Source organism: Stenotrophomonas sp. NPDC077421, assembly GCF_049545505.1.
Lineage (GTDB): Bacteria > Pseudomonadota > Gammaproteobacteria > Xanthomonadales > Xanthomonadaceae > Stenotrophomonas > Stenotrophomonas nematodicola.
This window is the reverse complement of record NZ_JBMWDP010000018.1, coordinates 1-56,954: the sequence shown is the minus strand read 5'-3', so window position 1 is coordinate 56,954 and position 56,954 is coordinate 1. Positions and strand designations below refer to the sequence as shown.

Genomic DNA, 56,954 nt, shown 5'->3' with positions numbered 1-56,954 from the left:
TGTGCACGGCGCCGGGCACCTGCGCACTGTGCCAGTCGGCCAGCTGCGGATGCGCGGCCAGCCGGGCATCGCCGGGCAGCAGGCGGAAGGTCCACTGCGCCTGCAACGGCGCCGCCGACAGCGGCAGCGCCCCCAGCAGCAGCAACAGCGACCCGACGATCAGACCGAAACGACGCATCCGCATGTGCTGCTCCCCGTTCTGTCAACGCACCACGTTGAGCACTTCGTAGCAGGCGCCCATCGTGTGGTAGTCGGTCTTGCCGGCCGGGCTCTTCTCGTCGCTGTACTTGCGGTTGTCCGCATCCAGAATGCGGTACCAGGCGCCGTAGCGATGGTCGATCATATGTGACCATGCATAGGCCCACAGCCGGTCGTACCACGCCCAGTAGGCGTCATCGCCGGTACGCGCGGCCAGCAGGGCGGCGGTGGCCAGCGACTCGGCCTGCACCCAGAAATACTTGTCGTCGTCGCAGACGCTGCCATCCGGTGCGAAACCGTAGTACAGGCCGCCGCGCTCGTCGTCCCAGGAACGGGCCACGGCGGTGTCGAACAGGTGGCGCGCGGTCGGCACCAGCCAATCGGCCTGCACGTGCCGACCCAGGATCAGCAGCAGTTTTGCCCATTCGGTCTGGTGGCCGGGCTGGAAGCCCCACGGGCGGAACAGGTGCCTGGGATTGTCTCGGTTGTAGTCCCAGTCGATCCGCCACTGCCGGTCGTAGTGTTCCCAGACCAGGCCGTCGGCCTGCGCGGCCTGACGGCGCGTCATGTGGTCGGCCAGCAGCAGCGCGCGGCCGAGATAGCGCTGCTCGCCGCTCGCCTCGAACGCGGCCAGCATCGCCTCGCACATGTGCATGTTGGCGTTCTGGCCACGGTAGTCGCTGAAGGTCCAGTCCGCATCGGCCTCATCCTTGTACAGACCGAACCCAGGCTCCCAGAAACGGCTTTCGAGCAGCGTCCAGGTTTCGTCCATCCAGGCGCGCGCCTCGCCGATGCCCGCCTTCAGCGCGCAGCTGTAGGCCAGCAGCACGAAGGCCACGCCGTAGCAGTGGTTGGTGGCATCCTCGACGACACCATCGCGCAGGGTCCAGGCATAGCCGCCCGTGACGGGGTTGCGATGCACCTCGCGCAGGAAGCGGATGCCATGCTCGACCGCCTTGAGGTCGTCGGGGTTGCCGAACTCGCGGTACGCCATCGCATGGTTGAACACGAAGCGCGTGCTGCTGACCAGGTGACGGTGGCTGGCGTCGTACACGCTGCCGTCGTCACGGAAGTAGTGGAAGAACCCGCCCGTCGGGTCGATCTCGTTGGGCCGGTAGAACGCCATGCTCTGCGCGATGTGGGCACGCAGGAAGTCAGGCGAGCGGAAATCGGGTTGCGGCGGAACCGGCGTGGTCATGCGGCGTCATCCTGTTGTTGCTGCAGCAGTTGCTGGACTTCATCTAGAGTGGGCATGGCCGCGAACGCGCCCTTGCGGGTCACCGCGAGCGCGCCCACGGCGGCGGCGAAGCGGATCGCATCCACGAGCGCGGCCGGGTCCTGGCAGAACGCGGCGAATGCGCTGCCATCCCCCCCGCGCTCACCGATGCCAAACAGCAGCCCGCCGACGAACGCGTCGCCGGCGGCCGTGGAATCGACCGTCTGCACGCGGAAGCCGGTGAGTACACCCTGCGAACGGCGGGTGAACCAGCGGATCGGGGCGGCACCGTCGGTGATCACCACGGCCTGCGCCTGTGCGGCCAGCAGGCGCTGTACCACCGCCTCGCCGTCGCCGGCCTGCGCTGCGGCCAGATAATCCAGTTCCTCGCGCGAGAGCTTGACCAGGTCGGCCAGCAGCAGGGCTTCCCACAGGCGCGGCAGCGGATCCACGCCGGCCGGCCACAGGGCCGGGCGCAGGTTCAGGTCGACGCTGACCATCGCCCCGGCTGTGCGCGCACGGCGCATGCCCTCCAGCGTGGTCTCGGCGATGTCGGCTTCGGTCAGGCTGTTGGAACACACGTGGAAGCTGCGCGTGCCGTCAAAGCAGTTGGGATGGAAGTGCGCACTGCGGAACAGCAGATCCGCCGCAGGCGGGCGGTAGAAGCTGAAGCTCCGCTCGCCACTGGCATCCAGCGCCACGAACGCCAGCGCGGTCTTCGCCGCGTCGGTGCGCACGATGCAGTCGGTGGCCACACCGGCATCGGCCAGGCTCTCGGCGAGGAAGTCGCCGAACATGTCCTGCCCCAGCATGCCGGCGAAGTGCGTGTCGGCACCCAGCCGCGCGGCAGCCACGGCGACGTTGGCCGGAGCGCCGCCGGCGTACTGCAGGAAGGCGCGCGGGGTATCCGGCGAGGCCGGTGGCTGGGCGAGTAGATCGATCAAAATCTCGCCGAAACAAACAATCTTGGACATCGTGCCCTCACGCTCCCTGGCGGAATCCGACCGCCGGGCGCGAGCCCGACAGACCGTAGAAAATGATGTAGCCGTAGCACAGCAGCGGCAGGATGAACGACTCATGCAGGCCGATCTGGTCGGCCAGCAGGCCCTGCAGGTACGGCACCACTGCGCCGCCGACGATGGCCATGATCAACAGGCTGGAGGCCTTGTTGGTCAGGGTGCCCAGGCGTTCGATGCTCAGCGCGAAGATGGTCGGGAACATGATCGAGTTGAACAGGCCCACCGCCACGATCGAGTACAGCGCGACCTGTCCCTGGCTCAGCAGGGTCGCCGCCAGCAGCGCCACGTTGATCCCTGCAAACAGGGTCAGCAGCACGCGCGGCGAGAACCGGGTCATGATCGCCGAGCCGGCGAAACGACCGATCATTGCCAGCGTCCAGTACGCCGACACATAGTGGGTGGCTTCCTTCTCGGTGAAGCCACCGATGTTGGGCAGCGACAGGTAGTTGACCAGGAAGCTGCCGATCGACACTTCCGCGCCCACGTAAAAGAAGATGGCCAGCACGCCGAACAGCACATGGCGATGGCGCAGCGCGTCCAGCAGAGTGTGCTTGCCGGTATCGGCCTGCTCGGTAGTTTCGGTCAGCGCCGGCAGGCGGAACAGATAGACGAATACCGCCAGCAGGAACAGCGCCACGGCCAGGCCGACGTACGGGCCCTGAACGGACTGCGCTTCCTGCACCCGGTAGGCGATCTGCTCGGCACCCGGCAGCGCCTTGATCTCCTCGGCACTCTTGACCGTGTTGCCCAGGATCAGCAGGCCGCCGAAGATCGGCGCGATCGCCGTGCCCAACGAGTTCAGCGCCTGGGCCAGGGTCAGCCGGCTCGACGCGGTCTGTTCCGGCCCCAGCAGCGCGACGTACGGGTTGGCCGCCACCTGCAGCACAGTGATGCCGGTGGCGAGCACGAACAGCGCGCCGAGGAAGGCCTCATACACGCGCAGTTCGGCCGCGGGCCAGAAGCCGAGCGCGCCGACCCCGGCGATCGCCAGGCCGGCCACGATGCCCTTTTTGTAACCCAGGTGCGCCACCAGCCGGCCGGCCGGCAGCGACATCAGGAAGTACGCACCGAAGAAGGTGAACTGCACCAGCATCGCGCGGGCGTAGTTCAGTTCGAACACCGCCTTCAGATGCGGGATCAGGATGTCGTTGAGGCAGGTCAGGAAGCCCCACATGAAGAAGATCGTGGTCGCCACCGCAAGCGCGACGCGCGTGTTGACCACGGGTGCGGCGGCGGATGAGGCAGGCAGTCGGGGCGTTGGCGAAATGGGCATTCAGGTACGCGCCTCAGTGCGCGGGCAGGTGACAAGGGAGGTCATCAGGCAAAGGAAGGGCCGCTGCTGTCGCGGACGCGCAGCTGGACGGGTGCAACGGTGCGCTGGGGTGCGGCGTCGGGGTTGTCCAGACGCTGCAGCAGCAGTTCCGCCGCCTGACGCCCGCGCGCGCGCGGATCGACGGTCAGCGTGGTGAGCGGCGGCATGGCCACTGCTGCTTCGGAAATATCGTCGAAACCGGTGACCGCAAAATCGCGACCCGGGTGCACGCCACGCGACGCCAGGCCCAGCATCAGTCCCAGCGCGACGCTGTCGTTGTAGCAGACCGCCGCGGTGGGCACCGTCGCAGCGGCAAACAGCTCGCCGCTACGGGCCGCCGCGTCCAGGCGGCTCGGGGAGGTTTCAATCAACCAGTCCGGCTGCGTCTCCAGTCCGGCCTCGTGCATTGCCTGGGCATAACCGGTGCGGCGCTGGTGGCACGAACTGGACACCGCGTGACCGCCAAAGAACGCGATGCGGCGGTGGCCGCGCTCGATCAGATGGCGCGTGGCCAGGTACGCACCCTGCTGGTTGTCCAGGGTCAGGAAGTCCCAGGTCGCCCCGGGCAGCTCGCGATTGAACAGCAGCACGTTGGCATGTCCGAGCACCTGGCGCAGCTGGGCGGCATCGCTGCCTTCGGCCGGCGACAGGATCAGTCCGGCCGGCATGTGTTCCATCAGCGTGGTCAGTACCGCCTGCTGACGCTCCGGGGACTCGCCGGTGCTGCCCAGCAACGTCACGAAACCCTTGCCGCCGAGCGCTTCGTCGACGCCGGAGGCGAACTCGGCGAAGAACGGGTTGGACAGGTCGTTGATCACCAGTGCGATGCTGGACGAGGTGCGCCGGCGCAGGTTGGCCGCCCCCCGGTTGTAGACATAGCGCTGCCGGCGCAGTTCGGCCTCGACCCGCGCTCGCGTATCCACGTTCACCAGCGGGCTGCCGCGCAGCACCAGCGAGACGGTGGCGCGCGACACGCCGATCGCCTCGGCGATGTCGGTCACTGTCACCGCGCGCGTGCCCTTGCCGGCAGGGGAAGCTTTGTCATTCATCGTGTGCTGGGGTTCCTTGGCATCGTGCAAGCCTAAACGATTGCAGCAGCCCTCATTCGAGCGCCGCACCCGGGGTGGCGCAGTACGACACCGGCAGGTCGGCCACCTGCGTGCCCCACCCGCTTTCCGGCGCCTGCGTTGCCAGCGCCACATCGATGCGCCCCCCCTGCTGCAGGCGCGCCCAGTCCAGCCACACCGGCGCATGCGCGCGACCATCCACCTGCACGCCCTGCACGTACTGGAGCGTGCGGCCATCGGCACCCGGCGCCTTCACGGTCAGGGTGCGGCCCTGGCCGAGATCGACATCGACCTGGGCAAAGCGCGGGGTGTGCAGCAGGAACTGACCGCTGCCCGGCACCGCCGGGTACAGCCCCAAGGCGCTGAACAGGTACCACGCCGACATCGTGCCAAGGTCATCGTTGCCGGTGACGCCATTGGGCGCGTTGGTGAACAGCTGCTGCGCGGCGCGCACCACCGTGGCGGTTTTCCACGGCTGGCCGATCAGCGTGTACATCCACGGCGCATGCAGATCCGGTTCGTTGTTGGGGTTGTAGCGGAACTGGTTGTAGTAGCTGTACGGCCCCACCACCCATTCTTTGCGCGCGGCCGTCAACGGGGCCTGGCGCAGTGCGTCGTAGGCGAAGAAGGCATCCAGCCGGCGTGCGGCCTCGGCGCGACCGTCCATCGCCTGCACCAGGCCCGGGATGTCCTGCTGGGCCAGCCACTGGTACTGCCACGCCGTGCCTTCATGGAACCCGTGGTGCGAACGCGGGCTGTAGCGGCCATCGGCCGGCACGTACCACTTGCCGTCCTCCATGCGCGGCCGCGGGAAGCCGCTGAAGCCGCCTTCGTCGCGCACGTCCGGGTCCCATACCTTGTTCCAGTTGCGGCCACGCGTGCGCAGCACACCGGCGTCGTCGGCGTGGCCGAGGCCGTCGGCCATCTGTGCCAGCGCGCAGTCGGCCAGTGCGTACTCCAGTGTGGCCGAGCCGCCATGATGCGGATCCACATCCATGCCCTTGGAGGGGAACGCACGGTCGTACTGCACGAAGCCATTGGCAAGATAGCTGGGATTGCCGGACCGGCCGGCGTGACGCGAGTTGATCGGCGGCGTGCTGAACGCGTTCTTCCGCAACGCCGTGTACGCCTCGGCCTCACGCCCGTCGAGCGCGCCGAAGCGCCACAGATCCACCATGAAAGGCGTCACCGGATCGCCGGTCATGATGTTGGTTTCGAAGTTGGCGTAGCCCCAGCGCGGCAGCCAGCCGCCCTGCGCATCGATGGCCAGCAGGCTGCGGCCGATGTCGCGGGCGACCTGCGGACGGGTCAGTGCCAGCCACTGGTTCTGCGCACGATAGGTATCCCACAGCGAGAAGTACTCGTAGTAGGTCCAGCCGTCGGCGCGGTGGATGGCATCGTCGTAACCACGGTAGCGGCCGTCGGCATCGCTGCCGGTCAGCGGCTGCAGCAGGGCGTGGTAGAGCGCGGTGTAGAACACGGTGCGGTCGTCACCGTTCCCGCCCTGCACGCGCACGCTGCGCAGTTCGTCGCGCCACCGTGTCTGCGCCAGCTCGCGCATCCGGTCGAAGCCCAGCAGGCGGCCCTTTTCCATGCCGTCGCTGCGCAGGTTGGCGCGCGCACCCTCGGCATCCACGTGCGAGATCGCGCTGACCGCCGTGACCGCTCGTCCCTGCGACAGGTCGAAGCTCAGCCACGCGCCGCTGGGCTTGAGTTCGCCTTCCATGCCGTGGCGCGCACCGGGCAGCCCGCCGCCCTCGCCCCAGGTGCCGAAGGCCTTGAACGGGCGGTCGAACTCGATGCGGAACCAGGTGGTGTACTGATGGCCGCCGCAGAAGCTGCGGGTGACCAGCTTGCCTTCCACCGCACGGTCGCCCACTACATCGATGACGCTGCCGATCACCGAATGGCGTTCGTTGGCCTGGCCGACGTTGACCAGCACGTGGCCGTTTTCCGCACCGGCGGCGAACGTGTAGCGTTCGGCTGCGGCCCGGGTGCGCGCGGTGGCCTCGGCATCGATGCCGCCGTAGCTGGTCAGGCGCACCTTGTAGTAGCCGGCCTGGCCGACCTCGCCCTCATGGGTGTAGGAGGCTGCGTAGGCTTTGTGATCGAAGCTCTTGGCGGTGGCGGTGTCGAAATCGCCGCCAGGACCGATGCTGCCGGTGACCGGCAGGACGGACACCTGGCCCCCCTGCTCCCAGCAGCCGGCACCGGACAGGAAGGAATGCCCGAACCCGCGGATCTTCGGGTCGTCGTAACGCCAGCCCGCGTAGTGCTCCCCGATCGGGCTGACCTGGATCAGGCCGAACGGCGCCGAGGCCCCCGGGAACGTATTGCCGTCATCCTTGCTGCCGATGAAGGTGTTGACCTCGCGCTCCAGCGCGGCCGGGGCGGCCGCCTGCAGCAGGGGCGCGCAGGCCAGGGCAAGCAGAGAGGTGACGGCGAGGACAGACGTTCGGCGCATGCGGGGTTCCTGTGGGTCGATGTCGATGCGGGCGACCGGTGGCCCGGCCGATGCCGGGAACCAGGCGACTGGACGGGTGAAAGCCCCGCCATTGCTGGCCGGCCATCCCCCTGTTGGCGCGCGTCCAAATCCACGCAGCAGTGAATTTAGATCGATTCAAGTAAAGCACGGGGATTTCGACGGATGCATTCTGCGGCGCAACATGGATGTCGTCTGTGGCGGCGGCCTGGCTGCCGGCTGCGCCTGGAACGACCGCCTGGTATGGCGCCTGCGCAAGAAAACGTTTTCACCTCCACAGCGAAAACCGGTCGTTGCCGACATACCGCGGTCATATTGCGCAGCAGCATGCTTCGCCTCCCGGGCCGTGCTAAAAATCCCCCGCCAATCGTTTAGATCGATCCAACTCCGAACGGTCACGATTGACGGACAGGTAGGTGGGGGGACCTGCCTCACGTTGCATGCGGGACGCACCGTCGTTCGTTGCTGGCAACAGCGACCTCCAGAATTAGATCGATTCAATCACGTATCGCCACCGTTTCAATCCAGGAGAGGGAGAGAGTGGAATGAACAAGATGTCCCGCATGCGCAACCGCGACACGCTGTCGGCAGCCATCACCGCCGCGCTGTTCGCCGCCGCGCTGGCCCCGGCCGGCGCCTTCGCGCAACAGGCCGGCACGACCCCGTCACCGGACGCCACCACGCTCGACAGCGTGACCGTCACCGGCTACCGCTACGCCATCGAAAAGAGCCTGCAGCAGAAGCGCGATGCCAATGCCGTGGTCGAGGTGATCACCGCCGAGGACGTGGGCAAGTTCCCCGACAAGAACGTGGCCGACGCGCTGCAGCGCGTGCCGGGCGTGGTCATCACCCGCGATGGCGGCGAAGGCAAGACGGTCAGCGTGCGCGGCCTGGCGCCCGATCTCACCCTCACGCAGTTGAACGGCAACTACGTCGCCACCTCGGAAACCAACAACGAAGCCACGCGCTCGTTCAACTACACCCTGCTGCCGTCGAACATGCTGTCCAGCGCCGAGCTGTTCAAGTCGCCGGAAGCGCGCATCGACGAAGGCGGCATCGGCGGCACGGTGATCCTGCATACCCGCCGTCCGCTCGACATGGAAGCCAACTCGGGCTACGTCACCGTCGAGGGCACCACCTCCGACACCAGCCACGACATCGATCCGCAGCTGTCGGCGCTGTATTCCTGGCACAGCAAGGACGAGCGTTTCGGCGTGCTGGTCGGGGTGACCCAGCAGAAGCGCACCAGCCGCACGATGGAAGCCAGCACCGAGGACTTCCAGTGGTACGGCAACAACACCGATGCGCGCGACGCCAACGGCAACGTGCTGGAACAGGACGGCATCCATTACTGGTGGGGCCGGTCCGGCTTCAATGACCAGAGCGGCCGCAACTACAGCGAATTCTTCATGCCGACCTCGGTGAACTTCGCCGTGAAGGAAGAAGAGCGCGAGCGCAAGGGTGGCCAGTTCACCTTCCAGTTCAAGCCGCTCGACAACCTGACGCTGACCGCCAATTACTTCCGCTTCGAGCTGGAAGGCAACTACACCCAGAACATGCTGAAGATTCCCGAATGGAATCTGGCGCGCTACAACGGCGACGGCAACTGGGCCGGCGGCCGCATGCTGGACGGGCTCACCTTCGATCCCAGCGGCAGCATCGTGACCGGCGCGCAGTACGAGAAGCTGGCCGGCAAGACCTATTACTGCAGCGAGGAACAGGCTGCGGCCGCAGGCCTCGCGCCGGGTGGCTGGGGTCCGGACGACTGCACCATCCCCACCCCGCAGCTGACCGGCGACTACAGCCGTGAGAAGGCGCTGTCGCAGACCGCCGATCTGTCCATCGACTGGGACATCAGCCCGCTGTGGAAGGCCTCGTTCACCGGCGGCCGGACCTGGTCCGAAGGCGGCCCGTCGATGAAGTTCCGCATGGCGGCCAAGCCACGCCGCCAGGTCAATGGCGTGTGGCAGTCCGGCAACAGCTACAGCGCCTGGGACCTGACCGGCACGCCGAGCGCGACGTTCTCGCCGGACCTGCAGGAACAGTTGATGGCCGGCATCGCCGAAGTCGACACCGGCTCGACCGATTCGTCGTGGACGCAGACCGACATCAAGCAGAACTACTTCCAGGCCGATGTCACCAAGCTGTTTGAAAGCGGCTGGCTGGATTCGATCCAGTTCGGCACCAAGTACCGTGACGGCTCGGTCCATCGCAACACCGGCAACACCTACTGGGTGTGCCAGGGCAAGGATCCCGATCCGGCGTTCTACGACCAGAACCGCTACCAGTCCGGCTGCGATGCCTCGGCCGGTGTCGCCCAGCCCGGTTTCTTCCTGTCCAACCCGATCAACAACATCGCCGGCGGTTTCAACGCCAACGTGTTCCCGGGCATCAACTATCCGGCGTACATCAACTACCTCAACCAGACCTACGGTGGCTCGCACAATCGCAAGGAAGAGGATTTCGTCTACAACGTCGACGAGAAGATCTACTCGGGCTACTTCCAGGCCAACTTCCGCACCGAACGGGTCCGCGGCAACGTGGGCGTGCGTGTGGTGCGTACCCGCCAGTTCGCCGAATCCAGCGACTCGGTGGAGAAGTTCAACGACTACTTCCAGGACAACGCCGCCGGCACGCCGATGGGCTGCAACGATCCGGCGGCGGCACCGCTGATCGCCTCCAATACCGGCTATGTCTGCCAGAGCGGTTTCGTGCGCCTGCCCGACAACCTGGCGCGTGAGAAAACCTATGCGCTCAGCTCGATGGAGAAGACCTACACCGACTTCCTGCCGAGCTTCAACATCGCCTGGGACATCACCGACAGCCTGGTGCTGCGCGGCGCCGCGTCCAAGGTCATCGCCCGCCCCGGCTACACCAGCATCGCCTACCCGGGCGGTCTGAGCTATGTCAGCGAGGAGTACAGCAACGATCGCCGCGTCGCCGGCGGCACCGACACTCCCGGCTGGTACGGCTCTGGCAGCAACAAGAATCTGCAGCCGTTCGAGGCCACCCAGTACGACCTCGGTCTGGAGTGGTACTTCCGCCCGGGTTCGGTGGCCGGTGTGGCGCTGTTCCGCAAGGACATCAGCAACTTCACCGTGCCGGTGGTGCGCGACCAGCAGATGAACGTCGGTGGCCAGTCGGTGACGGTGCAGAAGTACTCCACCCAGGCCAACGGCCAGGATGGCGTGTCGCAGGGCGTTGAACTGTACGGCCAGTACACGTTCGATATCGGCCTGGGCATCCAGGCCAACTACACCTACAACGACACCAACCTGGCCGCCGTGGTGCTCGATGGCGAACGCATCGGTTCCTCGCCGCTGGTCGGCAGCGCCAAGAACCAGGCCAACGTCACGGTGTTCTACGAGAACGAGAAGTTCCTGGCGCGCGCCTCGTTCAACCGCCGTGGCGAAGTGGTGGGCGGTCTGAACAACGGTCTCACCCAGTACTCCGAACCGTATGACCAGCTGGACCTCAACGCGGCCTACAACATCACCGACGCCCTGATCCTGAGCGCATCGGTGCTCAACGCCACCAAGTCCGAGCAGCGCGTCTATCTCGGCAACGACAGCAAGGCGCGCCTGCTGTCCAACCTGTACTCCGGTCGCCAGCTCTACCTCGGCATGACCTGGAAGTTCTGAGTGTCTCCCCCCGCCTTCGGGCGGGGGTTGTTCCTCCACGGCAGCCGCGCTGGTACAGGCGGCTGCCGTTTTTGTTGTCGCAGCGGGCCGATGTCTCCGCGCGGGTCTACCCTGCGCGTGCGTCCAGCGCGGCGCGCAGCGCCGCCACTTCCGCGGCATCGGTGGCGATCCAGTCCGGCGACAGCCCGGTCAGCGCCGGGTTGTGGTGGCGCATGGCCGAGCGTTGCACGGCCTTGGCGGACGCATGCAGTTCCGTACAGCCGCTGCGGGCGGCAACGGCGGCAATGTTGCCGGCGTTGAGCCCTGCCCCGGCCATCACGCCGATGCGTCCGTTCGCCTGCGCGACCAGTGCGGCCAGCACCGCGGCCCCTGTCTCCGCGTTGGCCTGGCCGCCGGACGTCAGCACCCGCTGGCAGCCCAGTGCGATGACCTGCTCCAACGCGCGGGGCAGATCGCGCGCGGCATCGAACGCGCGATGGAAAGTCACCTGGAGCGGGCCGGCGGCCTGCACCAGCGCGCGGCACAGCGCCTCGTCGATGTCACCCTCGGCATCCAGCGCGCCGATCACCACACCATCGCAGCCCAGTGCACGGCAATAGGCGATATCGCGCAGCATGATCTCCGCGTCAAGCGCGCCGTAGTGGAAGTCGCCGGGACGCGGCCGGATCAGCACGAACAGCGGAATGCGCAGCTGCTCGCGCGCCACCGCGATGCTGCCGTGCGACGGCGTGGTGCCGCCTTCGGCAAGATTGTCGAACAGCTCGATCCTGTCCGCGCCACCCTGCTGCGCGGCGAGCGCCGACGCAACCGAGTTGGAGGCGATCTCCAGCAGCCGGCGCGCCATGCTCAGCGCTGCTCGCTGGTATAGACCGACGCCGAGTCGCGCAGGTCATCCTGGCGGTCCTTGTCGCACACCGCGTAGACGAAGCCCCGGTGCAGCGCGTACGCGCCGACCTCCCCATGCCGGTCCATCGCCAGGAAACATACCTGCAGGGTCCTGCTGGCCTCCGGGCGCTTGCGCACCAGCCGTGCGATCGCTTCGCGGCACGCCTGTGCCGGCGACCGGCCCTGGCGCATGAGCTCCACCACCAGGAACGAGGCGGCATTGCGCATCATCTCCTCGCCGACGCCCGACGCCGTGGCGCCGCCGACCTCGTTGTCCACGTACAGGCCGGCGCCAATGATCGGGCTGTCACCGACACGTCCATGCAGTTTCCAGGCCATGCCGCTGGTGGTGCAGGCGCCAGCGAGGCGACCGTGGGCATCGATGGCGAGCATCCCCAGCGTGTCATGGTTGCTGCTGTCGCCGGGGCGGCCGCGCCGCTCCACGTTGATCTCGGGCGTGTACTGTGCGGTCTTCAACCAGTCGCGCCACGCCTTTTCGGCAGCCGGGGTGAGCAGCTTCTGGCGCTCGAAGCCCTGTTCCACCGCAAACTGCTGTGCGCCCTGCCCGACCAGCATCACGTGCGGCGTGTTTTCCATCACTTTGCGTGCCACCGACACCGGATGCAGGATGTCGGTCAGGGCAGCTACCGAGCCACAGCGGCCGTCGCCGTCCATGATGCTGGCATCCAGGCTGAGCACACCATCGCGGTCGGGGTTGCCGCAGCGCCCCACCGTGGGGTTGCACAGTTCGCTTTCGGCCCAGCGCGCGCCGGCCTCCACCGCATCCAGCGCGGTGCCCCCGGCCGACAGCACCGTCCATGCCGCCTGGTTGGCGCCCACGCCGAAATCCCAAGTGGACACCACCCGCGCGCCACTGCGGCGCTGCGCGCCTGCGTGCGGCAACACCAACCCACCGGCGGCCAGCGCCCCGGCCTGGAGAAACTGCCTGCGATCGGTCATGCCCACCCCTCCCTGCACTGCCTGTCGTCATCCCGCCGCACCGCGCGGCGGGAGTGCCTCACGCAACGGCGCGGCCGCGCCGTGCGTCGTGCCACACCGCCGCGCCGAGCATGCCCAGCTCGCCGTGGTCCACCCGCCACACCGGCACCTGCGCCAGCACACCGCTCATCACCCCCTTCGACAGGAAGCGCGCGCGGAAGTCACCGGCATGCAGGAAGGTGGCGATGCGGGTGGGAATGCCGCCGGCCAGGTACACCGAACGCGCGCCGAAGGTGATCGCCAGATCACCGGCCAGACTGCCCAGCCACGCGCTGAACACCTGCAGCGTTTCCACCGCCAGTGCGTCGTCGCCGGCCTGCGCGGCGGCGATCAGGTCTTCGGTGGTCTGCCAACGCGGCGTCACGCCGCGGATGCCGCACAGACACGGGTACAGGTTCATCAGGCCGCTGCCGGACAGGATCCGCTCCTGGTCCACATGCGCCCAGCGCTGCTGCATCTGGCGCAGGATCTCCAGTTCCAGCGCATTGCCGGCGGTGAGCGCGGCGTGCCCTGCTTCGCTGGCCAGCACCGGCTGGTCGCCGCCCTGGAAGCGCAGTGCCGCACCCAGCCCGGTGCCGGGGCCGAGCACCAGCGCCGGCCAAGGCGAGGCGACGACCGGCTCGCCGTTGAGCGCCACCAGGGTGTCCGGCTGCACGTGCGGAATGGCGTAGGCCACCGCTTCGAAATCGTTGATCAGCGCCAGCGAGCGCAGACCGGCCTCGGCCCGCGTGGCCGCCACCGATACAGGCCAGGCCAGGTTGGTGTTGACCAGGTGGTCGCCTTCCAGCAGCCCGGCGATCGCCACGACGGCGGTGTCGACCGGACGCAGGGCGGCGCGCGTGAAGTCGGCCAGGATCGCCGCCAGGCTGGCGTAATCGGCACAGCGGTACTGCCGCAGCCCGCTCAGGCGCGGCGGCAGACCCGCCTGCACCTCGGCAAGCCCGAGGCGTGCGAACGTGCCGCCGACATCGGCAACGATGATCGGATCATGGCGCATGGCCGGACCGGGCGTCGCACGGGACGAATCGGAAGGGAGCGGGACATGCCCGGAAAACGGTGCCGCAACGCTCACTCGCAGGCCTTGGCTGGGATCGAATCAATCCGGGCGATTTTCGGCGATCGCCCGGGGTTTGCAAAGCGGCGCCTGCCGTACAGGGGCGTATGCCAGCTCAGGGCGAGGCGACCTGCAGGCGATAAGTGGTGCTGGCGGTGGCGGTGGGGCCATCGTCGTGCACCGCGCGCACCTCGACTTTGTGCGCGCCGGCCGCCAGGTCGGTAGGCAGCGCCCCGCGCCACAGGTGCGGCGAGGGCGTGGCCTCCGGCGAGCGGTCGAAGCCGCGCAGACGTTCGGCGGTGTCGTCGGCGACATTCTCTTCCAGCAGGCGCGGGTCCGGCTGCACCACGCGCTTCATCGGCTGCCACGCGCCGTCATCGACGCGGTATTCGACCAGGGTGTCGTCCTGGCCCATGAACACATTGGCGTAAACGCCCCAGGCCGGATATGCGCCCTTGCGCAGCACGCGCGGCGCATGCAGTGCGATCTGGTAGTCATCCGGCGCACGCGCCACGTAGTAGCGCAGGGCATAGTCGCCAGCCGGCTTGACCGACAGCACGGCGTAGCCGTTCGGGGTGCCATCGCTCATGGTCGCGTCGGGGATGCCGTTGCTGTCTTTGACCCCCGACCAGAACGCACCGCAGGCCGCACCGACGTTGTACTCGTGCAGGGGCTTGGCGCCCTGCCAGCCCTCGGCGGCGCTGTGGTAATAGTGCCGCTGGGTGTGGCTGTGGCCGCTCAGCACCAGCACGTTGGGGAAGTCCTTGAGCAGCGCGAACAGGCGCTTGCGGTCGGCGTGGCGGAAGGTCTCGCGGCCCGGTTCGGCATCGAACAGCGGGATGTGCATGCCCAGAACGACCAGACGGTCGCGCGGCAGGCCCTTGAGGTAGTTGCCGAGGAAGGTGAACTGGTCCGCGCGCAGGCCGCCGATGTACTTCGGCCGCGCGGTGGGGTCGTAGACCACGTCGTCGAGGAACACGAAACTGGCGCCGCCCTCTTCCACCGCGTAGGTGTCCGGCCCGTACACCGCGCGCCAGCTGTCCAGCGAATGGCGGTCGTCGCCGGCGTCCATGTCCAGGTCGTGGTTGCCCGGCACGTGGAACCACGGCACCTGCAGCTGCGCGGTGACCTTGTTGATGGCCGGGTACAGCGACAGGTCGTCGTTGACGATGTCGCCCAGCGTGGTGCCCAGCCGCGCCGGGTGCTTGCCGACGATCGGCTCGACGATGGCGCGCTGGTAATACCCGATGTCCTGGCGGCTGGCGGTCTGCGAGTCGGAGAACACCAGCATCTCGAAGCCATCGCGGGCCGAGGCGGCGTCCTCGACCGGCTCCAGCGCGAAATCCCAGTGGCGGGTGCCGGCGCCGGTGGCGGCGATGCCGTCGTACTTCAGCCTGGGCGAGCCCTGTGGCGCGTAGTGACGCCAGTAACCCGGCAGGCCGTTGGACGCCGCCGGGAACCGGTATTCATCCGGTTTGATCACGAAGACCGTCTGGCCGTCGCGCACCGGCAACGCATAGCTTCCGTCGGCGGCGGTCCGCACGATGGTCTCGCCGTTGGACACCTGCACGCCTGCCAGGCCCGGATCGGTGGGGCCGCGCCCCGGCTTGCCGTCGCGCTCCTGATAGACCTTGCCGGTCACGGTCACCTCGGCAGCCCAGGCAGGGGCGGTCGTCAACAGCAGGCAGGCCAGCCAGGCAGCAGTGCGGGTCATCGAGGGGGTTCCGTTCGGGGTGGGCGATTGTAAAGCCGCACATCATCCCCTGCGGTGCGTTTCACCAACGTTAAACGCACCGGTTCAACGCTCAGGCCGCGTGCCGTGCGGCCAGTACCGCCACCGCATCCTCCAGCCCGAGTCCCCGCGCACGCAGCAGCACGGTGAGGTGGAACAGCAGGTCCGCCGATTCGCCGAGCAGCGCCGCATCGTCCTGCACCACACCTGCCAGCGCGGTTTCCACGCCCTCCTCGCCCACCTTCTGGGCAATGCGACGGGTGCCTGCCTCGAACAGCGAGGTGGTGTAGCTGCCGGCCGGACGGTCCTGCGCGCGCTGCCGCACCAGCGCATCCAGCCGCCCGAGGAAGCTGCCGGGCGCCTGCGCGAAGCAGCTTTCGGCGCCGGTATGGCAGGTCGGTCCCGCCGGGCGTGCACTGACCAGCAGGCTGTCACTGTCGCAGTCCACCCGCACGGCCGTCACCGCCAGCACGTTGCCGGACGACTCGCCCTTGGTCCACAGCCGCTGCCGGCTGCGGCTGTAGAAGGTCATGTGGCCGGTCACCAGGGTGAGCTCCAGCGATTCGGCATTGGCATAGCCGAGCATCAGCACGGCCAGCGTATCGGCGTCCTGCACCACCACCGGCAGCAGGCCGTCGCCCTTGGCCCAATCCAGTGCAGCCAGCGCCTCGCGGGAGGGGAATACGTCAATAGACATCACGGACCTCGATCTGCTGCTCGCGCAGGAACTGCTTGAGTGCGGGAATGGCAATGGCGCCACTGTGGAACACGCTGGCGGCCAACGCACCGTCGACGTCGGCCTGGTCGAACACGTCGGCGAAGTGCTGCATGTCCCCGGCGCCGCCGGACGCGATCAGCGGCACCTGACACAACGCGCGTGCCTGGCGAAGCTGGGCCACGTCGTAGCCGCGGCGCACGCCATCGCTGTCCATGCAGTTCAGCACGATCTCGCCGGCACCGCGGCGCTGTGCCTCCACCAGCCAGTCCAGCGTGCGCATCGGCACTGCCTGGGTCTTGTCGGGGTCGCCGCTGAAACGGCGCACCCGCCATTGGCCATCAGGCTCGCGGACCGAATCGATGCCGACCACCACGCACTGCACGCCGAAGGCGTCGGCCAGTTCCTCGATCAATGCCGGGCGCCCGAGCGCCGGCGAATTGATCGATATCTTGTCGGCGCCGGCATACAGCACGCGGCGGGCGGTCTCCACGTCGCTGATGCCACCGGCGACGCAGAACGGAATGTCGATCAGACGTGCAATGCGCTCGATCCAGCCCACATCGACCGCACGGCCCTCCGGGCTGGCCCCGATATCGTAGAACACCAGCTCGTCAGCGCCCTGGTCGCGGTAGCGCAGGGCCAGCTCGGCGATGTCGCCCATGTCCACGTGATCGCGGAAGCGTACGCCCTTGACCACGCGGCCGTCGCGCACGTCCAGGCAGGGAATCAGCCGGCGGCTCAGCATGCCAGCGCCTCCGCCAGGCTCATGCGCCCTTCCAGCAGCGCCTTGCCCAGGATCGCGCCACCGCAGCCCACCACCTTGGCCTCGGCAACATCGGCGGCGCTGCGCACGCCGCCGGAGGCCTGCACGGCCACGCCGGGCAGCAGCGTCGACAGGTGCCGGTACAGCGCGATGTTCGGCCCGGACAGCATGCCGTCCCGGGCGATGTCGGTGCACAGCAGGTGGCGCATGCCGGCCTGCGCATAGCGCTGGGCCAGTGCATCCAGGGTCACGTCGGCGGTCTCGGTCCAGCCGTGCACCGGCAGCAGCCAGCGGCCGTCGTCGGCCTGCCGGGCATCGAGTGCGATCGTCAGCCGCTCCGCGCCGAACTCACGCAGCCAGCCGATCACCGTATCCGGTTGGCGTACCGACACGGAGCCGACCACCACGCGGGCAGCGCCCGCCTGCAGGAGGCGGGCGACATCCTCGCGCGAGCGCACGCCCCCGCCGGTCTGCACCTTCAGCCCGGTCTGCGCGGTGATCGCCGTGAGCAGGGGCGAGAGGGTGTAGCCGCCGGCACGGGCGGCGTCGAGGTCGACCAGGTGCATCCAGCTCGCGCCGGCGTCCGCAAAGACCTGCGCGCGCGGCAGCGGGTCGTCGCCATAGGTGGTCTGCCGGGTGTAATCCCCCTGCAGCAGGCGCACCACGCGGCCGTCGCGGATGTCCAGTGCGGGATAGACGATGAAACTCATGGGGAGGCGTTCTCGATGAAGTTGCGCAGGATCCGGGCACCGGTGGCGGCCGACCGTTCGGGATGGAACTGCGCGCCGCTGTGGCGGCCGCGCTGCACCACCGCCGCGAACAGGCCGCCGTGGTCGCATGCTGCCACGGTGTGTTCGTTCAATGGCGCGGCGTAGCTGTGCACGAAGTAGGCACTGGCACGATCGGCCACGCCGTGCATCAGCGGCGCATCGCGCAGCGGCAGCAGGCGGTTCCAGCCCATGTGCGGCACCCGGATCCCGGTGGCCGGATGCAGGTGGCGGACGACGCCGGGCAGCAGCCCGAGGCACTCGACATGGCCTTCTTCGGAGCCTTCAAACAACAGCTGCATGCCCAGGCAGATGCCCAGCAACGGCACCTCCAGTTCACGCAGGGGTTGCACCAGCCCCTGCGCATGCAGGCGCGCCATGCCATGCGGCGCGGCACCCACACCGGGCAGAATCACCCGCGACACGCCGCGCAGGCCGGCCGCGTCGCGCACCAGTCGCACGCGCGCGCCAAGCCGTTCCAGCGCATAACGGACCGAGCCGAGATTGGCGCCGCCGGCATCGATCAGGGCGATTTCGCTCACAGCGCCCCCTTGGTACTGGGCATCGCGCTGCCCTGCCGTGGCAAGGCCTGGCGAAGGGCGCGCGCAAGTACTTTGAAGCACGCCTCGACTTTGTGGTGGTCGTTGTCGCCTTGCACGCGGAGGTTGAGGTTGAGCCCGGCCGCGTCGCACAGCGAGCGGAAGAAGTGGGGTACCAGCTCGGTGGGCATGTCGCCCACACGTTCGCGCTTGAAATCGCCCTCGAACACGAAGTACGGCCGGCCGCTGAAATCCAGCGCGGCGCTGGCCAGGGTCTCGTCCATCGGCAGGGTAAAGCCATAGCGGCCGATGCCGCGCTTGTCGCCCAGCGCCTCGCGCAGGGCCTGGCCCAGGGCCAGACCGGTGTCCTCGATGGTGTGGTGCTCGTCGATATGCAGGTCACCCTCGGCGTGCACGGTCAGCGCGAACCCGCCGTGCTTGCCGATCTGCTCCAGCATATGGTCGAAGAACGGCAGACCGGTATGGATCTGCGGTTCGGCGACGCGGTCCAGATCGACCTCGACGCGGATGCGGGTTTCCCTGGTAGTGCGCTGCACTGTCGCCCGGCGTGGCGCGTCGGCCAGCTCGTGCGCAATGCCGTTCCAGTCCCACTCGCCGCCGAACTGTGCGGTGCGCAGCTGGAAACCGCGGACGTTCATGTTCTGCGCGAACTGGATGTCGGTGGGGCGGTCGCCGACCATCGCCGAGCGCGCCCAGTCGATGCTGCGGTCCTGCAGATAGGGCAGCATCAGGCCAATGCCGGGCTTGCGCGTCGGCGCATTGTCGTGCGGCCAGGTGCCATCGATGAGCACGTCACGGAACACGATGCCCTGGCTGGCGAAGATCTGCAGCATCAGGTCGTTGGGGCCGTCGAAGCTGGCCTGGGGATAATCTTCGCTGCCCAGCCCGTCCTGATTGCTGACGATCACGAACTGATAGCCGGCGTCACGCAGTTTGAGCATCGCCGGGATCACATCGCGGACGAAGCGCAGCTTCTCGTAGGCATCGATCTGGAAATCGGCTGGCTCCTCGATCAGGGTACCGTCGCGGTCGACAAACAGAATCGGGGTCATGCGGCAGCCCTCCGGGCAATCAGGGCGGCAAGCACGCGGTCGTTCTGCTCCGGGCTGCCAATGGTGATGCGCAGCGCATCGCCGAGCTGGGGCGCGGCACGCTGGTCGCGCACCACCACACCGGCGGCGAGCAGCGCATCGAACGCAACCTGTGCATCGGCAAAGCGCACGAGCAGGTAGTTGCCCTGCGAGGGGTACACGCGCACCACGCCGGGCAGCACGGCCAGGCCAGCCTGCAGACGCGCGCGTTCGGCCTTGACCTGTGCGATGCGCTGGCCGGTGACGGCCAGGGATTCCGGCTCAAGACCGGCCAATGCCAGATCCGCACAGGGGGCCGGCACCGGGTAAGGCGCCTGGCAGCGGCGCAGCAGCTGGATCAGCGCGGCATCGGCGATCAGGCTGCCGATGCGGGCGGCCGCCAGCGCGTGCGCCTTGGACAGCGTCCGCAGCACGGCGATGTTGTCGTGGCGGCTCAACAGCGTCGTGGCAGACGGCTGCTCCGCATACTCGCCATAGGCCTCGTCCACCACCACCAATGCTCTGCCCTGCAGCGCCGTCGCGACACGCTCGATCTCGGCCAGCGCGATCGTGCTGCCGGCCGGATTGGATGGCGAACACAGGAACACCAGCTTGGCGTTGCCGCCCAATGCGGCAGCGATCACCGCGTCGATGTCGGCGTCCAGCGCGTCGCCGCGGTCTATCAGCGGCACTTCGACCAGCGGCGCGTTCTGCAGCCGCGCGCACACCGCGTACATGCCGAACACCGGCGGGGTGGTCACCACCGCGTCGCGGCCCGGCTCGCACAGGGCGCGCACCAGCAGATCGATGGCTTCGTCGCTGCCGCGCCCGATCAGCAACTGCTCGGGCGCGCAGCCATACAGAGCGGCCAGCCGCTCGCGCAATGCCGCCGGCTGCGGGTCCGGATAGCGCCGCGCGCCACCGGCCACGTCGGCCGGGTTGGCCCACGCCGATTCGTTGGCGTTGAGCCACACATCGCCCACCAGCGCACTGCTGCGTGCCGACGAGTAGCCCGCAAACGCCTGCAGATCGTCGCGCACCAGCGACAGGATGGAGGCAGCGTTCATGCGGCCGCCTCCATGCGCAGCGTCACCGCGTTCTCGTGCGCGTCCAGGCCTTCGGCGCGGGCAAGGATGCGCGCGCATTCGCCGATCGCGGCGATGCCCGCAGGCGTGGCCGACTGCACGCTGATCAGGTTCTGGAAGCTGGCCACGCTCACGCCGCTGTAGGCACGCGCGGCGCCGGCGGTGGGCAGCACGTGGTTGGTGCCGCTGCAGTAGTCGCCCAGCGCTTCGGGGGTGTAGTCGCCGAGGAACACCGAGCCGGCCGCCTCGACCTTGTCCAGCCAGGCACGTGGTTCGCGCAGCGCCAGGATCAGGTGTTCGGGCGCGTAACGGTTGCTGATCTCGAAGGCCTGCGCCAGGGACTCCACCTGGATCAGGCGCGATGCCTGCAATGCCTGCACCGCGATCGACGCGCGCGAGAGGCGGCCGAGCTGGTCGTCGACCGCCGCCGCCACCCTGGCGAGCATGGCCGGATCATCGGTGAGCAGCAGCACCTGCGAATCCGGGCCGTGCTCGGCCTGCGAAAGCAGGTCTGCGGCGACGAATGCGGGGTTGGCGCCGGCATCGGCGATCACCAGCACTTCAGAGGGACCGGCGGGCATGTCGATGGCCGCCGCACCGTCCTGCGCCACCTGCTGTTTGGCCTCGGTGACGAAACTGTTGCCCGGCCCGAACAGCTTGTCGCAGGCCGGTACGCTCTCGGTGCCGTAGGCCATTGCGGCGATGGCCTGTGCGCCGCCGAGCGTGAACACGCGGTGCACCCCGGTCAGGCGCGCGGCCACCAGCACTGCCGGATCGGCGCTGCCGTCGCTGCGCGGCGGCGTACACAGCACCACTTCGCGGCACCCGGCCAACCGCGCCGGCACCCCCAGCATCAGCGCGGTGGACGGCAACGGCGCGCTGCCGGCCGGCACGTACAGGCCGACCCGGCCAATCGGCCGCACCACGCGCTCGCAGCGCACCCCGGGAGCGGTATCCACCGCATAGCCCTGGCTCATGCCGGCCTGGTGGAACATCGCGATGCGTGCGGCGGCCTCGCTCATCGCCTTGCGCAGGTCGGCCGACACCGCCCGCTCGGCGGCGGCGAACTCGGCCTCGCCGACCTCGAAGGTTGCCGGGGCCACGCCATCGAAGCGCAGGCTGATTTCGCGCAGCGCCGTATCGCCGTCGGCGCGTACCGCCGCGATCAGCGACGCCACCGATTCACGGGTGCGTGCCGCTACGGCCTGCACGGGGCGCTGCAGCGCCTGCGCCTGGGCATCGGCATCCAATTGGGACCATTGCAGACGATTCATGCCAGCGACCGCTCCACGCTCAACACCATCAACCCCTGGGCGCCAGCGCGCTCCAGCTCCTCCAGCCGCTGCCAGGTCAACGCACCGTGGCACATGGTCTGCAGGCGCAGGTGTCCACCGTCGTCGGGCAGGTGCACCAGCGGATCGGCATCGGGCAGCAGCCGGCTCAGCTCGGACACGCGGTCGCGTGCGGCGCGGAACATCAGCAGCTTGCTGTCCTGCACGTTGACCACTGCATCGAGCCGGCGCAGCAGCATTGCCATCAGGCCGGCGCGCGCGTCGTCGGGTGTCCGCACCGGACCGGCCAGCACCGCCTCGCTGTCCAGCAACGTTTCCACCGGCGTCAGCTGGTTGGCGGCCAACGTCGCGCCGCTGGAGACCAGGTCGCAGATCAGGTCGGCCGTGCCGAGGCGCGGGGCGATCTCGACCGAGCCGGACAGCTCCACCACCTGCGCGTCGATGCCGCGCGCCTCCAGCCAGTCGGCCAGGATCGCCGGATAGCTGGTGGCGATGCGCTTGCCGGCCAGCGTGGCCACGCCCTGCCACTCCCATTCCTCCGGCACGGCGAGCATCAGCCGGCACTGGCCGAAGTTGAGCCCGCGCAGGGCCTGATAAGCCTGCGGCAACCCGATCCGGCGACGGGCGGCGCCCTGCTCGTCCAGTTCGTTGCGGCCGACGATGCCGAAATCGCAGACGCCGTCAGCGATCAGGCCGGGAATGTCGTCGTCGCGCACCAGCAGCAGGTCCACCGGCAGCGATTCGCCATAGCAGAACAGCTTGTCACGGCTCTGCCGCCAGCTCAGCCCGCAGGCGGTCAGGAGGCTGCGGGCAGGCTCGGCCAGCCGCCCGTTCTTCTGGATGGCAATACGCAGCCGGTCGCGTGCCGGGGCAGTCTGGGTTGCACTCATGGGGAGGGTCTCTACGTGGATTCGGAGGTGGACGCAGTGGCGGCAACGGCAGCGGCATAGCCGCCGTGTCCATGCTCCAGCGAACGCGCGACACGGCCGGTGGTGGTCACGCTGACGCCTGTCAGTTCATGGATTTCGCGATACGGCACGCCCTGCTGCAGCAGCGGCACCACCTTCCAGCGGTCCGACAGCGCCTCCAGTTCGGCCGGGGTGCACAGGTCGCGCAGGAACGCGGTCACCTGTGCCGGACTGGACAGCGCAGCGAACGCGCGGGCCAGCGCCGACAGGTCGGCCTGGGCATCTTTTTCACGGGGGATAGGGCGTAGTTTCATCGTATGAATGTAATAGCGCGCTAATACATTAGCGCAAGTAAACGACCGCGGTCAAACGCCGACGGGTGCGGACCGGGAAGGATTCAGGTGTGGGGGAGCGCCGGGCGCTGGCCAGCGGGCCGCGCAGGGCGTAGGTGCTCAGGGGGTGCGATGGCGGACGGGAGCGCCGCCTAGCAACGGGCGGCTCGACCGGACGTGGTGCCAGGGTATCGGGGGGCGGCGGTGCCGAGGGGTCGAAGAACGATGGCGGATGACAGATAAGCCGACCGACGGTCCGCTCTACCGGGGGGTGCGCTGGCAGCGCACCTCGGCGCGCAGGGCGCCGCTGCGCAGGCATTCGCCGAACAGACTGCCCTGGCGGCTGGGAATGGGCTGCAGCGCTTCCAACGGGCCGGCCCGGCCGCCGCACGTCCGCGCGGCGAGGGCTTCCAGATCCAGCTCCAGCGGATTCCGCCGCGGCGGCGCCGGGAGGAGAACATGGCAGCGGTCCGCCTCCAGCCGGTAGTGTCCCGGCCCGATGCGCTGGCTGTGCAGCGCCGGGTCGCTCTGGCACCCGGTCAGCAGGAGTGCCATCAGCGCCCCGGCCGCGGCCTGCCTCACGGCATGACCTTGGCCTGTTCCAGCTCCACCTGGAGGGCGCTGGCCAGTTCCTCGCGGGCAACCTCGAACTGCTGCTCGCGCAGCAGGTCCTTGACCGCGACCACGCCGCGCGCCAGCTCGTCCTCGCCGGCCAGCACCACGAAACGGATGCCCGCCTTGGCGGCGTACTGGAACTGCTTGCCGATCTTCTTCGGCTCCATCTGCACTTCGGCATTGATGCCGCCGGCACGCAGGCGGCGGGCGATGTCCAGCGACTGGGCCAGACCGTTGTCGTCCATCAGCGCCACCAGCGCATGCACGCTGCTGTCCTCGATGCCGGCGATCAGCCCGGCTTCGCGGAGCTGCCAGAACAGGCGGGTCAGGCCGATCGAGATGCCCACGCCGGGCAGACGCGACTTGCTGTAGTGGCTGGCCAGGTCTTCATAGCGGCCGCCCGAGCAGATCGACCCGATCTGCGGGTGGTCGGTGAGCGTGGTCTCGTAGACGGTACCGGTGTAGTAATCCAGGCCGCGGGCGATGGAGAAATTCAGGCAGTACGCGGTCTCCGGCACGCCCAGCGCCTTGACCAGCTCCAGCACCTCGCGCAGCTCGGCCACGCCGGCCTTGAGCATGTCGCTGGCGGCCGGGTCGGCCAGCAGTGCATCCAGCTGCGCCAGCGCATCGGCGTGGCTGCTGGAGCGCACCGCGACGAACGCCAGGATCCGCTCGACCTGCCCGGCCGGAATGCCGAAGCCCTCGCCCACCAGTGTCTCGCGCACGTAGTCCGGGCCGCGTTTGTCCAGCTTGTCCACTTCGCGCAGCACCGCCAGCTGGCGTTCGCCATCGGCCACGCCCAGGCTTTCGAAGAAGCCGCGCAGCAGCTTGCGGTTGTTCAATTGGATGCTGAAATCACCGATGCTCAGTTCGGCGAACACCGCGTGGATCACGGCCAGCACCTCGGCGTCGTAGCGCACGCTCAGGCTGTCCTTGCCGATCACATCGATGTCGCACTGGTAGAACTCGCGGAAACGCCCGCGCTGGGCGCGCTCGCCGCGGTACACGCGCTGCATCTGGTAACGGCGGAACGGGAAGGTCAGGTCGTGCTCGTGCTCGGCCACGTAACGCGCCAGCGGCACGGTCAGATCGAAACGCAGGGCCAGTTCCGGCAGGCTCCGGTCGCCCGCTTCGGCCGCATTGGCCAGCGCGCCGGTGGACTGCACGAAATACACCTGGCGCTCGGTCTCGCCACCGGACTTGGTCAGCAGCACGTCGGACAGCTCGAACACCGGCGTCTCCACCGGCAGGAACCCGAACCGCTCGTAGTTGCGGCGGATGACGTCCAGCATGCGCTGGAACGCGATCTGCTCACGCGGCAGCAATTCCATGATGCCGGGCGGCGTACGGGGCTTGATCACTTGCGGGACTCCTGCAAAACGGGGGGATGAGCGAGCTGCGTATTCTAGCCGCAGCCGGGCGGCGGCACCTCGTCCGGCGGGCATGGCCCGGGCCAACGACCGCATGACGTATCATAGGCAGGCCCCGCTCCCTGGTTCGACATGACCCGGCCTCACCCCGGTAACGCCCTCTCCGCCGTTGAAGACCCTGCCACGCCGGGCTGCTCGCCGCTGCGCGACTGCCTGCACTGCTCGGTGCGCCATCTGGCGGTGTGCTCGGCGCTGGCGCCGGACGAGGTGCTGGCGCTGGAGCGGGTCACCGTGTCGCAGCCGCTGCCGCTGGGTGCCAACCTGGCGCGCGCCGGCGAGCCGCGCCATCATGTCTATACCTTGACCGCCGGCGCGCTGCGCCTGGTCCGCACCCTGGCCGACGGCCGCCGTCAGATCAGCGGCTTCGTACTGCCGGGCGACTATCTCGGCCTCAGCGGCAGCGACCACCACCGCTATGACATCGAGGCCATCGCCGACAGCCGCGTGTGCCGGGTCGCCCTGCCGCAGATGAAGGACCTGCGCGCGCGCTTCCCGCACCTGGAGCGCAAGCTGCTGCAGCGCGCCTGCCAGGAGCTGGATGCCGCGCAGGACGCCGCGCTCGCGCTGGGCCGTCTGCAACCGGCCGAGAAGCTGGCCGACTTCCTGCTGCGGCTGGCCGCGCGCGAGGCACGGCTGGGGGGCGACGGGACACGCGTGACCCTGCCGATGGGGCGCGGCGACATCGCCGACCACCTTGGCCTGACGATGGAGACGGTCAGCCGCACCTTCACCAAGCTGCGCCAGCAGGGCCTGATCGCCCTGCCCCATCTGAACACTGTCGAGATCCTCGACGAAGATGCGCTGCGCCAACTGTCGGCCGACGAGACGTACTGACGCACGGCCGGGCTCCCTCCGGCGTTGACGGGCGTTACGGCTGCAGCAGCACCTCACGCAACGCGGCGTAGTCCGGCGCGCAGGGTTCGGCGCTGGCCGGGCGCTGCAGCAGCCGGGCCAATGCCGGCGGCACCTGCAGCGCACGGCCGATCAACGGCTCGACCACCCCCTCGAACTTGGCCGGATGCGCGGTGGCGGCCACCGCCCAGTCCCCCGCGACCCCCTCCGCGCGCAGGCGTTCGAGCAGGGCGACCGCCGTTGCCGTATGCGGACAGAACACCTCGCCCGCCTGCGCATACCGCCGCGCGATCAGGGCCCGGATCGCCGCATCGTCCATCGCATCGGCACGGAAGTCGGCCCGCAATGCCGTGTCGTCCTCGGCATACAACCAGCGCAGCCGTTCGAAATTGCTGGGTGCCCCCACGTCCATCGCGTTGGCCACCGTCTGCACGCTGGCGGAGGGTGCGTAGTCGGCGCCGTGGAAGTAACGCGGCAGCACATCATTGGCATTGGTGGCCAGGGCGATCCGGCCCAGCGGCAGGCCCATCGACCGCGCCAGTACCGCGGCCATCGCATTGCCCAGGTTGCCGGTGGGCACCACCAGGTTCAGTACCTGCCCGGTGGCGGCGTGGTGTTCCAGCGCGGCGTGCGCGTAATAGCTCATCTGCGGCAGCCAGCGCCCGAGGCTGATGCTGTTGGCCGAGCTCAGCGGCACCTGCGCCTGCAGCGCGCGGTCGCCCAGCGCCTGCTTGACCATCGCCTGGCAGTCGTCGAACGATCCGGCCACGCGCAGGGTGCGGATGTTGTCGCCGAAGCAGCCCAACTGGTGCGCCTGGCGTGGCGATACCCGCCCATCCGGATACAGCACCACCACCCGGATGCCCGGCTGGCGATGGAACGCGGCCGCCACGGCAGCCCCGGTATCGCCGGAGGTGGCCACCACGATCGTCAACGGGCGGGCCTGGTCGCGCTGCAGCCGGGCCAGGCTGGCGGCGAGGAAGCGTGCCCCGAAGTCCTTGAATGCCGCCGTGGGCCCGTGGAACAGTTCCAGTACGTGGTCACCCGGGGTGGACAGGGCGCGCAACGGCGCGGGGAAATCGAACGCCTGCGCGCACAGCGCCGGCAGCGCCGCGGCCAGCGCATCACCAGCGAAGTACGGGGCGAGCACTGCTGCGGCATCCTGCGCGAGGCTGCCCTGGGCGCGCCATGCCTGCGGTGCCGGACGTCGGGCGGGAACGTACAGCCCGCCATCAGGCGCAAGCCCGGCAGCAATGGCCTGGCTCAGCGAAGCGGCGGGGGCGGCATGACGGGTGGAAACGAAATTCATCGGACATCCTGGGGAAAGGGAGAGGATCGCGGCGCTCACAGCAGATGCGCGCCGGGCGCGTTCAACGGTGACACCCAGGCCTGGCTGTCGAACCCGGCATTGGCGAACGCCTGCTGCACCGCCGCCTGCGCGGCCTGCGCCGCAGCGGCATCTTCGAACCAGGCGAACACGCTGGGACCGGCACCGGAAATGCTCGCCCCCATCGCATCGGCCGCCAGCGCCGCATCGCGGGCGGCGTGGAAGCCGTCGATCAGCCCGGCACGACGCGGCTCGACCAGCACGTCGCGCAGCCCGGCGCGCACCAGCGTCGCATCGCCGGTGTAGCAACCGCTGAGGACCAGCGCGAGGTTGGCGCTCTGCGCGACAAACTCCGACAGCGCATAGGCGCCCTGCAGGGCCGCGCGTGCGCGCCGGGTTTCCAGCACCGCCTCGGGATGGACCAGCAGGCTGTGCCACCCCGCCGGCACCGGCACCGGCACCAGCCGGTCGGCCGTGCTCAGCACCACCCCGCCCAGCAGCATCGGGCCAAGGTTGTCGCCGTGGCGGCCACCGCTGGCCACCGCCTCGCCGGTCAACGCGAACGGATACAGCGCCTCGCGCGCCAGCGGCACCGCCAGCAGCGCGTTGGCGGCCACCAGCGCGGCCACGCACGATGCGGCCGAACCGCCCATGCCCGAGCCCAGCGCGATGCCCTTGTCGATCTCCACCGCGAAACCGAACGGCAGCGCCAGTGCCTCGCGCAGCGCGATCAGGGCGGCTCCGGCGGTGTTGTCTTCGGCGCGCAACGGCAGGTCGAACGGGGTGCCGCGGATGGCCGCGATGCGCACCTCGGGCGCATCGATCCGCCGCACCGTCACGGTATCGCCTATGCCGGCAATGGCATGGCCGAGAATGTCGAAGCCGACGGCCGCGTTGCCGACCGACGCCGGTGAGAACGCCCGGGCCTGGTCCGTGCCTGCGCTCACAGGCGCGCTCCTTCACCGGCGGCCACGCGCAGCAGATCGGCGAACACGCCTGCCGCCGTCACGTCCGGCCCGGCCCCCGGCCCCTGCACCACCAGCGGGTTGTCGCAGTAGCGGCGCGTGGTGAACTGCACCACGTTGTCGGTGAGCCGCAGGCCTGCGAACGCGTGCCCCGCCGGCAGTTCGACCAGCCCCACCGCCGCGCCCTCCGCCGACAGCCGCGCCACGTAGCGCAGCACCGCCCCGCGCGCCCGCGCCTGCGCCAGGCGCTCGGCGAACACCGCATCCACTGCGCCAAGCCCGGCCATGAAACCCTCCACGCTGGTCTGGCGCAGCGCTTCGGGCACCAGACTCTCCACCTGCACCTGCGCCAGGCTCAGCTCGCGCCCCGCTTCGCGTGCGAGGATCACCAGCTTCCGCGCGACGTCGACACCGGACAGATCATCGCGCGGGTCCGGCTCGGTGTAGCCCATTCCGCGCGCCTGCTCCACCAGCGCCGAGAACGGTACCTGCCCGTCGTACTTGTTGAACAGCCACGCCAGCGTGCCGGAGAAGATGCCGTCGATGGCCAGCACTTCGTCGCCGGTATCGACCAGGTCGCGCAGCGTGGTAATCACCGGCAGCCCGGCGCCGACCGTGGCTTCGTAGCGGAAGCGAGCACCGCTGGCGGCGGCGGCGTCGCGGATGGCGTGATAGCGCGCCAGCGAGCCGGCGCCGGCCTGCTTGTTCGGCGTGACCACGTGGATGCCGGCCGCCAGCCAGCCGGCGTAGCGGTCGGCAACGTCTGCGCTGCCACTGCAGTCGATGATGACCGCATGCGGCAGGTGCGCCGACAGCAGATGCGCAGTAAAGGCGTCCAGGTCGCTGGGCACGCCGCCGGCCGACAACGCCTCGCGCCACGGCCCCTGCAGGCTGCGCGGATCCAGCAGCATCCGGCTGCGCGAGGCGACCGCGCGCAGCCGCAGGTCCAGGTTGGCCCGGCCCAGCAACGACGCCTGCGCACCCTGCAACTGGTCCAGCAGCGCTGCGCCGACGTTGCCGGGGCCGATCACGCCGACCGCGAAGGTCTGCGGCGACAGCCAGAAGCCGGCGTGTGCCGCACGCAGCGCCTTGGTGGCGTGCCGGCTGTCCACCGCCACCGAGATGTTGCGCTCGGACGAGCCCTGCGCGATCGCCAGAATGTTGACCTGCGCGCGGCCGAGCGACTCGAAGAGCCGCGCGGCCACGCCGGGCTGCCCGGCCATGCCGTCGCCGACCGCTGCCAGCACGCTCACGTTGTCGGTGACCTGCACGCGCTGCACCTGGCCCAGGCTCAGCTCATGGGCGAACGCGTGCAGCAGCGCATCGCGTCCACGGGCCACTTCGGCCTGCCGGACCACGCAGCAGATCGAGTGTTCGGACGAGCCCTGCGAGATCATAACCACCGATACGTGCGCGTTGCGCAGTGCCGCGAACACGCGCTCGGCGGTGCCCGGCACGCCGATCAGGCCAGTGCCTTCCAGGTTCAGCACCGCCAGATCCGGACTCAGTGTCAGGCCTTTGATCGGGCCGGACGCGGTGCGCTCGGCCGTGATCCGCGTCCCCGGATGATCGGGCCGGAACGTGTTGCGGATGATGATCGGCAAGCCGCGCTCGATGGCCGGCGACATCGTCTGCGGATGCACCACCTTGGCGCCGAAATAGGCCAGTTCGCAGGCCTCGTCGTAGCTCAGCGCCTCCAGCTGCACGGCTTCGGGGACAACGCGCGGATCGGCCGACAGCACACCATCCACATCGGTCCAGATGTGCAGTTCATCGGCATTGAACAGCGCGGCGAAAATGGCACCGGAGTAGTCGCTGCCGTTGCGGCCGAGAGTGGTCACGCGGTCGCGCCGATCGCGAGCGACAAAGCCGGTGGCCACCACGCGGGGAGCCGGGTGCGCCACCCGCCACTGCTGCAGGCGCTGGGCGCTGACGGCCCAGTCCACATCCACGCCCAGTTCGCCGCGGTCGACCACCAGCACGTCGCGCGCATCCAGCACCTCGCACGCCACGCCGGAAGCCTGAAGGTAGTGCCCAAGCAGATGCGCCGAGTACACCTCACCCAGGCCCTGCACCCGGTCGAGCACTTCGGCCGGCAGCTCACCGATCACTGCCAGCGCGCCCAGCACTTCGGCCAACTGGTCGAAACGCGCATCCAGCCATTCCACGGTCGCACCGGCATGCTCGCCCAGCAGCGCCACGGCCGCCCCGCGGTGCCGCGCGCGCAGGTCGTGCCAGTGGTCCCGCCAGGTGGGCGCGTTGTCGGCGGCCAGCCCGGCCAGGGCGATCAGCGCGTCGGTGACCCCCTTCATCGCCGACACCACGGTGACCTGGGTCGCCTCCTCGCGCGCCAGCAGCAGGTGCGCGACATGGCGGTAGCGCTCGGCATCGGCGACCGAGGTACCGCCGAACTTGTGGACCACGGTCGCGGTGACCGCGCGCAACGGCGCGGCAGCAACAGGGGCTTCGTCGGAACAGGGGGGAACGGCGGCAGAAGACATGCTGACCTCGATTCGAGGCCCCGCGTCATTCAGGCTGAAGGCATCCCCCGCAACCTGATCTGGGTGCGGGGCCGTGGTTTTCGGAAATTACGCGAAGACGACGGGCCGCACCAGGCGAGTGGTGACGGTGGTAATGGTGGTGGTACCGGCAGCCGCGACCGGGCGACCCGCAGAGGCGGGAAGCGACGTCAGGGCGGTGGCGGTACGCAGGTCCATGCGGCAAGAAAACTACGCCGGCCCCGCGACTGTCAAGTGCTGCGTTGCAAAAAAGCCGATGCGGCCAACGCCACGCAACCTCGGCGAAACGGTTGCGAATGTGACCATCCTTGCAGCGTGCGGCCTGGCGGTCAGCCGGCGTGCTCGGCCACCGCCCGCGGCGGCCGATGCGCGTGCGCGCACAACAGCACGCCGGAGACCAGGCAGACGATCGCCACCGCCTCCATGTGCGTGGGCCAGCGTTGCTGCCAGGCGAATCCGTACAGCAGCGCGAACAGGGTCTCGAACACGATCATCTGCCCGGTGAGCGTCAGCGGCAGATGCCGGCTGGCCCGGTTCCAGCAGGCATTGCCCAGCACCGAGGCCACCACCGCCACACCGGCGCTGGCCAGCCAGAACAGGCCCCACTGTGCCGGCGGGTGCGCGGGCGTCCCGGCGAAGAAGGCAGTGGGTACCAGCAGCAGGGCCAGCGCACCGGTCGCCACGCCGGTGAGCAACGACCAGTCATGCCCGCTCAGGTCGGGACGACGCGCCAACCAGCGGCTGTTGCCAATCGAGTACACCGCCCACGAGAACAGCGCGCCAATCGCACACAGCAGGCCGAGCAGACGTTGCGCGGCCGACCCCTCCGCATGTTCGGCCTGCAGCGCTTCGTAGCCGACCAGCGCCACCCCGCACAGGCACAGCAGCAGCGCCGGTGCCAACCTGCGCAGCGGCACTGCGCCCTCCTCGCGTACGCCGGCCAGGGTGACCACCACCGGAATCAGGCCGACAATCAGTGATGCCGCCGCGCCACCGGCCCACTGCACGGCAGTGGCCAGCAGCAGGAAGTAGACCAGGTTGCCGGCCAGGCTGAGCCACAGCAGGCCCCGCCACTCGGCCATGCCCAGGCGGCCGCGCAGCTGCCGCCAGCGTGGCGCCAGCAACACCACCGCAATCAGCCCATACACCAGATAGCGGCCAGCCGACAGCTGGTCGGCGCGGAAGCTGGCCAGCATCGCCGGCGCCAGAAACACCACGCCCCACAGCGCACCGGCTGCGATGCCATTGGCGATACCCCATCCGATCGATCGATTCATGCGCCTGTGGCGGCCCTGCAGAGTCTGGACGCGGCAGTGTAGGCACGCCGCGCCTGTCCGTCTTGACCGGAACTACTGCCGCGCGTTGCGCCGCACGTCGGTCGGCGTGACGCCACACTCGCGGCGCAATGCCCGGGTCAGCGCACTCTGTTCGGAGTACCCGGCCTGCACCGCGATCTGGGCGATCGGGAGATCGCTTCCGGCCAACTGCGCACGCGCCCAGCGCAGCCGGCTGGCTGCCACCCAGGCCTGCGGCGTCAGATCAAACGCCTCGCGGAACAGCGCATGCAGCCGGCTGCCGCTGACACCGGCCTGCGCCGCCATCCGCGCGACCGGCCACGCCTGCCCCGGCTCGGCATCGATGGCGGCGCACAACGCATGCAGGCGTGCGCGCCCGCCGGCCCGCCCGAACGACTGCAGCAGCAGCGGCAGTCCGCGCCGCGCCACCGACGCCGCCACCCGCCCCTGTGCATCGCCCAGCGCAACGGCCTCGTCCACCAGCGCGCGCACCGGCCGCGACAGCGCCAAGAGCGGCTGACGCCGCCACCCCTGCAGGTCATCATCGTCCAGCAGCGCCTGCGGGCAGTCCACGATCAGGAAGCGGTTGTCGCCCCGCGCGCATTGCGCATGACCGGCATCGGGCACCACACAGGCGCCCAGCACCCGGTCCAGCATGACGCCCTTGCCCTCCAGCTCGAACGCCAGATCGCCGCGCACCGGCAGCACCCATTGCAGGAAGTCGTGGCGGTCCACGCTGGAGGTGGTGCCGTAGCTGCGGAGGTGGAAGGCGGGCGAGGCGGACATGGGGAACATCGTAGGGCGGCACGACCCAGTGTGGGCGCGGCGTCAGCCGTGCGCAAACGGCGACGGTTCCAGCCGGGCCGGTGCTATAGTCGGGCGGCCATTCACGCAGGTGCCACGATGCAGTTCCACGTCCTCAGTGAGCATCCCGAATGGATGCCCCTCCTCGCCCAGTGGTACTTCGACACGTGGGGGTGCCATGTGCCCGGGCACACGCTCGCCGATGAGCAGCAGCGACTCGAGGTGTTCCTGCAGGCAGACGAACTGCCGCTGCTGCTGGTCGCGGTGGACAACGACGTACCTGTCGGCGCCGCGCAACTGAAGTTCCACGAACGCACCGAGCGTCCAGAGCGCCTGCACTGGCTGGGCGGCGTGTACGTGGCGCCCTCGCACCGTGGCACCGGCCTGGCCGCGACGCTGATCGACACGCTGGTGGCGCGCGGCGCGGCGTTGGGCGTACGCGACCTCTACCTGCAGACCGAGGTCGATGATGGCGGCCTGTACGCCCGGCATGGGTGGCAACGGCTGGAATCGACCCGCCACGCCAGTGGCGTACCGGTACGCATCATGTGGCGCCCGCTCGCTGCGGACGCCGGCTGAGGCCGGATCAGCGGAAGCGCACCGGTTGCGGCGCCGGCCGATCGGCCAGCGAGCCCAGCGTGAAGGTGTAACCGGCCTCTTCAAGCAGCTTGCGCATGCGCAGCTCGGCGCGCTTGGGATAGGCCAGCGAGGTCGGCGCGTGCAGGGCATAGGAGGTGGACTTGCCCGGCAGCGATTCACGCGACACCGAGGACTGGTTTGTCTCGCACGCATTGGACCACAGGTCCATCAGCGCCTTGGGTCCGATGGATTGATTGTTGCCAAGACGAAGCGTCAGCCAACGCATGTGTTCCATAGGGGATCCAAAACGGTCTCTGGTTCCGAGTATGCACCAATTCCCGCACCCCCGTACGTCACCGTCGGTAACGCCCCCGGCATCGGATTTCCGACAGTCGATCTTCATGAACACGTACCCGGCGCGGGAATCAGACGAACGGTAGTTGCAACCTCTCCGGCATCGACGCACAGTGCGCCACGCCGCCCCCGCGGCAGCCCTTGGATACCACGTGCCGCCATGCCCGCCACTGCCCATCAGCAAGCGGAATTCAGGTTCGCGCGCGAGTCGCTCGCCCGGCTCTGGCGTAGCGATATGCGCCAGGCGGAGCGGTGGGCGCGGTATGACCTGATCCGTGAGCACCTGGTACGGCAGTGGCCTGCGCAGGCCACCCGGATCGACTGCATGATGCTCGACTGGGTGAGTGCGCTGCGACACCCGGCCCCCCCGGCGGAGGCGACCGATACCGTTCGCGCCGATCCGGACTGCGCCAAATGAAAACGCCCCGGCAGGCCTGCCGGGGCGTTTTCGTTGGACATCCCGCCGTGCGCCACGACGGGCGTCGGTGTGGTCAGCGCTTCATCGCATGCTTGCGGTCGCGCATCACGGCATGGCATTCCTGCACCTGCGGCAGCAGGCGCTGCACCTGGTCGCGTGCAGCCGGCGGAGTGTCGGCATCGGTCAGTGCATCCTTGAACGCCTTCAGCAGGCGGTCTTCGGACTCTTCCAGTTCGGCGACATAGCCATACTGCGTGTCGCCCAGCGTCGCACGCACCTTGCCGTAGAACTGCTGCATGCTGCCGACGAACGTGCCGTGATCGGCGGGCTTGCCACCGGCGGCGAGCACCGTCGTGCTCAGCGAACGGACGATCTCGTCCTTGACGCCGGCGATGCGGGTGAAGAGCGCCGCAAGCTCGGCGTCTTCGACCTTGCCCGCCGCCTCGGTGTAGAACGCCTTGCCGTCGCGGGCAATCTCGATGAGGTCGTTCAAGCTGTGCGTGGTCTTCGATTCAGTAGTCACTGCGGTGTACTCCAGTCTGTTCCGGGAAGCCCGTGGTGTTGCTCGGGTGGAATGACTTTTCCGCATTGCAGATGATGCCCGCGTGACACGAAAATCCTGCGATTCAGCCACGTCATCGCATCGTCTGAACCATGTTCACGCCGCGTGCCGGAGACGTGTTCGCCGCCTCCACGCGGCGGCGAACACGCCCTGCTCCCGTGTGGCGTGGACTACAGGCCGCGAAGGCCCAATGCGGACACACGGCCGAACGGCATCACCGTCAGTCTGTCGCAGTTGCCTGCACCGACGCCGGTCCACTTGCCGGACTTGACGATGCCGAAGCCGGAGTTCTGCCAAAACACCGCCGCACCGCTGTCGCCGCCGGTACAGGACAGTGCACTGCCCTCCACCCGTACCCAGTCCGGGTTGCAGGCGATGCTCGCCCCGCAGGTGCCTTCGGGTACGTGCGTCACCGACACCACCCGGCCACAGCTGTAGCCGGACACCGCGCCACGGAAGCACAGGTTTGAGTCCTCCATCGGTGCGGCATACATGAACATGATCGAGCGCTTGCCATACTCGCTGTTCGAACTGCCGAACACTTCCTGCGTCACGCCGTGTGGCGCCGGGATGGTGTGCCACTGCACGTCATGACTGCCGTCGAAAATGGCATTCTGGAACGTCAGCGGGAAGGTCACCTTGGTGTTGTTCTGGGTACTGCCGTAGTTGCCGTAGATCAGCGCATCCGGACAGTGCGCGGCGGTGATGATGCCGCGGGTGTTGGTGGCCTTGTGCAGCACGGCAAAGCCGGTGGTGCAGTAGTCATTGTTGTTCTGCAGTACCGCGCCGCCGCTGGCATTGGACGCGTTGCTTTCCCTGCCCTGCGAGTGCTCCAGCTCCACCTTCAACCCGGATACGCGCTCGATTTTCGGCAGCAGCCGCGCGTACCGGGCGGCCTCGTCGGCATTGCCTTCGATACTCACCACAACGCGGTTGTCGCCCGCGAAGCCGGTGATGCCCGATACGCCCGGAATCAGGCTGCGGATCAACGGGGCGGTGTCCTTGATCCGTGTGCGGAACTCCTCCTGGGTGAAGGTGCGTCCGACACGGAATTCCACCCGCGTCTCGCCGCTCGCCGTGCGGATCACCCGCGACGGCACCGGGCGATCGCCTTTGAGATCCACGCGGATGTACTGGTCGGGAGCGTGCATCAGCCGGATCGCGGTGAACCGCTCGGCGAACTCGCCCTGGAGATTCTCGCTGAACGGAGCCAGTTCAGCCTGGACCTGCAGCCGGCGTACCGCCTCGTCCATCGTCACCTGATCGTGGCCGGCCATGTAGGCCTTCACCGCCACCGCCAGTTCCTCGTCTGTTTCCGCGTCCTGTGCAGCGGCCACACCCGACCCTGCCACGCCCGCCACCATCAACAGCCATGCCATCCGTTTCATCTGCAGTCCTCTCATGATGTTGTCATGAGGCCCACGGCGCCGCCGCAGGCCTCGTGAAACTGCACCTTCATGTGCAGCAGAGAGAAGCTATCACTCACACCAGATGTGAAATGGGGTATCAATTGCAGAACCGGCAGGCACCCATGTCCAGGAGCGCGTACCATGCCGGCATGAACACACCCGATCCAGACCGCAGCGCGCCGCGCCTGCTGGGCTTCGACGTGCCCGATCTCCAGGCCGATGTCGATCCTGAGGAAGACGAGGCGATCACCGCGATGCTGGATGTCGAACCTTCGGCCCCGTGGCTCGTGGTCTTTCGCCGCCAGGTGGAAGCACTCAAGGGTGAGCTCGGCCTGGCCAGGGTGCTCATGTCGGGCCGGACGATCCGCTTCTACGGCTCGGTCGCCGACAGCCGCCGCCTGGCCAACGAAGTTGCCGGGCTGATTCACGATGTCACCGCCGAACTGCGCGGCAACGGCCGCACGCGCGCAGACGCGCACGCCCGTCGCGACTAGGCGGCGCACCTCCGCGCTGCGTGCGGGGCCGGCGGCTGCTCGCCGGGGGGCTCTTCGCGCGGCGGCGGGTCAGGCGGCGGATCGCGCTCGGGGGGCACTTCGTTCGGCGGCTCACGCGGTGGCGGGTCCTGCCGGATCGGTTCTTCGACCGGGGCCGGCGGCGCGGTCGGTGGCTGGCCGGGCTGTGGCACCTGCGCGACGGCATGTGACCCGGCACGGACGTGCGCGTGGGCATCGAAGACACGCATGCGCGGTACTCCTGCGGAATGAAGCACCGAGCATGGCCCTGGCCATGTCAACGACGGGCGAGGACACGCATCCGGCCGTACACTTCCCCGATCACACTGCGGGACGTCGACCATGCGCAGAACGCTGCTCACCCTTGGACTGCTCACGGCGGCCGGCGTATCGGCGGCCCCGCCGGCTGCATCGGACCTGGCCCCTCTGGCGTGGCTGGCCGGCTGCTGGGCGCGCGACGGCGCCGACGCTGGCAGCGGCGAGCAGTGGAGCACGCCCGCGGGCGGGACGATGTTCGGCATCGGCCGCACCGTCAAGGGCGGCCGCACCGTCGGTTTCGAGTTCATGCAACTGCGCCGGCAAGGCGACGGCGCGCTGGCGTTCATCGCCTGGCCCGGCGGCCAGGACCGCACCGCGTTCCGTGCAATCCGGATCAGTGCGGAGGAAGCCCGCTTCGAGAACCTCGACAACGATTTCCCGCAGCGCGTGATCTACCGCCGCGACGGCGACACCCGCCTGCTGGCGCGCATTGAAGGAGCTATCGGCGATCCTGGCAAGGCCGTGGATTTCCCCATGACCCGCGTTGCCTGCGACACCGCGCCGTTGCCGCGCTGACGTCGCGCCGGGAACTCAGTCCAGGGCCGTCAGTGTCAGCTGCATCATGGTCTCTTCCGAAGGCGCGCTGTAGTCGAGCGCATAGCGCAGCTCGACCCGGAACATATCCTCCGACGCGGTCAGCCGGGTGAACCGTGCGGTGCCCGACCAGGCATCCACGCCGGTGTTGCCCAGGTAACCCACGACGCGCTGCCCCTGCAGGCAGGCGAGCGCGCGGTTGACGTTGTATTCCATGAACTCGGTGGACGTGTTGTCCATCAGCCAGGCGCAGAACCGCGTGGCCGCGAGGTCGCCCTCGGCGTGCGTGCAACGCTTGTAATGGTTGACCATCCAGACGCCACCGCGGACCAGCTCCACCGAGGTTGTCTGCCCGGGCGACAGTCCCTTTCCCCACGTGTCGATCTGCGCGCACATCGCGTTGTCCGACGCCTTCGGACCGGTTGCGCACGCAGCCAGCAGCAGACAGGCCGCCCCCAGCACACCGCCGTTGAATCTCATCATGAGCCACTCCCTGACCGCATCGGGGAAGAGTGCCACGCGGGGCATCGAACGTCAGCGCTGGCGCATGCGGGTCAGGCTGGACACCGTGCCGTCGTTGCCGACCATGCACAGATGGCGTCCGTCGGCATAGTCGACGATGACTTCCATGTAGCGCTCACCGACCGGCACCTGGGTCACCAGCGCACCGTCCTCGCCCTTCCTGGCATTGCAGGCGGCCAAGGCGTTGCCACCGCCAGCGGCAGCAGACGAACGCGTGGGCGCGGACGTATTGCGGAATACCGCCCGGCAGCCACCACTCACCCACACCGAGTGACGCGAAAGCCCCCAGGTCTGCCCCTCGATGCAGCGGGCGTGGCTGAGCTGGCGATCGACGATCACGGTGCCACGTGTGTTCATGTCGCAGGACGTCTGCCGCTGATCGTCCGATTCGCAGGTCACCTGATTGGGCAGGTTGTCATCGTCCCCGTCATCGCGGCGCGCGTCGTCATGGTGACGATGCCCCGGTGCCGTGGCGCCAGTGGCGGTGGTTACCTGGCACACGCCGTTGGCCCCGCCCCTGCCGGTATAGGACACCTGCGCCGATCCGTCCGCACCGGTGCTCAGCGACACCTTCAGCCCGCTCCTCTCGTCACGCGCCTCGTAGTAGGTATCGCTGAAACGCTTCAGCACCGCCTCGCGGCCGTCCACATAGACCGGACCGCCCTCGTCGGCGTGGATCTGCACGCCACCCGGGCACTCGGCATTCACCCTCGGGATCGCGGCATGACTGCAGAACGGCAGCATCAGCGCACCCACCACCACGCGAACGGCAAGCATCCGGCCAATGGGATACGGCATCTGCGACCTCCTGGACGCGCGGGATCGCGCCGGTCGAGTGTGTGATCCGGCGCGGGCCGTGTCCATAGGCGTGAAGATGGTGACCCCGGCCCGATTCGAACGGGCGACCTTCCCCTTAGGAGGGGGACGCTCTATCCAGCTGAGCTACGGGGCCATGTGCGGTGCGGGCGCGCCGCGATGCCGCAGGCTGCACGCGGCATGGCGCGCGTGCAGCCGTGAAGGATACCCACATTCAGCGGCAGGACCAAGGCCGTCGCCACGCTGCGGGTGGGCGCGGGTCAGCGGATGTCCAGTTCCGGGAAGCCCTTGACCAGGTCGTCCACGGCCTTGATCTGAGTCAGGAACGGTTCCAGGGCGGCCAGCGGCAGCGCGCTGGGGCCGTCGCAGCGGGCGTGGTCCGGGTCGCGGTGGGCTTCCAGGAACAGGCCGGCCAGGCCCAGCGCCATGCCCGACCGGGCCAGTTCGGCCACCTGGCGCCGACGGCCACCGGACGCCTCGCTGCCGGCGTCGCGGCGCTGCAGGCTGTGGGTGACATCGAAGATGGCCGGCAGGCCACCGGTGGATTCGATCATCTCGCGGAAGCCGAGCATGTCCACGACCAGGTTGTCGTAGCCGAACTGCGCACCGCGCTCGCACAGGATGATCTTCTCGTTGCCCGCTTCGCGGATCTTGGAGACGATGTGGGTGATCTGGGTGGGGCTGAGGAACTGCGGCTTCTTGATGTTGACCGCACGGCCGGTCTGCGCGATGGCCACCACCAGATCGGTCTGGCGCGCCAGGAACGCGGGGATCTGCAGCACGTCCACCACGTCTGCCACCGGCGCGGCCTGGGCAACCTCATGGACGTCGGTGATCACCGGCACGCCGAAGCGGCGCTTGACCTCCTCGAAGATGCGCAGGCCCTCGTCCAGGCCCACGCCGCGGAAGGACTTGATCGAGGAGCGGTTGGCCTTGTCGAACGACGCCTTGAACACGTACGGGATGCCGAGCCTGGACGTGACCGTGGTGAAGTGCTCGGCCGCGTGCAGGGTCGAGTCGAGGTCTTCGAGCACGTTCAGGCCGCCAAACAGCACGAACGGGAGACGGTTCCCGACGACAACACCTTCCGCAACGGTAACGTTCATTCAGATTCCTGGGGGCTTGCGAGCTGGGCGCCTATTCTACCGGCTCCCACCGGGGTGCCGGCCAGCAGGCGGCACTACGTTAGAATGGTGGTTCTGCATGCCGCACCCCACCCTGCCAGCGGCTGCGCCCTTTTTGATTCGCAACAGGAGTTTGCATGTCCTCTGACCTGCTCAAGGCCCTCGGCCTCGACGCGACCAACGCTGGCACCTACCTCGGCAACGGCGAGTGGTCCACCGCCACCGACGCCGGCGTGATCACCCCGGTCAACCCGACCACCGGCGAGGTGATCGCGCAGGTGTACGCCACCACCGACGCCGACTACGAAACCATCATCGCGCGCGCCCAGGAAGCCTTCAAAATCTGGCGTACCACCCCGGCTCCGCGCCGTGGCGAAGCCGTGCGCCTGTGCGGTGAAGCGCTGCGCGCCCACAAGGACGCGTTGGGGTCGCTGGTTGCCCTGGAAATGGGCAAGAGCAAGCCCGAAGGCGACGGTGAAGTGCAGGAGATGATCGACATCGCCGACTTCGCCGTGGGCCAGAGCCGCATGCTGTACGGCTACACCATGCATTCCGAACGCCCCGGCCACCGCATGTACGAGCAGTACCAGCCGCTCGGCCTGGTCGGCATCATCAGCGCGTTCAACTTCCCGGTCGCGGTGTGGGCGTGGAATTCGTTCCTGGCCACCATCTGCGGCGACATCTGCCTGTGGAAGCCGTCCAACAAGACCCCGCTGACCGCCATCGCGTCCATGCGCATCTGCAACGCGGCGCTGCGCGACGGTGGCTTCCCGGACCTGTTCTTCCTGATCAACGATGCCGGCACCGCGCTGTCGGAGAAGATGGTGGCCGACAAGCGCGTGCCGCTGATCAGCTTCACCGGCTCGACCCAGGTCGGCCGCACGGTCGCCGAGAAGGTTGCCCATCGTCTGGGCCGCTGCCTGCTGGAACTGGGCGGCAACAACGCGATCATCCTCGATGAAACCGCCGACCTGAAGCTGGCCATCCCCGGCATCGTGTTCGGTGCGGTCGGCACTGCCGGTCAGCGCTGCACCACCACGCGCCGCCTGATCGTGCACGAATCCATCCATGACGACGTGCTGGCCACGCTGATCAAGGCCTACAAGCAGGTGGAGGGCAAGATCGGCGATCCGACCGACCCGGCCAACCTGATGGGCCCGCTCAACAGCGACGGCGCCGTGCAGCAGTTCCTGGCGTCCATCGAGAAGGCCAAGGCCAGCGGCGGCACCGTTGAAACCGGCGGCACCCGCATCGACCGCGCCGGCAACTTCGTGCTGCCGGCAATCGTCACCGGTCTGAAGAACAGCGATGAGGTCGTGCAGCACGAGACCTTCGCACCGATCCTGTACGTGATGAAGTACAGCACCCTGGACGAGGCCATCGACATGCAGAACGGCGTGCCGCAGGGCCTGTCCTCGTCGATCTTCACCACCAACCTGAAGGCCGCCGAGCGCTTCCTGTCGGCGGCCGGGTCGGACTGCGGCATTGCCAACGTCAACATCGGCACGTCCGGTGCGGAGATCGGCGGTGCGTTCGGTGGCGAAAAGGACACCGGCGGTGGTCGGGAATCCGGGTCGGATGCATGGAAGGTCTACATGCGTCGTCAGACCAACACCATCAACTACTCCGATTCGCTGCCGCTGGCCCAGGGCATCAAGTTCGACCTGTGATCGATTCCGCCGCCAGCCGCGAACCGGCCGGTGAACCGAAGGGTCCGCGCCTGGATTACACCGGGCGCCGGGTTCTGGTCGCCGGGGGCAGCAAAGGCATCGGGCGGGCGATGGCGCTGGCGTTCGCTGCGGCGGGCGCCCACGTCTCGGTCTGCGCGCGGGGCGAGCCCGGGCTCGCCGCGGTGCGGGCCGATGCCGTGGCGCTCGGTCTGGACCTGCATACCTGCGTGGCCGACCTGTCGCGACTGGAGGACATCGGCCGCTGGCTGGAGGACGCCGCCCATGCGCTGGGGGGCATCGATGTGCTGGTCAACAACGCGACCGGCTACGGCATGAGCGACGACGAGGCCGGCTGGGAGGCCAGCCTCTCCATCGACCTGATGGCGGCGGTGCGCGCCTCGCGGCTGGCGCTGCCCTGGCTGGAGCGCGCCGAGCACGCCTGCATTCTCAATCTGGCGTCGATCGCCGCGCAGCAGCCGCGTCCCGGCGGCGCGCCGTACGCAGCGGCCAAGGCCGCGCTGATGCACTACACCACCTCGCAGGCGCTGGGGCTGGCGCCGCGCCGGATCCGCGTCAATGCCATCGCCCCGGGTTCCATCGAGTTCGCCGACGGCCTGTGGGCACGGCGGCGCGAACAGGACCGGGTCCTGTACGACCAGACCCTGGCACGCATCCCGTTCGGCCGCTTCGGCCGGCCGGAGGAGATCGCCCAGGCCGCGCTGTTCCTGTGCTCGCCGCTGGCGGGCTGGATCACCGGCCACACGCTCACTGTCGATGGCGGCCAGGTCCTGATGGGATGATGGCAGCGCAACGCCTATCATCGTCCCTGGCAGCGCCCCGGGTCTTCGGCGGCCTGGCGCCGCCGGTCGCTCTCCCATGACGAGGTGCCCATGAGCCATTCCGATTCCACCGAACGCTTCAGCAACCGCGTCGCCGACTACGTCCGCTATCGCCCCGACTACCCCCCGGCCCTGCTCGACTGGCTGCACCAGGACATCGGCGTGTCGCCCGATACGCTGGTGGCCGACATCGGCGCAGGCACCGGCATCTCCACGCGCCTGTTCCTGGCTGCCGGCCATCCGGTGATCGCGGTGGAACCCAACGCCGCCATGCGCGCCGCCGCCGAGCAGTGGCTGAGCCCGGACTACCTCCGCCTGAAAGTGGTGGACGGCACCGCCGAAGCCACCACCCTGGCCCGCGACAGCGTCGGCCTGGTCGCCGCCGCGCAGGCGTTTCACTGGTTCGATACCGACGCGGTGCGCCAGGAATGGGCGCGCATCCTGCACCCGGGCGGCCTGGCGCTGGTGTTCTGGAATTCGCGCCTGCTGGACAGCTCGCCGTTCCTGATCGGCTACGAACAACTGCTGCTCGAATTCGGCACCGACTACACCGCCGTGGCCGAGCGCTACCAGGACGACGACACCATGCGCGCCTGGTTCGGCGACGGTCTGCGCGGCATGGCGCGGCTGCCCAACGCCCAATGGCTGGATCTGGACGGCCTGCGCGGCCGCCTGCTGTCCTCCTCCTATGCACCGCCGGCCGGCCACCCGCGCCATGCGCCGATGCTCGATGCCCTGCAACGCCTGTTCGACGCCCACGCGGTGGATGGACGGGTCGCCTTTGAATACCAAACCCGTGCCTTCATCGGCACGCTGGACTGACTCGATCCCATGTACTCCCTTGCCCGCCCCTTCCTGTTCTCCCTGGACGCCGAACGCGCCCACGGCCTTGGCCTGAGCGCGCTGGAACTGGCCTACCGCACCGGCACCAGTCCGCTGCTGGCCCGCCGCCCCGCGCCCATGCCGACCCCCGCGTTCGGCCTCACGTTCCCCAACCCGGTCGGCCTCGCGGCCGGCCTGGACAAGAACGGCGAGCACATCGACGCGCTGCTGGCGCTGGGCTTCGGCTTCGTCGAGATCGGCACCATCACCCCGCGCGCGCAGGACGGCAATCCGAAACCGCGCCTGTTCCGGCTGCCGAAGCACCAGGCCATCATCAACCGGATGGGCTTCAACAACCTTGGCGTGGACGCGCTGGTGCGCAACGTCGAACGCGCGCAGCGCCGCCACGGGCTGCTCGGCATCAATATCGGCAAGAACAAGGACACCCCCAACGAGCAGGCGTTCGACGATTACCAGCACTGCCTGCAGAAGGTGTATCCGTTGGCCGACTACATCACCGTCAACATTTCCTCGCCCAACACGGCCGGCCTGCGCGAGCTGCAGGAGGAAACCGCGCTGCGGCAGCTGATCTCGCAGTTGCGCGAAAGCCAGGAAAGCCTGGCCGCGCGGCATGGCAAGCGGGTGCCGATGCTGGTCAAGGTCGCCCCGGACCTGAGCGACCGCGACATCGACGCCGCCGCGCGCGTGCTGGGCGAGCTCAAGGTGGACGGCGTGATCGCCACCAACACCACCATCGACCGCAGTGCCGTGGCCGGCGACCCGCGCGCGTCCGAAGCCGGCGGCCTGTCCGGCGCCCCGCTGCTGGGCCAGTCCACGCTGGTGCTGCGGCGCCTGCGCGCGCGCCTGCCAGAATCGATGCCGCTGATCGGTGTAGGCGGCATCCTGTCCGGTGCCGATGCGGTCGCCAAGATGGCGGCCGGCGCGGCGCTGGTGCAGTGCTACAGCGGCCTCGTTTTCCGTGGACCGGAGCTGGTGCACGAGTGCGTGGAGGCGATCCGTCGCCGCCGCGAAGCCCCCAGCCGCGGCGCGGTGGCCCCCCTGTGACGAGTGCATCGATGCCGGCCTGGACCCTGACTGAAAACGCCTCCCTGAAGGCCCTGAACACCTTCCATGTCGACGCCGTCGCCGCCCAGCTGCTGGAGGTCGTCGAACCCGCCGTGCTGCCGGAGGTGCTGGGCCTGCCGCAGGTGGCCCGGCAACCGCTGCTGGTCCTCGGCAGCGGCAGCAACGTGCTGATCGCCGGCGACGTGGCCGGCACCGTACTGGTGTTCGGCAACCGCAGCATCGAGATCCTCGAACACCGTGCCGACCACACCGTGGTCCGTGCCGGTGCCGGGGTGAACTGGCATGGCCTGGTGATGTGGTCGTTGCAGCAGGGTCTTTCGGGGCTGGAGAACCTCGCGCTGATCCCCGGCACCGCCGGCGCCAGCCCGATCCAGAACATCGGTGCCTATGGTGCGCAGGTGGGTGAATTCATCCAGGCCGTCGACGCGTGGGACCGGGTGGAACAGACCTGGGTGCGGCTGGATGCCGAGGCCTGCCGGTTCGGCTACCGCGACAGCGTGTTCAAGCACGAACCGGACCGTTACCTGATCACCGCGATCGAGCTGCGCCTGCCGCTGCTGCACGAACTGCGGCTCGGCTACGCCGGCATCGGCGAGGAAATGCAGGCGATGGGCGTGGAGTTGCCGGTGGCCGCCGATGTGGCCAACGCAGTGATCAACATCCGCCGCCGCAAACTGCCCGACCCGGACGTGCTCGGCAACGCCGGCAGCTTCTTCAAGAACCCGGTGCTGCCGCTGGAGCAGGTGGACGTGCTGTTGCAGCACTACCCCGAACTGCCGGTGTTCCTGGCCGAGCAGGACGACCGCCGCAAGGTGTCGGCCGCGTGGATGATCGAGACCTGCGGCTGGAAGGGTTACCGCGACGGCGACGCCGGCGTGGCACCCAGCCATGCGCTGGTGCTGGTCAACTACGGCAATGCCAGCGGCGAGCAGCTGCTGGCGCTGGCCCGGCGCATCTCCGCGTCGGTGCTGGAGACCTTCGGCGTGCCCATCGAACCCGAACCCCGGCTGATCGGCGCCCAGTGGTGAGCCCGCCGGTTGCCGTGCACGCGCCCACACCCGCGCGTGCGGCGCTGCTGATGCTCGGCAGTACGCTGGCCTTCGGGCTGATGGCCGTGGCGATCCGCTATGCCACCCGCTACGTGCCCACCCAGGAAGTGGCGTTTTTCCGCAATGCTTTCGGCCTGCTGGCGCTGTTGCCGATGCTGGTGCGCCCGGGCCGGTCGCCGTTGCGGACCCGGCAGTTGCCGCGCTACTTCCTGCGCAGTGCGATCGGCCTGGCGTCGATGCTGTGCGGGTTCTGGGCGATTGGCCACCTGCCGATGTCGCAGGCGATCTCGCTGTCCTACTCCACACCCCTGTTTGTGACCATCGCGGCGGTGCTGTGGCTGGGCGAGACCGTGCGGATACGGCGCTGGGCCGCAGTGATCTGCGGCTTCATCGGCGTGTTGATCATCGTGCGCCCCGGCTCGGCGGGTTTCACGCCCGGCACGCTGGTCGCGGTGGCGGCAGCCGTGCTCAGTTCGCTGGTGGCGATCCAGATCAAGCAGCTTACGCGCGTGGACAGTGCCGATACGGTGGTGTTCTACACGTATGTGTTCTGGGTGCCGTTGTCACTGGTGCCGGCGCTGTTCGTATGGACCTGGCCGACGGGCATGGCCTGGCTGTGGCTGGCGGCCACCGGCGTGATGGGCACCATCGGGCAACTGCTGTGGACGCGGGCGCTGCGGCTGGGCGAGGTTTCCGCGCTGACCCCGATCAGTTTCATGCAGCTGCCGCTGGTGAGCCTGTTCGGCTGGGTGCTGTTCAACGAAACGCTGGACCGCTACACCGTCATCGGTGCCGGCATCATCCTCGCCGCCAATGCCTACATCGCGCATCGCGAAGCGGTGCTGGCGCGCCGCGCCGCCAGCCAGGCGGCCACCTCGGCAGCAACGCCGGGCGAGTGAGGACCGATCAGCGCCCGGCTGCCCGCCAGCGGCGCGCGGCCGCCTCCTCCACCTTGTCTGCCGCGCACTCGACCTGCGCGCTACACCCATCCGCCGGCAATCAACTGCAGCGTCTCCGGCCACGACGGGGCGCGTCATCCCGTCGCGCCAGCGCCTGCCACGGCCTGCAGCTCCCGTTGAAGCAATGCCGCCACTTCCTCGTGCTGGAACTGGGTGACGAACAACGGGACCGCGAACACGAACTGCACGCCATCGTCGTCGCGCCGGATCACATACGCCAGCTGCAGCCTCGCCAGTGCCCGCCGCAGTTGTTCGGGGTCCACGCCCACGCCGGCCGCGTCGAACACCGCGAGCAACGCCGTCAATGACGTGGCCCGCACACCGCTTGTGGACAGACGCGCACTGGCGAGGTGATAGACCACGATGCGGTCGATCCGGCATGCCAGCGGGTCCGGACTCAACCGCGCCCAGCCGGCCAGCGCATCGAACACCGGCTCCGCCGCGAGTGCGGCATGCAGCTGGGCGGCGTCGATCAGCCGCTGGCCACGCTGCAGCTGGGCCAGCAGCTGCTGGCAGACGATGGCCACCAGATTGGCGCGCCGGCCGCAGGCGACCACGAGTTGCCGCGGCAGATCCGGCTCGGCGAAATGAACGCCCAGGCGTGCCATCGGCACAGTGGCCAGCGCCTGGCACGCGGCGTCTTCCAATCCTCCCAGGTGGATCACCTCGCCGAAGTTGCGCAGCGGCGAGGCGAAGTCCAGCGTGACCGCTTCGTACAGGTCCCAGAAGCCGGCCAGCATGAAATGGCAGCGCCCCTCCTCGCTCAGCGCGCGCAGCGCCGCCAGCTGCGGGTAGCCCGCCTGCGCCTCGTGACGCAGGAACAGGTCGGTCTCGTCGATCAGCAGCAACACCCGCCGCCCTCCCGCGCGTTCGGTCAGTGCCGCCACCAGCGCGTCGATGCCGGTGGCCTCCGGCAGGCCCAGCTCCAGCGCCAGGCGCACGGTCAGACGGTGATCGCGCAGCGACAGATAGCAGCAGGACACGCGGGGATGATCGACGAAGCGGCGCTCGATCGCCTTCATCAGGCTGGTCTTGCCAAGCTGGCGACCGCCCACCAGCAGATAGTTGCCCGGCTCGCGGTTGAGCACACGTGCCAGCACCGCCTCGCGCCCGAAGAACGCCGCCGGCCGGGTGATGCCGCCGTGGGTCTGGTAGGGCGAGATACGCGTCGCCTGCAGTTGGCGGGCCAGCAGCGCCACGAGCCCGTCCAGCGCGGCCGGTTGCAGCAGCCAGCGCGTCTGCGCGGCCTGGTCCAGGCACACGCACAGGTTCACCGGATCGTCGGCGTACGCCATCAGCGCCGGCTCCACCGCCAGCGATGGGCTCACCACCAGCACCACGTCCTGTCCATTGGGCATCGCACGCAACTGCCGTACCAGCGCATCGCCGGACAGCGCCGGGTCGGGCAGATACAGCCACAGGCGCTCCAGCGCCAGCGGCAGGGTGGCCGGCAGCGCCCATTCCCGGACCTCGCCGGGCAGCGTCCAGCCGGGTGCGGCGGCATCGACAGCGCCGATCCGCGCGGCCAGTTGTGCGGCACGCTGTACCGCTGCCGCCTCGACATGGCGCAGCGCTTCCCGCCAGCGCACGCCGGCCACGCCGGCATCACCGAGCACCCGCCCGCGAAGGCGCAGCCAGCCCAGTTGCCGGTCCAGCCGGGGCAACTGCTGCAGCGGTTGGGACAGCAGCGCGCGGGGCTCGCGCACGATCGTGGCGACGGCAGGCCGCAGCCGCCACCAGATCACCGCAGCGGCCAGCAGCACGGCCAGGGCCAGGCCAAGCAGCAGTGTCAGCCAGTGCACGATCGTCCACGGCGCGCTGGTTTGGCAGTTCGGCGGCAGCCACCGCGTCGGGGGCGACGGGTTACCCGGCTGGCAGCTCCAGTGCTGCGTCTTCGGGTCCAGCCGCTGTTCGATCACCGTCCCGGGCAGGCCGGACCGCGCCGGGAAACGGTCGGTGAAGCGGAAACGCAGCACCCACGGCGCCGGCAGCTCCGCGCGTACGGTCGCCTCGGCGGGATCATGCACGCCCGGCACGCTCACCTGCGCGGGCCACTGCTCGTGCACCCGCCAGTAGCTCAGCGCCTCCTCGCGCAGGAACATCATGTCGATGTTCGCCTGCTGGATGAGCACCAGCGAGTCGCGGTCGCGCTGCATCCGCCAGGCCGCCCAGGGGTTGAGCCACGGCGCGAACAGCAGGCTGACCAGAAACCAGGTGCCCGCCGCTATCAGCAGCAGGCGCCACAACCGCCATCGGGGCAGGCTCATGCCGGCACATCCTCCAGCGAATCGATCACCTGCCGCACGGCACGGCGGATCGCCCCGCAGCGCCACTCCAGCCAACTGCCCTGCCCCTGCGCCCGCGGGGTCAGCAGGTTGTGCCAGTACAGCTGGCGCAGCAGGGGGTCCACCAGGTACGGCCGCGCGGGCGCGATCTGCTCACGCGGCAGCCAGCTGCCGATGGCCGCACGTGCCGCGCCATCACGCAGCAACGGCAGCAGCGCTTCCCACAGGCGCGGGTGGCCCGACAACTGCTCTTCCAGCGCCGCATCCGTGAGCGGCACGGCGGAATCGGCCAGCAGCGCCACTGCCGCCTGGGCCAACAGCGGATGCCCACCGGAGATCTGCAGCGCGCGGGCGAGCACGGTATCCGGCAGCGCGGCGCTGGCGCGGCGCAGATCGGCCACGCTCAACTCCGGCCAGGTCTCGGTGGCGGCGATGTTGAGCAGCGAGAGGTCGCCGCCCTGATACTTGAGATCGGCCAGCGCCGCCCCGCCGCAGATCAGCAGGTGCAGCTTGCCGCTGTGCATTTCGCTCAGACTGCGCAGGATGCCTGCCAGCACGTCGCGTGGGCCGGGGGCGCCCTGCTCGAAGCGGCTGACCAGGCAGAACAGCGCGCCGGGCTGCTGCAGGCGCTGCGCCAGCGCCGCCTCGAAACCGGCATCCGTGCTGACGCCCTCCAGCCCGCATTGCGCGGCCAGCGAGGCGAAATAGTCCTGGTCGCCCTCACCGGCGCGGAACGGTGGCTGCAGGTGCAGCACCCGCCCGCTGCCGTAGCGTGCCGCCGCTTCGGCCAGCATCGCCGCGCGTTCGGGTGGCTGGCCCCAGTGCGCCTGGGTCAGCAGCAGGGCCACCGGATACGGTCGCAGTTGTTGCAGGCGATCGAACAGTCCCACCACCGTCGCGGGAATCTGCACCGCAGGCAGCGCGATGGCCGCCGCGTCCGCGCTGCTGGCCCCTTCCGCCGGAAACTCCGGCTCGAAGCCCGCCGCCTGCAGCAGGCCGTTGCTCTCCGCTTCGGTCAACCGGAGGTAGTTGGCGCAGGCCAGCACGCGGTCGCGGTGGCGGCGGCTGGGCAACGATGCGCCCGAGCGCCAGTTGTTCACTGCCTCGCGGCTGATGCCGATCTCGCTGGCCACGCCACCGGCGCTGGCCCGGATCCGGCGCATGTGGCGGGACAACAGGTCCGCGAATTCCGGAGCGGGCATGGCGGGTGACCAGAGCAGGAAGGAGTCGGCCAACTTACCCGGCCCGGTTTGGCTGTCAACCCGTGCAGTCATGGCCCTGGCTCAACCTGCCGCGGCCGGCGTTGCGTGGCGTACGAACAGGCGGCGGGTCACCAGCAGGTGCACCAGGAACGCGAGGCCGGCCAACATCAGCAGCGCGCCCACCAGGCGCCCCAGCACCGAACCAAGTCCCTGCTGCGCCTGCAGCCGATCCAGTCGTTCGAACCGCGCCGGCTCGGCGCGGGCGTAGGCCACCGTGACCTGCGGCGCATCGCCCAGGTAAGGCGCGGCGTTGTCTTCGCTGGTGGCGAAGTGACCGGTGTACGGCACGCCATCGACATCGAAGGCATAACGGAACTGGTAGGTGTGCGAGACCCGCCCCTTGCGCCGCTTCTCGTCGATGGAGTCCAGCGTGACCGGCGCCTGCACGGTCACCGCATCCTTGAGGATGGCCTGGGCCCGGAAGTGTCCGCCCAAGGCGGAGGAGGCGAACACGGCAACGATCACCACGTAGGCCACGGCGCACAGCCAGCGTGATGCACGCACGAGGCGGGCGTGGGCGGTATCGGACACAGGAATGCTGATCATGACGCTCCCCAGGATCGATCACATCGGATCGGCTACGCCGGCAGCGAGATGCGCCGGCAACGTGAAGAAGTCTGCGCGCGGCGGCGGTACGCGTGAACCCGCGACGTGTCAGGTTGGCGCAGCGCGCGGTTGACGATGCGTCAAGCGGTGGGCGCAGGCGATCGGTTCCTGATCCCGCCGCCCATCTGGCACGATGACCGCCTGCGACAAGGAGCGGTTCAACAATGGGAACCTTCGCCAATGATGTCCGCTACGGCAAACGCGCCGGCCCCAGCCAGCGCGGCTTCGACCGCGCGGCATGGGAGGCTGCGGCAACGCCTGCGTTCGATGACGACGATACCCGTGTGCATCAGGCCGGGCTGTTCTTCGATGTGCTGCTCAGCCAGCTCCGCGCCTGGATCGCGCTGGACGACATCAAGGTCTCCCCTGGCGCCGCCGTCCAGCTGGCCGTCGCGGTCTGCAACCGCAACCTGGCCCAGCTGCAGCGCGACATGGAAGGCACCCGCACGCGTCGGAACGGTGCGCCGGTCATCGACCTTCCGGACCTGCTGGAGCAGAAGCTCCCGTCCGTGCTCGGCGAACTGTTCGCACCCGATGAGCTGATCACCGGCATGGGCGATGGGCTCAGGCACATGCTGCGCCAGCTGATGGCACGCGGCGCCGATACCCGGGGTGACACCTCCTTCAGCGCGGACACCCTCGAGGCCACGGCGACCGAAATCAACAAAGCCATCATCTACCAGTGCGCGGTGGAGTACTGGCACGACTGCGTGGGCAACACGTATGGAGTGAGCGCCGAGCGGGACGGCCTGTTCATCCGGCCGTCCGATGCAGCGCGCGAGACGGCGCGCATCCTGTCGATCTACCGCCGCAACAACCTGTCGCTGCAGTTCGGGCTGCAGATGGCGATGTGGTGGCGCGAACTGGATGCGGCACGGCGGGAGAAGATCAGCCGGATCATCCTGCCCAAGAAGCTGCATGGCGTGGGCAGCATCGAGCGGATCGATCTCGGCAACAGCGCACGTGTGCTTGACCTGGCCGCCACGGCGCTCGGCGAGGCACTTGCCATGCAGCTTGGCTATTACCGCGGCTTCCTGGATGAGCCGCTGCCCCGCTTCAACGGCGTTGCGCTCACCCTGTTGATCGATACCTGGCGCTTCCTGCAGGCAGTCGGGACGCTGATGAATGACGGGCTGCTCAGGATGCGCGGGGAGATCGACACGGCGCGTTGCGCGCCCTCGATTCCCCTTCGGGTCCTGGTGCCCAGTGTGGCCCGTTCGCTGGGCATCGCGCCGGCACAGGCGCAGCGTGCGCTGGACGCGTTGACGTTCGACGGCTCGCCCACACGCGACCTCTGGTGCCAGCCGCTGGTCCGGATCGGCGATGCGGTGGTTCTCATGCTGCCCTGCATCCTGTCGGCGCGTCTGCTGCGCATTGTGGAGGGATGGATGCGCCAGGGCGGCCTCCAACTCGACCGGCGCGGAACGCCGTTCGAGGTGTATTGCCGCAAGGAACTGAAGGAGGCCGCTGCCGCGTGCCCGCTCGTCGGCTGCGCCACGGTGCTGGACAGTGCCGTCACGTTTACCCCGCCCGGCGGCCGCAGCGAGGAGATCGACATCGTGGCCGTGATCGGGCGCAACATCCTTATCCTCGAGGCCAAGTGCATCCTCTGGCCCGACGATGCGCTGCAGTTCACCAACTACCATGACACCGTGGCTGGTGCGACCGCCCAGATCGAGCGCAAGCGTACCGCCGTCGTCGCGCACCTGGAGGCATTCAGACAATGCCTGCGCGACAAGGGCTGCGCGATTCCCGACGATGCCTTCGTCACCGCCTGCGTGCTGACCAATTCGCCGGTGTACGCCGGGTTCCCGATCGACGGGGTTCCCGTGGTGGATACCGCGATGATCTGCCACTACCTTGCCAACCGTTACACCAAGGCCGAGATGTTTGAAGCAGGCCGCTCGGTGCATCGACACGACCTGACCTTCTACGACACCGTCGAGCAGGCCGCCGACCGGCTGTACGGGCAGCTGGCCTCGCCCGTGGAGCTTTCCGATATCCGCCAGTACGTCACCGCACGCGCCGTGCAGTTTCCGCTGCAGCATTCGCTGTACGGGCCCGTCTTCCACCAGACTTACGAGGTGGTGCTGGACCGCGACGCGATGCAGCAGCGCTACGGGCCGGCGTTGGCGGAGGCCGAGCCGGCTGGCACATAGCCGGCGCTGAAGGAGGATATTGCGACGCGTCATGTAAACGATTACAGCCCCTGCTAGCGTGACCCTGCCCCAGTGCCGGGGCGTCGCGGAACCAGGAGCGCATCGATGGGGCTGCCCACCACCCGCCGGACCGATCTGCCCCACCCCGCCGCCGGCATTGCGCGCGCGCTGCTGGTTCCCGCCCTGGCCTTCGCCACGACCGCCATCGGCCAGGACCTGCCGCCGCGCAGCCAGTGGCAGGCCAGCAGTTCCTCGCAGCAGGTTCCGGCGATGGCGGTGGCCCATCTCATCGATGGCGACGCGAAGACCGTCACCGGCGGCGCCTTCAGCCCGGGCCACTGGTTCCAGGTGGATCTCGGCGCGACCAGCACGCTGAGCGGCGCACAACTCTCCTGGGATGTCTCAAACCCCGAGGGCTACACCCTGCAGACGTCGCTGGACGGCACGCAGTGGCAGCCGGCCTACACCATGCGCGATTCGCTGGGCGGCATCGAAACGCTGTACTTCGCGCCCCGCCCGGCACGTTACCTGCGCCTGGCCAGTCCCGAGCGTACCGCCGACTGGGGCGTGTCGATCTTCGAGCTGGAGCCCCTCGATGCACGCGCCAGTGCGCGGGTGGCCGGCCTCTCCCCCGATGAGGCCGCCGCCTTATGGCAGGGCGGTGGTGCCGTCGCCGTGCCCGCAGGCGCGGCCGGTACGCACGCGCTGGAGATCGCCCTGCCGCGCGCCGAGTCGACCACCGGCCTGGCCGTGGACTGGGCCGGCGCGCACGGTGCGGCACGCCTGGACGCGCGCGATGCGCAGGGCCGGTGGCACGAGATCGCGCGGGACCCCCACGCCGGCAGCCGCGTGCAGAGCTGGCTGGCCGGCACAGCGCCACTGGCGGCCACCGCACTGCGGCTCACCGTAGAGGGCGATTCACCCGGCGTGGATCGCCTCCGCCTGCTCGGCCCGGCCGCGGTGATGACCCCGATGAAGCGCTACCAGATCGCCGCCAGCGGGGCGCAGCGCGCCCTGTTCCCAGCCTCGCTGCACCGGCAGCAGACCTATTGGACCGCCGTCGGCGTGCACGCCGGACGGCAGAAATCGATCTTCGATGAGTACGGCAACATCGAAGCCTTCAAGGGCGCGCCGTTGGTGCAGCCGATCTGGCGCAACGCCGACGGCCACACTGCCGGTGCGGCGGACAAGCCGGTGACACATGCGCTGCGCGACGGCTGGAAGCCGATGCCGTCCGCGCGCTGGATGCCACAGCCGGGTCTGGAGCTGCAGAGCGAGGCCTTCGCGATCGCGCTCGATGGCCAACCGGTCACCTTCGTCCGGCATCGTCTGCGCAACACCGGCAGCACGCCGGTGGACGGCACATTGACGCTGGCGGTACGGCCGATGCAGATGAACCCACCGTGGCAGAACGGTGGCCTGTCGCCGATCCGCTCGATTGCGATTGACGGCCGCGCGGTGCGCGTCAACGGCCGCCCGCTGCTGCACTCGCTGACCGCCATCGATGCCGCAGGCGCCGCGCCGTTCGGCGTCGATGGCAGCAGCGAGATCACCACCGACATCGCCACCGGCCGCCTGCCTGCCCAGCAGCAGGCGCAGGATGCCGATGGCCTGGCCGCCGCCGCGCTGGCCTACCGCATCCAGATCGCGCCGGGCGCCAGCCGTTCGGTGGTGGTCGCCTTTCCGCTCGGCGCCGCCGCTGCGGCCGCTGATGGCACGCTGCCACCGGCGCCCGCGCCAGCGCTGGGTGATGCACCGCGCGATCCGGACGCCGCCTACGGGATGTTCGCCAACCGCGCCGCCGCCGACTGGCAGGCGCGCCTGGGCCAGGTGGGACTGCGCCTGCCCGATCCATCGCTGGTGGACATGCTGCGCGCGCAGGCCGCCTACATGCTGATCAACCAGACCGGCCCTGCGATGCAGCCCGGGCCGCGCAACTACAACCGCTCCTTCATCCGCGACGGCATGGCGACCTCGGCCGTGCTGCTGCGCATGGGCGAGGCCGGGGTCGCACGCGACTACCTGGCCTGGTACAGCGACCACGGCGTCCACCCCAACGGGCTGGTCTCGCCGATCCTCAACGCCGATGGCAGCGTCAATACGGGCTTCGGCTCGGACATCGAGTACGACAGCCAGGGCCAGTACGTCGCACTGGTCGCCGATGTCGCCCGTCTCGATGGCGGTCCTGAATCGGTGCGCGCGTATCTGCCCAAGGTGAAGGCGGCGCTGCGCTTCCTGCAGGAACTGCGCGAGCGCACCCTGGTGCCGGGCTACATGGCAGGCCAGCCGGCGCCGGAACGCTTCGCCGGCATCCTCGCACCATCAATCAGCCATGAGGGCTACCCCTCGCCCACCCACAGCTACTGGGATGACTACTGGGGCCTGAAAGGCTGGCACGACGGCGCATGGCTGGCCGAATCGCTGGGCGACCACGACACCGCCGCCTGGGCCCGCGCCCAGTACACCGCGCTGCACGATGCGCTGGCTGCGTCGATCCGCGCCACGATGGCGTGGAAAGGCATCGACTTCATTCCCTCCTCGGCCGACCTCGGCGATGGCGATCCCACCGGCGTGTCGATCGCGCTGGACCCGACCGGCGCGCAGGACGTGCTGCCGCCCACGGCGTTGCGCACCACCTTCGCGCGCTACCTGGACGATGTGCGCAGGCGCAACCAGCCCGGCGCACTGTACGCCTACACGCCCTACGAAATCCGCAACGTGCTCAGCTACGTCCACCTCGACCAGCCCGCCGCCGCCGAGGAACTGCTGCAGGGTCTGCTGCGCGACCGCCGCCCGCTGGAATGGCAGGTGCTGGCCGAAGTGGTGCACTCACGGCAGCGGTTCCCACGCTACCTGGGCGACATGCCACACACCTGGATCGGCGCGGAGTACGGCCGCACGCTGTTCGGCATGCTGATGCGCGAGGACGACGACGCGCTGTCGCTGCTGCCTGGCACGCCCCCGGCCTGGGTGGCCGGGGAAGGGCTCGCCATCGACCGCCTGCCGACCGCCTACGGCACCCTGCAGCTGCGGGCGCAGCAGCGCGACGGTGCCCTGCGCCTCACCCTCGGACCGGGCCTGCGCGGCGATACCGCCGTGCGCGTGTGGTGGCCAACGCGCACGCGCCCGACCCGCGTGCGCGTGGATGGACGCACGGTGAGCGATTACGACGCCAACGGCGTGCGCCTGCAGCAGCCGTTCCGCACACTCGAGGCGCGCTGGTAGACGCGGCAGCGCTGCACCGCGCGCGGGCGCCTCGCGGCGCCCTTGTCAGTCAACTCATTCCCACTCGATCGTCGCCGGCGGCTTCCCGGAGATGTCATAGACCACGCGCGACACCCCGCGCAGCTCATTGATGATGCGGTTGCTCACGGTGCCCAGGAAGTCATACGGCAGGTGCGCCCAGTGCGCGGTCATGAAATCGATGGTCTCCACAGCACGCAGCGCGATCACCCACTCATACGCACGCGCATCGCCCACCACGCCCACCGATTTCACCGGCAGGAACACCGCGAAGGCCTGGCTGGTCTTGTCGTACAGGTCGGCCTTGCGCAGTTCGTCGATGAAGATCGCATCGGCTTTGGCCAGCAGTTCGGCGTATTCGCGCTTCACTTCGCCAAGAATGCGCACGCCCAGACCCGGGCCCGGGAACGGGTGGCGGTAGACCATGCTGCGCGGCAGGCCGAGTTCGACACCGAGGCGACGCACTTCGTCCTTGAACAGCTCGCGCAGCGGCTCGACCAGGCCCAGCTTCATGTGCTCGGGCAGGCCGCCCACGTTGTGGTGGCTCTTGATGACGTGGGCCTTGCCGGTCTTGCTGCCGGCCGACTCGATCACGTCCGGGTAGATGGTGCCCTGCGCCAGCCACTTGGCATTGCTCAGCTTGTTGGACTCTTCATCGAAGATGTCCACGAACAGGTTGCCGATGATCTTGCGCTTGGCTTCCGGATCGCTCACGCCTTCCAGCTTGCTGAAATAGCGGTCCGCCGCATTGACGCGGATCACCTTGACGCCCATGTGCTCGGCGAACATCGCCATCACCTGGTCGCCTTCCTGCCAGCGCAGCAGGCCGGTATCGACGAAGACGCAGGTCAGCTTGTCGCCGATGGCCTTGTGCAGCAGCGCGGCCACGACGGACGAATCGACGCCGCCGGACAGGCCC

Annotated in this window: 50 protein-coding genes and 1 tRNA gene (1 of these 51 running past the window's edge); 14 read left to right on the top strand and 37 right to left on the bottom strand. The window is 68.9% G+C overall.

Annotated elements, in window-relative coordinates:
- The 6 genes in view from ACPEH1_RS11650 to ACPEH1_RS11625 are tightly spaced (at most 52 nt apart) and all read right to left on the bottom strand, a layout consistent with a single transcriptional unit that may run on beyond the window.
- Positions 1-178, bottom strand: the 5' end (the start) of a protein-coding gene (locus ACPEH1_RS11650) for a beta-mannosidase (protein ID WP_423715825.1). Its footprint begins 2,474 nt before the window's first position; the window shows 178 of its 2,652 coding nt (coding positions 1-178); the start codon lies at positions 176-178; its stop codon lies off the left edge, out of view.
- A gap of 24 nt (positions 179-202) precedes the next feature.
- Positions 203-1,396 (bottom strand): AGE family epimerase/isomerase, encoded by a 1,194-nt coding sequence (locus ACPEH1_RS11645; protein WP_423715814.1) that lies wholly within the window; start codon positions 1,394-1,396, stop codon positions 203-205.
- On the bottom strand, positions 1,393-2,388 hold the full coding sequence (locus ACPEH1_RS11640; protein ID WP_136003974.1) for a carbohydrate kinase family protein: 996 nt from the start codon (positions 2,386-2,388) through the stop codon (positions 1,393-1,395). Before ACPEH1_RS11640 ends, ACPEH1_RS11645 begins: the two co-directional genes overlap by 4 nt.
- Before the next feature lie 7 nt (positions 2,389-2,395).
- A complete protein-coding gene (fucP, locus tag ACPEH1_RS11635; RefSeq protein WP_017356274.1) occupies positions 2,396-3,706 on the bottom strand; it encodes an L-fucose:H+ symporter permease in 1,311 nt (436 codons plus the stop codon).
- A 44-nt stretch (positions 3,707-3,750) separates the two neighbouring features.
- Entirely contained in the window at positions 3,751-4,794 is a 1,044-nt protein-coding gene (locus ACPEH1_RS11630) for a LacI family DNA-binding transcriptional regulator (protein WP_026070801.1), read from the bottom strand.
- Positions 4,795-4,846: 52 nt separating this feature from the next.
- A complete protein-coding gene (locus ACPEH1_RS11625) occupies positions 4,847-7,276 on the bottom strand; it encodes a GH92 family glycosyl hydrolase (RefSeq protein ID WP_017356272.1) in 2,430 nt (809 codons plus the stop codon).
- Between the two features lie 563 nt (positions 7,277-7,839).
- Here ACPEH1_RS11625 and ACPEH1_RS11620 point away from each other — a divergent pair.
- Positions 7,840-10,935 carry a TonB-dependent receptor gene (locus ACPEH1_RS11620; RefSeq protein WP_017356271.1) on the top strand — a complete coding sequence of 1,032 codons (3,096 nt, stop codon included), beginning with the start codon at positions 7,840-7,842 and terminating at the stop codon, positions 10,933-10,935.
- Between the two features lie 106 nt (positions 10,936-11,041).
- Here ACPEH1_RS11620 and ACPEH1_RS11615 read toward each other — a convergent pair whose 3' ends face one another.
- The 15 genes from ACPEH1_RS11615 to hisS form a co-directional block, all read right to left on the bottom strand.
- Positions 11,042-11,779 carry a copper homeostasis protein CutC gene (locus ACPEH1_RS11615; protein WP_423715813.1) on the bottom strand — a complete coding sequence of 246 codons (738 nt, stop codon included), beginning with the start codon at positions 11,777-11,779 and terminating at the stop codon, positions 11,042-11,044.
- A gap of 2 nt (positions 11,780-11,781) precedes the next feature.
- Positions 11,782-12,780, bottom strand: a complete 999-nt coding sequence (locus tag ACPEH1_RS11610; RefSeq protein WP_017356269.1) for a N(4)-(beta-N-acetylglucosaminyl)-L-asparaginase — start codon at positions 12,778-12,780, stop codon at positions 11,782-11,784.
- 58 nt (positions 12,781-12,838) lie between these two features.
- The gene (locus tag ACPEH1_RS11605; protein WP_017356268.1) at positions 12,839-13,816 is read right to left on the bottom strand and encodes a glucokinase; all 978 of its coding nucleotides are present in this window, start codon (positions 13,814-13,816) and stop codon (positions 12,839-12,841) included.
- 172 nt (positions 13,817-13,988) lie between these two features.
- Positions 13,989-15,587, bottom strand: a complete 1,599-nt coding sequence (locus ACPEH1_RS11600) for a calcineurin-like phosphoesterase C-terminal domain-containing protein (RefSeq protein ID WP_423715812.1) — start codon at positions 15,585-15,587, stop codon at positions 13,989-13,991.
- A gap of 91 nt (positions 15,588-15,678) precedes the next feature.
- Positions 15,679-16,302, bottom strand: coding sequence for a bifunctional phosphoribosyl-AMP cyclohydrolase/phosphoribosyl-ATP diphosphatase HisIE (gene hisIE / locus ACPEH1_RS11595; RefSeq protein WP_017355830.1), 624 nt, complete (start codon positions 16,300-16,302; stop codon positions 15,679-15,681).
- Entirely contained in the window at positions 16,292-17,068 is a 777-nt protein-coding gene (gene hisF, locus ACPEH1_RS11590) for an imidazole glycerol phosphate synthase subunit HisF (RefSeq protein WP_017355829.1), read from the bottom strand. The genes hisIE and hisF overlap by 11 nt, the downstream gene beginning before the upstream one ends.
- Entirely contained in the window at positions 17,062-17,796 is a 735-nt protein-coding gene (gene hisA / locus ACPEH1_RS11585) for a 1-(5-phosphoribosyl)-5-[(5-phosphoribosylamino)methylideneamino]imidazole-4-carboxamide isomerase (protein WP_017355828.1), read from the bottom strand. Before hisA ends, hisF begins: the two co-directional genes overlap by 7 nt.
- Complete coding sequence (hisH, locus tag ACPEH1_RS11580; RefSeq protein WP_017355827.1) at positions 17,793-18,395, bottom strand: imidazole glycerol phosphate synthase subunit HisH; 603 nt, start codon at positions 18,393-18,395, stop codon at positions 17,793-17,795. The genes hisA and hisH overlap by 4 nt, the downstream gene beginning before the upstream one ends.
- Positions 18,392-19,465 carry a bifunctional histidinol-phosphatase/imidazoleglycerol-phosphate dehydratase HisB gene (hisB, locus tag ACPEH1_RS11575; RefSeq protein WP_423715811.1) on the bottom strand — a complete coding sequence of 358 codons (1,074 nt, stop codon included), beginning with the start codon at positions 19,463-19,465 and terminating at the stop codon, positions 18,392-18,394. The genes hisH and hisB overlap by 4 nt, the downstream gene beginning before the upstream one ends.
- Positions 19,462-20,550, bottom strand: coding sequence for a histidinol-phosphate transaminase (hisC, locus tag ACPEH1_RS11570; protein WP_166472912.1), 1,089 nt, complete (start codon positions 20,548-20,550; stop codon positions 19,462-19,464). The genes hisB and hisC overlap by 4 nt, the downstream gene beginning before the upstream one ends.
- Complete coding sequence (gene hisD, locus ACPEH1_RS11565; RefSeq protein ID WP_153164222.1) at positions 20,547-21,842, bottom strand: histidinol dehydrogenase; 1,296 nt, start codon at positions 21,840-21,842, stop codon at positions 20,547-20,549. The genes hisC and hisD overlap by 4 nt, the downstream gene beginning before the upstream one ends.
- A complete protein-coding gene (hisG, locus tag ACPEH1_RS11560) occupies positions 21,839-22,750 on the bottom strand; it encodes an ATP phosphoribosyltransferase (RefSeq protein WP_017355823.1) in 912 nt (303 codons plus the stop codon). The genes hisD and hisG overlap by 4 nt, the downstream gene beginning before the upstream one ends.
- 11 nt (positions 22,751-22,761) lie before the next feature.
- Positions 22,762-23,082, bottom strand: coding sequence for a YerC/YecD family TrpR-related protein (locus tag ACPEH1_RS11555; RefSeq protein ID WP_017355822.1), 321 nt, complete (start codon positions 23,080-23,082; stop codon positions 22,762-22,764).
- A gap of 279 nt (positions 23,083-23,361) precedes the next feature.
- Complete coding sequence (locus tag ACPEH1_RS11550) at positions 23,362-23,655, bottom strand: hypothetical protein (protein WP_017355821.1); 294 nt, start codon at positions 23,653-23,655, stop codon at positions 23,362-23,364.
- A 23-nt stretch (positions 23,656-23,678) separates the two neighbouring features.
- Complete coding sequence (gene hisS / locus ACPEH1_RS11545; RefSeq protein WP_017355820.1) at positions 23,679-25,076, bottom strand: histidine--tRNA ligase; 1,398 nt, start codon at positions 25,074-25,076, stop codon at positions 23,679-23,681.
- 141 nt (positions 25,077-25,217) lie between these two features.
- Here hisS and ACPEH1_RS11540 point away from each other — a divergent pair, with 141 nt between their 5' ends.
- Complete coding sequence (locus tag ACPEH1_RS11540; protein WP_423715810.1) at positions 25,218-25,979, top strand: Crp/Fnr family transcriptional regulator; 762 nt, start codon at positions 25,218-25,220, stop codon at positions 25,977-25,979.
- A gap of 34 nt (positions 25,980-26,013) precedes the next feature.
- Here ACPEH1_RS11540 and thrC read toward each other — a convergent pair whose 3' ends face one another.
- The 5 genes from thrC to ACPEH1_RS11515 all read right to left on the bottom strand — a co-directional run bounded on the left by thrC (position 26,014) and on the right by ACPEH1_RS11515 (position 32,889).
- Entirely contained in the window at positions 26,014-27,306 is a 1,293-nt protein-coding gene (thrC, locus tag ACPEH1_RS11535) for a threonine synthase (RefSeq protein ID WP_153164223.1), read from the bottom strand.
- 35 nt (positions 27,307-27,341) lie between these two features.
- Positions 27,342-28,271: a homoserine kinase gene (locus ACPEH1_RS11530; RefSeq protein ID WP_313273878.1), complete on the bottom strand. Its 930-nt coding sequence runs from the start codon at positions 28,269-28,271 to the stop codon at positions 27,342-27,344.
- Entirely contained in the window at positions 28,268-30,790 is a 2,523-nt protein-coding gene (thrA, locus tag ACPEH1_RS11525) for a bifunctional aspartate kinase/homoserine dehydrogenase I (protein WP_168355619.1), read from the bottom strand. Before thrA ends, ACPEH1_RS11530 begins: the two co-directional genes overlap by 4 nt.
- Positions 30,791-31,137: 347 nt before the next feature.
- The gene (locus tag ACPEH1_RS11520) at positions 31,138-32,085 is read right to left on the bottom strand and encodes a DMT family transporter (RefSeq protein ID WP_136003954.1); all 948 of its coding nucleotides are present in this window, start codon (positions 32,083-32,085) and stop codon (positions 31,138-31,140) included.
- A gap of 72 nt (positions 32,086-32,157) precedes the next feature.
- A complete protein-coding gene (locus ACPEH1_RS11515) occupies positions 32,158-32,889 on the bottom strand; it encodes a helix-turn-helix transcriptional regulator (RefSeq protein ID WP_136003952.1) in 732 nt (243 codons plus the stop codon).
- Between the two features lie 117 nt (positions 32,890-33,006).
- On the opposite strand from ACPEH1_RS11515, the gene ACPEH1_RS11510 reads away from it, so the two are divergent.
- A complete protein-coding gene (locus ACPEH1_RS11510) occupies positions 33,007-33,486 on the top strand; it encodes a GNAT family N-acetyltransferase (RefSeq protein ID WP_423715809.1) in 480 nt (159 codons plus the stop codon).
- A 7-nt stretch (positions 33,487-33,493) separates the two neighbouring features.
- Here the strand turns inward: ACPEH1_RS11510 and ACPEH1_RS11505 are convergent, their stop codons facing one another.
- Positions 33,494-33,781 (bottom strand): hypothetical protein, encoded by a 288-nt coding sequence (locus ACPEH1_RS11505; RefSeq protein ID WP_017356220.1) that lies wholly within the window; start codon positions 33,779-33,781, stop codon positions 33,494-33,496.
- A gap of 219 nt (positions 33,782-34,000) precedes the next feature.
- On the opposite strand from ACPEH1_RS11505, the gene ACPEH1_RS11500 reads away from it, so the two are divergent.
- Complete coding sequence (locus tag ACPEH1_RS11500; protein WP_017356219.1) at positions 34,001-34,258, top strand: hypothetical protein; 258 nt, start codon at positions 34,001-34,003, stop codon at positions 34,256-34,258.
- A 73-nt stretch (positions 34,259-34,331) separates the two neighbouring features.
- Here the strand turns inward: ACPEH1_RS11500 and ACPEH1_RS11495 are convergent, their stop codons facing one another.
- Both ACPEH1_RS11495 and ACPEH1_RS11490 read right to left on the bottom strand, forming a co-directional pair.
- Positions 34,332-34,781 (bottom strand): PA2169 family four-helix-bundle protein, encoded by a 450-nt coding sequence (locus tag ACPEH1_RS11495; RefSeq protein WP_017356218.1) that lies wholly within the window; start codon positions 34,779-34,781, stop codon positions 34,332-34,334.
- 209 nt (positions 34,782-34,990) lie between these two features.
- Positions 34,991-36,208, bottom strand: coding sequence for a hypothetical protein (locus tag ACPEH1_RS11490; RefSeq protein WP_423715808.1), 1,218 nt, complete (start codon positions 36,206-36,208; stop codon positions 34,991-34,993).
- Between the two features lie 53 nt (positions 36,209-36,261).
- Between ACPEH1_RS11490 and ACPEH1_RS11485 the strand changes: the two genes are divergently transcribed.
- Positions 36,262-36,723, top strand: a complete 462-nt coding sequence (locus ACPEH1_RS11485; protein ID WP_423715807.1) for a hypothetical protein — start codon at positions 36,262-36,264, stop codon at positions 36,721-36,723.
- A 360-nt stretch (positions 36,724-37,083) separates the two neighbouring features.
- Positions 37,084-37,575, top strand: coding sequence for a DUF6265 family protein (locus tag ACPEH1_RS11480; protein WP_423715806.1), 492 nt, complete (start codon positions 37,084-37,086; stop codon positions 37,573-37,575).
- Positions 37,576-37,590: 15 nt separating this feature from the next.
- On the opposite strand, the gene ACPEH1_RS11475 is transcribed toward ACPEH1_RS11480, so the two are convergent.
- The 4 genes from ACPEH1_RS11475 to kdsA form a co-directional block, all read right to left on the bottom strand.
- Entirely contained in the window at positions 37,591-38,076 is a 486-nt protein-coding gene (locus ACPEH1_RS11475) for a hypothetical protein (protein ID WP_153164228.1), read from the bottom strand.
- A 51-nt stretch (positions 38,077-38,127) separates the two neighbouring features.
- Positions 38,128-38,913, bottom strand: a complete 786-nt coding sequence (locus tag ACPEH1_RS11470) for a DUF3011 domain-containing protein (protein ID WP_423715805.1) — start codon at positions 38,911-38,913, stop codon at positions 38,128-38,130.
- A gap of 77 nt (positions 38,914-38,990) precedes the next feature.
- Positions 38,991-39,067, bottom strand: a tRNA-Arg gene (locus ACPEH1_RS11465).
- A 124-nt stretch (positions 39,068-39,191) separates the two neighbouring features.
- On the bottom strand, positions 39,192-40,037 hold the full coding sequence (gene kdsA, locus ACPEH1_RS11460) for a 3-deoxy-8-phosphooctulonate synthase (protein ID WP_026071017.1): 846 nt from the start codon (positions 40,035-40,037) through the stop codon (positions 39,192-39,194).
- Positions 40,038-40,192: 155 nt separating this feature from the next.
- On the opposite strand from kdsA, the gene ACPEH1_RS11455 reads away from it, so the two are divergent.
- The 6 genes from ACPEH1_RS11455 (at position 40,193) to ACPEH1_RS11430 (ending at position 46,420) form a co-directional block, all read left to right on the top strand.
- Entirely contained in the window at positions 40,193-41,725 is a 1,533-nt protein-coding gene (locus tag ACPEH1_RS11455; protein ID WP_423715804.1) for an aldehyde dehydrogenase family protein, read from the top strand.
- Positions 41,725-42,525, top strand: a complete 801-nt coding sequence (locus ACPEH1_RS11450; protein WP_423715824.1) for an SDR family NAD(P)-dependent oxidoreductase — start codon at positions 41,725-41,727, stop codon at positions 42,523-42,525. The genes ACPEH1_RS11455 and ACPEH1_RS11450 overlap by 1 nt, the downstream gene beginning before the upstream one ends.
- Positions 42,526-42,615: 90 nt before the next feature.
- Positions 42,616-43,386: a class I SAM-dependent methyltransferase gene (locus ACPEH1_RS11445; protein ID WP_153164230.1), complete on the top strand. Its 771-nt coding sequence runs from the start codon at positions 42,616-42,618 to the stop codon at positions 43,384-43,386.
- Between the two features lie 9 nt (positions 43,387-43,395).
- A complete protein-coding gene (locus ACPEH1_RS11440; protein WP_153164231.1) occupies positions 43,396-44,451 on the top strand; it encodes a quinone-dependent dihydroorotate dehydrogenase in 1,056 nt (351 codons plus the stop codon).
- The gene (gene murB, locus ACPEH1_RS11435) at positions 44,448-45,500 is read left to right on the top strand and encodes a UDP-N-acetylmuramate dehydrogenase (RefSeq protein WP_423715803.1); all 1,053 of its coding nucleotides are present in this window, start codon (positions 44,448-44,450) and stop codon (positions 45,498-45,500) included. The genes ACPEH1_RS11440 and murB overlap by 4 nt, the downstream gene beginning before the upstream one ends.
- A gap of 50 nt (positions 45,501-45,550) precedes the next feature.
- Positions 45,551-46,420, top strand: a complete 870-nt coding sequence (locus ACPEH1_RS11430; RefSeq protein WP_136004147.1) for a DMT family transporter — start codon at positions 45,551-45,553, stop codon at positions 46,418-46,420.
- A 134-nt stretch (positions 46,421-46,554) separates the two neighbouring features.
- Here the strand turns inward: ACPEH1_RS11430 and ACPEH1_RS11425 are convergent, their stop codons facing one another.
- The 3 genes from ACPEH1_RS11425 to ACPEH1_RS11415 form a co-directional block, all read right to left on the bottom strand.
- Positions 46,555-48,747: a hypothetical protein gene (locus ACPEH1_RS11425; RefSeq protein WP_423715802.1), complete on the bottom strand. Its 2,193-nt coding sequence runs from the start codon at positions 48,745-48,747 to the stop codon at positions 46,555-46,557.
- Complete coding sequence (locus ACPEH1_RS11420) at positions 48,744-49,967, bottom strand: hypothetical protein (RefSeq protein ID WP_287255749.1); 1,224 nt, start codon at positions 49,965-49,967, stop codon at positions 48,744-48,746. The genes ACPEH1_RS11425 and ACPEH1_RS11420 overlap by 4 nt, the downstream gene beginning before the upstream one ends.
- Before the next feature lie 81 nt (positions 49,968-50,048).
- Positions 50,049-50,573: a DUF3592 domain-containing protein gene (locus tag ACPEH1_RS11415; protein ID WP_017356852.1), complete on the bottom strand. Its 525-nt coding sequence runs from the start codon at positions 50,571-50,573 to the stop codon at positions 50,049-50,051.
- A gap of 224 nt (positions 50,574-50,797) precedes the next feature.
- Here ACPEH1_RS11415 and ACPEH1_RS11410 point away from each other — a divergent pair, with 224 nt between their 5' ends.
- Both ACPEH1_RS11410 and ACPEH1_RS11405 read left to right on the top strand, forming a co-directional pair.
- Positions 50,798-52,792, top strand: a complete 1,995-nt coding sequence (locus ACPEH1_RS11410; RefSeq protein WP_423715801.1) for a hypothetical protein — start codon at positions 50,798-50,800, stop codon at positions 52,790-52,792.
- A gap of 105 nt (positions 52,793-52,897) precedes the next feature.
- Complete coding sequence (locus ACPEH1_RS11405; RefSeq protein ID WP_423715800.1) at positions 52,898-56,017, top strand: discoidin domain-containing protein; 3,120 nt, start codon at positions 52,898-52,900, stop codon at positions 56,015-56,017.
- Positions 56,018-56,071: 54 nt separating this feature from the next.
- Here ACPEH1_RS11405 and guaA read toward each other — a convergent pair.
- Positions 56,072-56,954: glutamine-hydrolyzing GMP synthase (gene guaA / locus ACPEH1_RS11400; protein WP_423715799.1), on the bottom strand; the 883-nt coding region annotated here is incomplete at its 5' end.

What these genes read in the sequence shown, in the direction of transcription:
- ACPEH1_RS11645 (WP_423715814.1), bottom strand. Translation starts at nt 1,396, where the DNA reads ATGACCACGCCGGTTCCGCCGCAACCCGATTTCCGCTCGCCTGACTTC.
- ACPEH1_RS11640 (WP_136003974.1), bottom strand. Translation starts at nt 2,388, where the DNA reads ATGTCCAAGATTGTTTGTTTCGGCGAGATTTTGATCGATCTACTCGCC.
- fucP (WP_017356274.1), bottom strand. Translation starts at nt 3,706, where the DNA reads ATGCCCATTTCGCCAACGCCCCGACTGCCTGCCTCATCCGCCGCCGCA.
- ACPEH1_RS11630 (WP_026070801.1), bottom strand. Translation starts at nt 4,794, where the DNA reads ATGAATGACAAAGCTTCCCCTGCCGGCAAGGGCACGCGCGCGGTGACA.
- ACPEH1_RS11625 (WP_017356272.1), bottom strand. Translation starts at nt 7,276, where the DNA reads ATGCGCCGAACGTCTGTCCTCGCCGTCACCTCTCTGCTTGCCCTGGCC.
- ACPEH1_RS11620 (WP_017356271.1), top strand. Translation starts at nt 7,840, where the DNA reads ATGAACAAGATGTCCCGCATGCGCAACCGCGACACGCTGTCGGCAGCC.
- ACPEH1_RS11615 (WP_423715813.1), bottom strand. Translation starts at nt 11,779, where the DNA reads ATGGCGCGCCGGCTGCTGGAGATCGCCTCCAACTCGGTTGCGTCGGCG.
- ACPEH1_RS11610 (WP_017356269.1), bottom strand. Translation starts at nt 12,780, where the DNA reads ATGACCGATCGCAGGCAGTTTCTCCAGGCCGGGGCGCTGGCCGCCGGT.
- ACPEH1_RS11605 (WP_017356268.1), bottom strand. Translation starts at nt 13,816, where the DNA reads ATGCGCCATGATCCGATCATCGTTGCCGATGTCGGCGGCACGTTCGCA.
- ACPEH1_RS11600 (WP_423715812.1), bottom strand. Translation starts at nt 15,587, where the DNA reads ATGACCCGCACTGCTGCCTGGCTGGCCTGCCTGCTGTTGACGACCGCC.
- hisIE (WP_017355830.1), bottom strand. Translation starts at nt 16,302, where the DNA reads ATGTCTATTGACGTATTCCCCTCCCGCGAGGCGCTGGCTGCACTGGAT.
- hisF (WP_017355829.1), bottom strand. Translation starts at nt 17,068, where the DNA reads ATGCTGAGCCGCCGGCTGATTCCCTGCCTGGACGTGCGCGACGGCCGC.
- hisA (WP_017355828.1), bottom strand. Translation starts at nt 17,796, where the DNA reads ATGAGTTTCATCGTCTATCCCGCACTGGACATCCGCGACGGCCGCGTG.
- hisB (WP_423715811.1), bottom strand. Translation starts at nt 19,465, where the DNA reads ATGACCCCGATTCTGTTTGTCGACCGCGACGGTACCCTGATCGAGGAG.
- hisC (WP_166472912.1), bottom strand. Translation starts at nt 20,550, where the DNA reads ATGAACGCTGCCTCCATCCTGTCGCTGGTGCGCGACGATCTGCAGGCG.
- hisD (WP_153164222.1), bottom strand. Translation starts at nt 21,842, where the DNA reads ATGAATCGTCTGCAATGGTCCCAATTGGATGCCGATGCCCAGGCGCAG.
- hisG (WP_017355823.1), bottom strand. Translation starts at nt 22,750, where the DNA reads ATGAGTGCAACCCAGACTGCCCCGGCACGCGACCGGCTGCGTATTGCC.
- ACPEH1_RS11555 (WP_017355822.1), bottom strand. Translation starts at nt 23,082, where the DNA reads ATGAAACTACGCCCTATCCCCCGTGAAAAAGATGCCCAGGCCGACCTG.
- ACPEH1_RS11550 (WP_017355821.1), bottom strand. Translation starts at nt 23,655, where the DNA reads ATGGCACTCCTGCTGACCGGGTGCCAGAGCGACCCGGCGCTGCACAGC.
- ACPEH1_RS11540 (WP_423715810.1), top strand. Translation starts at nt 25,218, where the DNA reads ATGACCCGGCCTCACCCCGGTAACGCCCTCTCCGCCGTTGAAGACCCT.
- thrC (WP_153164223.1), bottom strand. Translation starts at nt 27,306, where the DNA reads ATGAATTTCGTTTCCACCCGTCATGCCGCCCCCGCCGCTTCGCTGAGC.
- thrA (WP_168355619.1), bottom strand. Translation starts at nt 30,790, where the DNA reads ATGTCTTCTGCCGCCGTTCCCCCCTGTTCCGACGAAGCCCCTGTTGCT.
- ACPEH1_RS11520 (WP_136003954.1), bottom strand. Translation starts at nt 32,085, where the DNA reads ATGAATCGATCGATCGGATGGGGTATCGCCAATGGCATCGCAGCCGGT.
- ACPEH1_RS11515 (WP_136003952.1), bottom strand. Translation starts at nt 32,889, where the DNA reads ATGTCCGCCTCGCCCGCCTTCCACCTCCGCAGCTACGGCACCACCTCC.
- ACPEH1_RS11510 (WP_423715809.1), top strand. Translation starts at nt 33,007, where the DNA reads ATGCAGTTCCACGTCCTCAGTGAGCATCCCGAATGGATGCCCCTCCTC.
- ACPEH1_RS11505 (WP_017356220.1), bottom strand. Translation starts at nt 33,781, where the DNA reads ATGGAACACATGCGTTGGCTGACGCTTCGTCTTGGCAACAATCAATCC.
- ACPEH1_RS11500 (WP_017356219.1), top strand. Translation starts at nt 34,001, where the DNA reads ATGCCCGCCACTGCCCATCAGCAAGCGGAATTCAGGTTCGCGCGCGAG.
- ACPEH1_RS11490 (WP_423715808.1), bottom strand. Translation starts at nt 36,208, where the DNA reads ATGAAACGGATGGCATGGCTGTTGATGGTGGCGGGCGTGGCAGGGTCG.
- ACPEH1_RS11480 (WP_423715806.1), top strand. Translation starts at nt 37,084, where the DNA reads ATGCGCAGAACGCTGCTCACCCTTGGACTGCTCACGGCGGCCGGCGTA.
- ACPEH1_RS11475 (WP_153164228.1), bottom strand. Translation starts at nt 38,076, where the DNA reads ATGATGAGATTCAACGGCGGTGTGCTGGGGGCGGCCTGTCTGCTGCTG.
- ACPEH1_RS11470 (WP_423715805.1), bottom strand. Translation starts at nt 38,913, where the DNA reads ATGCCGTATCCCATTGGCCGGATGCTTGCCGTTCGCGTGGTGGTGGGT.
- kdsA (WP_026071017.1), bottom strand. Translation starts at nt 40,037, where the DNA reads ATGAACGTTACCGTTGCGGAAGGTGTTGTCGTCGGGAACCGTCTCCCG.
- ACPEH1_RS11455 (WP_423715804.1), top strand. Translation starts at nt 40,193, where the DNA reads ATGTCCTCTGACCTGCTCAAGGCCCTCGGCCTCGACGCGACCAACGCT.
- ACPEH1_RS11445 (WP_153164230.1), top strand. Translation starts at nt 42,616, where the DNA reads ATGAGCCATTCCGATTCCACCGAACGCTTCAGCAACCGCGTCGCCGAC.
- ACPEH1_RS11440 (WP_153164231.1), top strand. Translation starts at nt 43,396, where the DNA reads ATGTACTCCCTTGCCCGCCCCTTCCTGTTCTCCCTGGACGCCGAACGC.
- ACPEH1_RS11430 (WP_136004147.1), top strand. Translation starts at nt 45,551, where the DNA reads ATGCTCGGCAGTACGCTGGCCTTCGGGCTGATGGCCGTGGCGATCCGC.
- ACPEH1_RS11425 (WP_423715802.1), bottom strand. Translation starts at nt 48,747, where the DNA reads ATGAGCCTGCCCCGATGGCGGTTGTGGCGCCTGCTGCTGATAGCGGCG.
- ACPEH1_RS11420 (WP_287255749.1), bottom strand. Translation starts at nt 49,967, where the DNA reads ATGCCCGCTCCGGAATTCGCGGACCTGTTGTCCCGCCACATGCGCCGG.
- ACPEH1_RS11415 (WP_017356852.1), bottom strand. Translation starts at nt 50,573, where the DNA reads ATGATCAGCATTCCTGTGTCCGATACCGCCCACGCCCGCCTCGTGCGT.
- ACPEH1_RS11410 (WP_423715801.1), top strand. Translation starts at nt 50,798, where the DNA reads ATGGGAACCTTCGCCAATGATGTCCGCTACGGCAAACGCGCCGGCCCC.
- ACPEH1_RS11405 (WP_423715800.1), top strand. Translation starts at nt 52,898, where the DNA reads ATGGGGCTGCCCACCACCCGCCGGACCGATCTGCCCCACCCCGCCGCC.